Genomic DNA, 57,671 nt, shown 5'->3' on the forward strand with positions numbered 1-57,671 from the left:
AGTTGGCTAGGGCTGCGTATTCTACGCATTTCCCGTTTCGCGTCAAGGAGTATTTTCAACTTCTTGCTGCGATTGAATTAAGTGCCATTCTCAACAGAGAGTAAGCCATTCAATTCAACCTAACTCGCCAGCTTGCTTTCGCTGTCTGCCGTGTCAGTGGATGCGCATTATAGGGAGCAGGAGATTTTGTGCAAGGGCTTTTTTAACAATCTGCGCCAAGCGAATGAATAACCACCAAACTGCAGAAATATACTGCAATCTTGAGCAATATCGCTGTTTGGGTTGATAAGTCTGGCAGAAGAAATCACCTATTGCAGAGGTTTTAATAGATTGAATGGGCATAAACAGAAGTTGATAGCTATTTTTCGCTATATCTATCAGCAAACCTCTAAAAACGTTATGCCTAGTGTGATGCCTTACTCTTGTTTGCACCTAGCTAATGATAAGCAATGATCAAATGCACGAGCCCTAAGGTTTATGCTCTTCTTGTTTCTCTTTCTCGAGATCTGTAACGACTTGAGTTTGTGCAGCGGCTTGGACTGAGGAGTTCGTTTCGACACTCGCCGCGACATCATCTCCTACAACGTGAGCGACTTTGAGCTTTCTCACGGTTCGAATCGTAATGATCGGGCCTGAAATCGCATATAAGTAGAAGCCGACACATAAAATCAATGCAGGTTGCACCGACACCACCACAAAAACACCGACGACCAGTAAGATCACGATAAAGTTAACCTTGCCGCGCCAATCAATTTCTTTGAAGGAGTGATAGCGGAAATTGCTGACCATCAGTAAACCGGTTGCTGCAGTAACAAGGGCCGCAATCCAACTGATGTTTCTTCCATCGAGACTATATTGATTACCAAGCCAAATACTGCCAGCAATAACAGCGGCGGCTGCCGGGCTGGCGAGACCTTGAAAATAACGCTTATCGGCAACGCCAACTTGCGTATTAAATCGAGCAAGCCTGAGTGCTGCACCTGCGCAATAGATAAATGCGGCCAGCCAACCAATTTTACCTAAGTCCGCTAATGCCCAATTGTAGGCGAGTAGTGCTGGCGCCATTCCGAAGGACACCATATCGGCCATACTGTCGTACTCAGCACCAAAATCACTCTGGGTATTAGTCAGTCTTGCCACTCGTCCATCGAGCCCATCACAAATTATGGCAATAAAAATGGCTATCGCTGCGGCTTCAAAGTTAGCATTCATGGAAGCAATTACGGCATAAAAACCAGAAAACAAACCCGCTGTGGTAAAAAGGTTCGGTAATAAATAGATACCTTTATTCTTTACTGTTTGATTTGAAGAATTTTGCATACACTTATTACGCTAGTTCGGTGAAAAGAAGTTAGCTTTCAAGATAACATATTTTATTATCATGTCGATGAGAGACCAGTTAGGGATGATTTCGATGTTAAAAGTGAACACGTTCAGCACTATGCTATGCCGATGGTTTTGGCTCGCCCTTTTCATTGGCCCCGTTTCTGCGGGCGTTATCTATACTTGGGTCGACGAAAATGGGGTGACGCATTACAGCCAACAAGCCCCGCAACAAGAAAACATCAAAGCAGAAAAGCTCTACAGTGAAGATTTAGAGCAGGCGAAAGTGGGTTTTATCGCACCGGTAAAGAAAGCGGAAGCGACTTCTGAAGTCAATGAATTAGAAAAGTCAGCGGCGCTGATCAAAGAGAAAGATGCTAAACAGGCTCAATCCATTTGTAAGAGTGCAAAACACAATTTAGATATTCTCACGACGCACACTAAGCTTATCCGCCAAACTTCCGATTCGGGTGAATCTGTCGCTATGACAGAGGAAGACCGCCAAGCCTCGATTGCTCAGCAACAGGAAAGAATCAAACTCTTCTGTGATAAGAAGTAGCCATTAACGAACAATGATTAACGCTGATGCAATAGAAAAGGAGCCGAGTTAAAAACTCGGCTCCTTTCGTTTTAGTGCTTGAAGCGGGAGCGATACTGACTAAGAAAGCGCTATCTCTTATTGCAAGATAGTTTATTTCAAGCTCGTTCATTCAAGAACACTTATTTCAGTTCGCCTATTTCAACCAATCCAACTTCAAGCTTGCGATTAACGTATAGCATTCAAACAAAAAACTAAGTGACTAGCTACTGGTTATTGCTCGAACACTAACTCGCCACCCGCACAGCTAACTTTGATCGGTTTACCCGGTAACAAGTCGCCACGCAGTAATTTCTGCGCCAGCGGGTTTTCGACTTCTTGCTGCAATGCCCGTTTCAACGGTCTTGCGCCATACACAGGATCGAAACCAATTTCCGCAATCAATGATAATGCGTCGTCGGTGATCTCCAATGTATAGTCCTTTTCCGCCAAACGTTGGCGTAAGGAAGCAATCTGTATCGAAGCAATACGCTTGATATTGGCAGCATCCAATGGATGGAACACCACAGATTCATCGATACGGTTTAAAAACTCGGGTCTGAAACTGTGAGTAACCACATTCATTACCGCCGCTTTCATCTCTGCATAGGTCACTTGACCAAATCCTTCTTGGATAATGTCGGAGCCTAAGTTCGAGGTCATGATGATCACTGTATTTCTAAAATCTACAGTACGACCTTGACCATCGGTTAAGCGTCCATCATCAAGCACTTGCAGTAAGATGTTAAACACATCGGGATGCGCTTTCTCGACTTCGTCGAGCAATATCACTGAATACGGTTTACGACGAACGGCTTCCGTTAAGTAACCGCCCTCTTCATAACCTACGTATCCAGGAGGCGCACCCACTAAACGCGATACTGAGTGTTTCTCCATAAACTCAGACATATCAATGCGCACTAAGGCCGATTCGGTATCGAATAAAAACCTCGCCAGTGATTTACACAGCTCAGTTTTACCCACACCCGTTGGGCCTAAGAACAGGAACGAGCCTATCGGGCGATTTGGATCCGCCAGACCAGCGCGGCTACGACGAATCGCATTCGCGACCGCATCGACGGCTTCGTTTTGGCCAATCACCCGCTCGTGCAGCGCCACTTCCATTTGCAGTAATTTTTCGCGCTCGCCTTCAAGCATTTTCGATACGGGAATTCCCGTCGCTTTCGACAAGACTTCGGCGATTTCGAACTCAGTGACCTTGTTACGCAATAACGTCATGTCCTGCATTTCGGCTTGCGATGCCAAATCGAGCTGTTTTTCAAGCTCAGGAATACGACCGTATTGCAGCTCAGACATCCGAGTTAAATCACCCGCACGACGCGCCACCTCTAAATCCATTCGAGCCTGTTCGAGATCGGCTTTAATGTGCTGAGTTCCCGCTAGTGCGGCTTTTTCAGTACGCCAGATTTCGTTCAACTCTGAAGCTTTAGCTTCAACGTCACGTAATTCCTCTTGCAGATGGTCCAGCCTGCGACGGCTCGCCTCATCATTTTCTTTGGCTAAGGCTTGCTCCTCCAGTTTGAGCTGGATAGCACGACGTTCGAGCCGGTCGAGTGACTCAGGTTTTGAGTCCATCTGCATACGGATGCTAGATGCCGCTTCGTCAATCAAATCGATCGCTTTATCGGGCAACTTACGGTCCGACACATAACGGTGCGACATGGTCGCCGCCGCCACAATCGCCGGATCGGTAATTTCCACATGGTGATGCAGCTCGTAACGTTCTTTCAGGCCACGCAAAATGGCGATGGTGTCTTCAACGCTTGGCTCATCCACCAGCACTTTTTGGAAACGACGTTCAAGCGCCGCATCTTTTTCAATGTACTGACGATACTCATCAAGTGTGGTCGCACCCACGCAGTGTAAGTCACCACGCGCTAACGCAGGTTTGAGCATGTTACCTGCATCCATTGCGCCTTCACCTTTACCGGCGCCGACCATAGTATGCAGCTCGTCGATGAAGAGGATCACTTGACCTTCTTCCTGCGCCAACTCATTCAATACCGCTTTTAAACGTTCTTCGAACTCACCGCGATATTTAGCGCCCGCAATCAATGAGCCCATATCGAGGGATAAGACGCGCTTATTTTTAATGCCCTCGGGGACTTCACCATTAACGATGCGCTGGGCAAGTCCTTCAACAATCGCCGTTTTACCCACACCCGGTTCACCGATAAGGACGGGGTTGTTTTTACTGCGACGTTGTAATACTTGGATCGTGCGGCGAATTTCATCGTCACGGCCGATCACAGGATCTAACTTGCCTTGTTCGGCTCGCTCGGTCAGATCGATAGTAAACTTCTTCAACGCTTGACGTTGATCTTCAGCGTTCGGATCATCCACTTTTTGGCCGCCGCGCATTTGTTCAATGGTTTGCTCCATCAACTCTTTGGTCGCGCCGGCTTTTTTCAACGCTTGCGCGAGGGCATCGCCTCCTTCTAACGCGGCTAATACAAATAACTCGCTAGAGATATATTTGTCTTTACGCTTTTGCGCCAATTTATCGCACAGGTTTAATAAACGTATTAAACCTTGGGATAATTGCACATCGCCGCCCGTACCTTCGACTTGAGGTAAGCGTTCCAGCTCTTGACTCAAAAGCGAGCGCAGCGCACTCACGCGAATGCCAGCTTGGGTCAATAATGGATGGATTGAACCTGAATCTTGGTTCAACAATGCCATCATCAAATGCAGCGGTTCAATAAACTGATGATCACGCCCGAGTGCGAGAGACTGGGCATCTGAGATGGCAAGCTGAAATTTATTGGTCATACGATCGAGTCGCATACAGCCTCCTAAAACTCACAAAGTAGAGATATGCCAATCCACAAGATATCTTGCCAATTTAGTGGCGTTAAATCAGTACCGCTAATGGAGAGATCTAAATAGGATTGGTATTACATTTCGTTAGTTAAAAGATGGGGGCTATTTAGCCAAATTCAAGCGGATAACGCGGAAATAAATATAAATTGTAGGGGAATTTACTTAAGACTTAAGCCAGATCAACGATGCCATGCGCCCCGTCATCTTATCGCGACGATAAGAGAAGTAATCGGTGTCACTGACAGTGCAGATATCGGCGCTATAAATATGCTTGATGCCGAGTAAACTCAAGCGTAATTTAGCCAAGCCAATAATATCGGCCAGATACTTGTCACCACTGGGAATAAAACACGCAGCCGCCTGTGGATGTAACCCACAGAATGCGTGCTTCACTTCGACGCCCACTTCAAATTTTTGCGGACCAATGGCCGGGCCTAGGTAAGCAATCAACTCATCCATAGGAGAACTAAACTGCGCCGCGGTGGCCTCAATCACGCCATCACATAAACCGCGCCAACCGGCATGGGCTGCAGCCACTTCGGTTCCCGCTTGATTACACAGCAATACAGGTAAACAATCGGCGGTCATTACAGCGCAAACTTGGCTCGCAGTTCGGCTATAACTGGCATCGGCAATCGGCGTATCCGCAGCGTGAGCTAAGCTCAGCGTGTCTAAATTAAGCACATGGGTACCATGGATTTGCTCAAGCCAGACAGGAGCGGCAGTTAACGCTAATTGTTTGCAGAGTAATTCACGATTAGCCATCACCTGCTGTTCAGCATCACCGACATGCAGTCCAAGATTCAAACTGTCATAGGGATGCACGCTCACACCGCCATGACGATTTGTCATAGCGATGCCAACATTAGCAGGAACAGGCCAATCGTGATCAAACACTTAGAGATACTCGATCGGATGCTCTACCGTGTCTTGACGCAGTGCTTTAGTCAAAATCACCATGTCTTCAGGAATTGGCGCTTGCCAGCTCATGATTTCACAACTCACTGGGTGAGCTAATTCTAGACGAACTGCGTGCAGCGCTTGGCGCTTGAAGTTTTTCAGGATATCGAAAAACTCTGGGCTCGCGGCTTTAGGCGGTTTTGGACGACCACCATACACAGGATCGCCCACTAACACGTGGCCTATGTATTCCATGTGCACACGGATCTGGTGAGTACGGCCAGATTCTAGACGTAATCTCAAACGTGTGTGGTTACGGAATTTTTCCGCGACACGGTAATGCGTCACCGCAGGTTTACCTGAGTGCAGCACGGCCATGTGAGTACGTTTGGTAAGATGGCGACCAATCGGCTCATCCACTGTACCGCCACCTGTCATAGTCCCCATAACAATCGCTTCGTATTCACGAGTGATTTCACGGGCCTGCAAAGCGGCAACTAAATGCGTTTGCGCTTCAACGGTTTTGGCAACGACCATCAAACCTGTTGTATCTTTGTCCAGACGATGCACAATACCCGCACGTGGCACATGCTCAATATCAGGACAATGGTGCAATAGTGCATTCATCAAAGTGCCATCGGCATTGCCAGCACCTGGGTGAACCACGAGTCCTGCTTGCTTGTTGATCACAATAATGTCGTCATCTTCATAGACGATATCCAGATCAATGGCCTGCGCCGCGGCATGGACTTCTTCTTCTAGAGTGGCGTCTATGAGTATCTGTTGCAGCTCATAAACTTTCTCGCGGGGCTTGTTAACGACAACGCCGTCAACATGAACTGCATCAGATAGGATCCATTCCTTGATGCGCGTGCGCGAGTAATCTGGGAACAACTCTGCTAGGGCCTGATCTAATCTCAGTCCAGTTTGTGTTGCCGAAATCTCGCTTTTTAGATTAATCTCTTGTGTCATAGGAACCGTATCCCCATTTAGGGGTCAAAAAATGTGTGCTATCTGTTACAATCGGATGTTTTCTATTTTATAGTGAAATGGAAAAATTCTTAACTACAACTTAAAAAGAATTGAATTCAAGTATGTATAAATTTTCCAAAGGCGTTACCTTAGTCCTATTTTCACTAGCGTTATCAGCCTGTAGCAGCAGCCCTGATGATAACGATATTGCCGCCAAAACGTCACCTGATGTGCTTTACACTCAGGCAAGAACCTCTATGGAACTTGGCAATTACTCTAAAGCTGTCCGTTCTTTGGAGGCGTTAGACTCACGCTTCCCCTTCGGACCTCACAAAACTCAAGTCCAGTTAGACCTGATTTATGCTTACTACAAAATGGACGATGTCGCTTCGGGGATTGCGAACATAGACAGATTTATCCGTCTTAATCCTACACACCCTGATATTGACTATGTGTTCTATATGCGCGGTTTAGTGAACATGCAAGCCGACAACTACTTGTTCCACGATATGCTTAATATCGACCGAACCGATCGTGACCCTAAAAATGCTCAAGATGCTTTCAAAGATTTTGATCGTCTTATCAAAACTTACCCTAACAGCAAATATGCCGCCGATGCGCAAAAACGCATGTTAGCGTTGAAGAATCGCTTAGCAAGATATTCAATCCAAGTTGCCGAATATTATCTCAAGATGAATGCATGGAGCGCCGCAGCAATCCGAGCACAATCTGTAATGGAAACATATCCTGGCACCCCTTCAAATGAACGGGCATTAGAGATAATGATAGAAGCTTATGGCGAATTAGGTCAGAGCAAGCTGAAGCAAAACGTGCTCATGGTAATGCAAGCTAACTATCCAAACAATGAAATCTTATCAAACTAGCCGAGAATGCCCCTTTAATAGGGGCATTTTTTTGCTTTGTTACCCAAGTTAACCCATCACTGAATATTGCTAAGTCCCCAGCGTGGATAGTGGTTTGACTATTTTTAGCTCGCCACTTGCAGCGTAAATGACACTTTCGTGTAAATCTTATCCAACCGAGTCACTTTTTACGTTATTTAGTAAAAATCTATTGACTCAAAACCCGAAAAGCCTTTAAATTGCGCCCGTCGCCCGAATAGCTCAGTCGGTAGAGCAGAGGATTGAAAATCCTCGTGTCCCTGGTTCGATTCCGGGTTCGGGCACCATCTTTAAATTGGTTGCTTCAGTGACTAATGTTAGAGAACTGCAATAGGTACAGTGCAGGTGTGGTGGAATTGGTAGACACGCCAGCTTCAGGTGCTGGTGCTCGCAAGGGCGTGGAGGTTCAAGTCCTCTCACCTGTACCAAATTGCAGTTCAACGAATGAAACAAAGCATTAAGATTGTTTCTTCGGTTTTAAGATTACTCATTCGATGAAATTTCGGATAGCCATGCAGATGTGGTGGAATTGGTAGACACGCCAGCTTCAGGTGCTGGTGCTCGCAAGGGCGTGGAGGTTCAAGTCCTCTCATCTGTACCAACATTTAAACCTCGCTTAGCGAGGTTTTTTTGTATCTGAAACAAAATAAATCCTCTGTTACTCTCCCTTCTTTCCGCTGATTTGCTATACCTAATGTTACAGACTCATCGTAGGGATAGCTCGAGCTCTGCCTAAAGGACTCTTTAGTTCACTGAGGCTATCCCATATGAACGGTCTACAAATAAAACAAAAAATGTTTATCGGCATTTTGGTCCCCCTTGCAATGTTACTGACGATTGGTTTTCTCGCCATTAATATGATGGGCAATATTGAGTCGGGTGTTGAACGCATCTATAACGACAGAGTGGTGCCGCTGGATGATTTAAAAGTGATTGCCGATAAGTATGCGGTCGATGTTATCGATGCGGTCAATAAGGCGAACGCGGGTGGTTTCACCGCCTCGCAAGCGGCTGAAGCGCTAGACAGTGCCAAATCGACTATTACTCAACATTGGCAAAAATACCTATCTACCGAGCTTACCTCAGAAGAATCCCGACTCGTAAAACAAGCCGAAGTGCTGTTCTCCCCCGCGAATCAACAGATTGATACCCTGATTTCGCGCTTAAGAGGATTAAACGGTGATGTTTCAAGCCAACTCTCAGCCAATATCCTGCCGCTGTACCAAGCAATTGATCCTATCAGTAACCAAATATCTGAACTGATTGCACTGCAAATCCGCGTGGCGGGCGAAGAAAAAGATCGTGTAAATGCCATTTATCAATCTTCAATCACTATTTTTGCGGCATTAGCCTGTGCCGCCATGATCATCAGTATTGTGATTGGACTCTGGGTCAATCAAAGCGTGATGAATCCCATTAATGACATCCTTGGTAAACTGAAAAGGATCCATCAAGACTCTGATCTCACCGTCAGATTCACCACTTTTAATCACGATGAGCTAGGGCAAATATCCACTAGCCTCACCCAAGTGATTGAACACTTACGGGGCATTCTTCATTCCATTGCCGAGGCGGCAACTACGGTCAACAGTTCGGCAAATGAGTTAAGTAGCTTCACCCAAGCCACCAATAAACGAATGCAACAGCAACAAGCCGAAACGGAGCAGACTGCAACGGCCATGAATGAGATGACGGCCACCGTTGCCGAAGTCGCCCAAAGCGCATCTGCCGCAGCGGATTCAGCCAAAGATGCCGATACCTATGCCGCTAACGGCAATAATATTGTGATGCAATCGATTAGCAGTATGTCGCAGCTTTCTGATCAAATTCAAAAAACGGCGCAGGTCATTGGATTTTTATCTAATGAAAGCCAAAATATCGGCCGCGTACTCGATGTGATTAAGAGCATTGCCGAACAAACCAATCTACTGGCACTCAATGCCGCCATTGAAGCCGCACGGGCGGGAGAGCAAGGTCGCGGCTTTGCAGTCGTTGCCGATGAAGTGCGAACCTTAGCGCAACGCACCCAAAAATCGACTCAAGAAATTGAGGCCATGATTGCCACCCTACAACAAGGGGTTAAAGAAGCCGTCAGCGCCATGGAAATAGGTATCAATCAAGTAGATGATGCCAATGATAAAGCCAATCAGGCGGGTCAAGCGCTGAAAGAAATTGTCACCTCAGTAGACAGCATCACCGAGCTAAATACCCACATTGCGACCGCCGCTGAAGAGCAAAGTAGCGTTGCCGAGAGTATTAATCGCAGCATTATTGCCATCAGCGATATCGCCGAGCATTCCACAGCTTCGGCGGCGGAATTAAGTGAATCTGTGATTAATTTGACTAAGCTCGCCAGCAGCATGCGCAATCAAGTGAGCGCATTTAAGCTCTAATTTAACTCAATCAACCACCAAACGACTGCAACCATTTTTGCTGTTGCAGTCAAATTCCCCTCTATTTACATCATCTGTAACCCATTGAAATAGAATATCCGTTTCATCATTTCTCGATTTAATTTCTCCTTCTGTTGAACACTTCAAATGATCTCAGCCTCGTTATCGATAGCACAGATAGCGATAATCTCTATTGATCCAAATCAAATAGATCTTTAAACTTATTAAACATTCACTATATTTACATGTTAAGGATTTTCTATGTTGGACAGCCGTACTATCCAAGTTATCAAGAGCACTATTCCCTTACTCGAATCTGCAGGCCCTGCGCTGACGACCCATTTTTATCAACGCATGTTCAAACATAATCCTGAACTAAAAGATGTGTTCAATTTGGCGCACCAACATTCTGGTGGTCAGCCTGTAGCCCTGTTCAATGCCGTCGCAGCCTATGCAAAAAATATCGAAAACTTAGCGGTACTGAGTTCAACGGTTGAGCGCATTGCCCAAAAACATACGGGATTTCTGATCAAACCTGAGCAGTATGCGATCGTCGGCAGCCATTTATTGGCAACGCTTAAAGAATTAGGGGGCGATGCGGTAACAGAAGAAGTGTTAGAAGCTTGGGCACAGGCTTATGGATTTTTAGCCAACATCTTTATTCAACGAGAAGCAAAGATTTATCAAGCGCATGCAGAGCAAGATGGTGGCTGGTTGGGTGAGCGTCAGTTTGTCATTAGCGCGAAAAATACCGAGTCAGCAGTCATCACCTCCTTCATATTGACGCCTGAAGATGGCAAGCCAGTTAAAGATTTTATCCCCGGTCAGTACTTAAGTTTGAAGCTAACACACCCGAATTTGGCATATGAAGAAATCCGCCAATATTCCTTATCCGATGCACCCAATGGCACCAGCTACCGCATCAGTGTAAAACGCGAACTCGGCGGCCAAGTGTCGAACCTGCTGCATGATGCGATACAAGTCGGCGACAAAATCGCAGTGATGCCACCCGCCGGGGACTTTACCCTAGAAGTCACGGCGGACACCCCCGTAGTGCTAATTTCGGCTGGTGTAGGCCAAACACCGATGAAAAGTATGCTCAATCAATTACTCAAGCTGCAGCATCCCAGCACTATCACTTGGCTGCATGCCTGTGAGCAAGGCGCCGTACACGGTTTCAAACAGGCTATCCACGCCAAGCGGCAGCAACATCATAATCTGATGAGCCATGTTTGGTATCGTGAGCCAGCCCCAACCGATATGTTAGGTGAAGATTATGATTTCGAAGGGCAAATGGAGTTAAGTAAAGTCGCCGAACAGCTGCTTCCCCACGCACGTTATTATTTCTGCGGTCCCATTGGATTCATGTCAGCCATCAAGCAACAACTTCTCGCTCTGGGTGTCGCGGCTGAAAACATGCACTATGAAGTGTTCGGCCCTCACGCAGATCTTTAATGGCATGACACGGGCTTGAGGGAATTCACGCTCAAGTCCGTTTGAATGCTTAGCTTTTGTGTTTAGCTTTTATGCTTAGCTTTCATTGTTAGCATGGCAAACAATAACGACATGAACGATGAATGCTTGATGTACTTTTCTGTTCATCATTTTTAACGGATAGAAGCAACTTCAGCGACAGTGAGCGCGCGACTTTCACCCTGTGCCAGCTTTTCATCGAGCACAATATCGCCTATCGATAATCGATGCAGGCCAACAACCGGATTGCGGAACCGACCAAACATCCGCTTGATTTGATGATACTTACCTTCATGTAAAGTCACTTCAGCCACGTTATCAGCGAGGATAACCAGTTTAGCGGGTTGGGTTGTAATATCTTCAAAGCCAAAATACATCCCTTCGGCAAATGCAGCGATGTATTCTTCGGTTATAGGATTAGCTAAGGTAACCCGATACACTTTGTCGACCTTGTGTGTGGGTGACATCAACGCATCAGACCAGCGGCTGTCATTGGTCAATAACAACAAACCCGAAGAGTTTAAATCTAGTCTGCCGGCGATATGCAACTCATCACGGGCTTCGCAATCAAGCAAATCAATCACTGTTTTATGCTGAGTATCTTTGGTAGCACTCACCACTCCAATCGGTTTGTGAAGCATCACATAGACGGGCGCATTGGCCTGCAGTATTTGCTCATCGAGTTGGATGCGGGAAAACTCATCCACTTGCCTATCCATATCTTTCACTATCAATCCATCGACGCACACACGGCCCGATAATAGCAGTTCACGCACCGCTTTACGGTGAGTGTGTAACTGGGTACAAAGATAACGATCGAGTCGGCCGCGCTTAGATTGCATAACACCACAAATGACGAAATATGAATGAGATAGCCATTCTAGCAGGATGCAAGTTCGGCTCATAGCAAGCCGAACTAGAGGGGCATCACAAAGGCTATTCTGGGCTAAATTGGATCGAACGAGGTAAAATTTGTTAAGCTAGGCGCTCAATTCATCTTACTGTGAGTGGTTACCGCATCAAAAACTTATCCGCAAGTCCCGTTTTAATACGTTCGAACCTGCTATTTTTAGCCTTATTTTTAGTGACGCTTGCGAGCTCTTTTTTCGCCCAAGCGAGCGATGCAGTCAATCCTCCTGAAGCGGCTCGCCCCTCCGCTATCCATGATAAACCGCTGGTCGAGCGTTACGTCCTCGATGAACTTAAATCCCTCAGACACGATCAACAGGATCTCGAGCGTCGTCTCACCATCGACATCACCGACCGCGAACTCGCCGTAGCTGACAAATCGATGAACTACGCCAATGTCACTGTAACTTACTTCTTCTACATCATTGCGGGTGTCGCCTCGTTAGTCGCCTTTATCGGTTGGCAATCCCTGCGAGAAATCAAAACGCATACCGCCAAACTGGCTGCTAACCAGCTGCAAAGTATTGCCGAGCAATACGAAGAAAAGTTCAAAGTGCTTGAGCAAGAACTCAAGCGTAAGAGCCGTACCATCACGGACAATAATCGCGAGATTGAGATTATCAATGAAATACATAACCTCTGGCTACGGGCGCAAAGTGCGCAAACGCCAGAGCAGAAGATTGAAGTCTATGATGAGATTCTCACGATTCGACCTGGGGACTTAGAAGCACTAACCTACAAGGCTGACGCCGCAATGGAGATGCGCGAATTTAACTGGGCACAAAGCCTATGTAATCGCGTTCTGGAAGTTGACCCGACTAACGCCCATGCTTTTTATCAAAGAGCCTGTGCCTTTGCTTGCTTAGGGGTTGAAGATAGAGCGATTTCTGATTTAGAGCGCGCCATTCATAACAGCGCATCCTTCAAGGAACTGGCCTTAGATGAGGCAGATTTCTCACAACTTAAAGGACATGCTCGTTTCGAAACCTTATTGGCCTATCACGAACCAGAAAAGCCCTAAGCGACTAAGCTCTAAGCTCTAAGCTCTAAGCTCCGCACTAACGCTTGATATATGGCGTTGGCGCTCAGTGGCGTTTTATCCTAAAGATAAAGCGCCATAATTGAGCGGTTTAAGTCCCACTAGTGAGGAATAGCCTCAATCTTATATGCACAGCGGCGTGCACCTTCGATGATATGTTCTTCGCGGCTCACCACGGCGATATCAGCGAATAACTGCTGGAAAAGTTGTAACTCTGAGCGGCAAAAGTTTAAACACTTAGTCGCTGCGGCGCAGATAGGACAATGATTTTCGAGTAAAAAATACACGCCATCTACCTGTTCCATCGTCGCCATATAACCTTCGTTCGAGCGTAACTTCGCGAGGATGGCCAAACGTGTCGGAATATCTGTCGCCCCTTCCATAGCGGCACGATATTGGACTAACGCACTTTGCTCCCTGTGGTCGATAAGCTTATCTAAGCCTTGGTCACCAAAGATCATTTTCACCGAATCAATTAGCTGTACCGTCAATTCCTCATGACGATCGGCAAAATGACTGCGGCTTTGTTCTGTTAATCTCCAGTAACGCGTTGGGCGACCACGACCTTCAACTCTATCTTCGATGTCCACATCGCCTGCGTCTTCCAATGCCTGAAGATGTTGACGCACACCCATCGTCGTTAACGCCAATTCCTCCGCTAAGGTTTTAGCGGTAAGTGGGCCATGTAACTTGAGCAATTGAATAATCTTATCAGTGGTTTTCATCTGAACTCTCCGATGGTAGCCAGCGCATTATCTCCGATCCAGTACCGCTTTAATAGATTAAATAAACTTTTTTATTTACTTTATCCTTTACAAGATTAAATAAAGTAATTACCTTATAAATAATTTATAAACAAATAGGTTTACTTAATGAAGTTACTCATCATCAGCACCAGCCAAAGACCCGACTCCCAAAGTGCTAAAGTCGGTCGCTACATTGCCGAAAGCAGTTTCTCATCTCCCCATGCTATGGGTTACGCCAGCATACATCACTTAGAGTTATGCCAATTTAACCTGCCGTTTTGGGATGGAGAGGAAGACAACAAGGGGGAACACTGGCCCGAAATAGAACAAAGCGTCGACGAAGCCGATGCGCTGGTACTTATCACCCCAGAATGGGGTGGCATGGCATCGCCACTACTGAAGAACTTTTTATTGATGTGTACTCGCGAAGAAACAGCCCATAAACCGGCACTATTAATCTCAGTATCGAACGGGATTGGCGGTACCTATCCCATCGTTGAAGTGAAGATGAATGCACTCAAAAACAATAAATTAGTGCCTATTCCCGATCACTTGATCATCCGTAATGTCAGCCATGTACTCAATGCCATTCCCGAGGGTGCCCGGGATATCGCACTCAGGGAAAGAGTGCAGTACAGCTTGTATATGCTGCATCAATACGCCCAAGCATTAGCGCCCATTCGTCAACAACATGCCGGACAAGCGTACCCAAAGCAGCAGGAATACTGTTACGGTATGTAAGCGGCTTGAGATTTTAACCACCAGCAACAGACTAAAATCATTACAAGGAACGCATTATGATTCATTTAGAGCATATCAACTTAGTCGTAGACGACATCCCCGCAGCACTGCGCTTTTATCAGGCGGCTTTTCCCCACTGGCGTGTACGCGGTGGCGATAAGGGCACTTGGTACGGCAAACCTCGTAATTGGATTCATTTTGGCGATGATTATCAATACATTGCTTTTAGTGATAATGGTGAGGGAGAAAACCGAGATTTAACTGGCCATCAAATTGGACTGGCGCATTTTGCCTTTGTCACCGACAACTTAGATGCTGTGATAGCAAGATTGACCCAAGCAGGCTTCCCGATTGCCAAAGATGGCATGGAAGATCCCTATCGACGCAATATTTACTTCTTTGACGCCCATGGTTTTGAAGTGGAATTTGTCGAGTATTTAACTGATATTCCAGCGGAGCGAAATCGCTATTAGCGGTATTAGCGTAAGTCGTTATTAAAAAAGTGGCCAACTGCAGCCGCGAACCGTGCGAATTGGACTGAGTGTTAGTTGCTAGATGTTAGGTGCTAGGAGCTAGAGACTATTCACTTCGCTCGGATTGCTGCTGTGCCACTATGACCGAATCCTTATGGGCATAAAAATGGAGTCTGAACTGGGTATCTTCAGTCAGTAGCTCCACTTTGTGCCAATACTCGGGATGAGAAATGGCCGTTTCACCGGCGCGAATGATGATCTCTTTATCTAACTCACCTCTGCTGCCCGTAAAGCCATAGAACTTTAAGCTACCCGTTAGCACTTGGATCTGCCCATACACGCCAGCCTTAGTATTGTGCATGTGCAGCAACATTTTAGGGACGTTGTCACGACTGAAAACCGGCGTTGATTTGTAATTAACAAAATCTTTAGGGACTAAGGCCATTATGCTTTCGCACTCCTTGAGGGACTAATGGGATCGAATAACGCTGACGACAAGACTAATATAGCCGTTGCAGCATTTCTGTCCAACTCCCAGTGTTAGCTTTATCGAAGAGATCATCCCAGCATTGGCATAGGACGCGACGTCGCACTTACCCATACTCACGCGAGCGACCTTAGCGCTTTATACGTTCGCTACTTTATACGCAGCGACTTAATACGCTAGCAACTTTATGCATTCGTTACTTTAGTTACTTTCATCACTGTAATCGCTACACTAGCCCGCATTAAGTAGCACCTAAAGTAGATGACATTATGCCGACGCCCTATTCTTACTCAACGACCTATATTTTAGATAAAGCGCATTTCGATGAATGCTATACCCAATCTGTCGTACCTGATCCCACGCTCAAACCTTACTACAAAGCCATAGGGTTGACCCTGATAGGTATCGCACTAATTTTTGCTGACATTAGCCTCTATTTAGCTTACTTTTTCGTTGGACTCGGCGTTATCGATGCACTCAATGTGAAGTATCACAAGGCATGGTGGTTAATGCGTCAAATGATGAGTAAAGCGGCCAGCAATGAGGTCACGCTCACCATTGATGAACAAGGGATCCACACTCAATCTATGTCAGTGACCAGCCAAATTTTATGGACCGACATTTACCGAATTAAAGAAACTGAAAAAGGTTTCTTGATCACCCACAAGGCAGGCACGAGTTATGTATCCTTGCGTAGCTTAGATGATGCGGCTGCGGCCTATATTAAAACTAAAATCTAGTCCCGCTAAAAAACACCCATAAAAAAGGCTGATCTGCATCAGCCTTTTCACCAGTCTTCATCACTGCAGCATTACTTTTTCAATTCACCAACCGGTAAAATCGTACGGCCATACTCATTATTGAGCACCTGCGCCATCGCAAAATAAATCGCACTCGCACCACAGATGATCCCTTCAAAGCCAGCAATAGTGCCAATCAAGGCGCTGCCCGTGAAATCACGCGCCGCTAATAGGAAAAATAAGACAGTCAAAGAAGCAAACACAAATTGCTTAGCTCGTGGATAACGCAAAGAACCCACAAACATAAATGCAGTGAATATGCCCCAAAGCGTTAAATACCAGCCCATAAAATACGTTGGACTCGCCGCAATGCCCGCATTAGGCATTAGGATTAATCCCACTAATGTTAACCAAAACAACCCGTAAGAGGTAAATGCCGTCGTACCGAAAGTATCGCCGCGCATAAAACACATAATACCCACAATCACTTGACCAATGCCGCCGTAAAAAATCCCCATGGCTAAGATCATAGAATCAATAGGGAAATATCCCGCGTTATGAATGTTTAACAAAATCGTTGTCATACCAAAGCCCATTAAACCTAATGGTGCTGGATTAGCCAGTTTTGTAGACACAGAGTTCCCCTAGAGAAAAATCAATAATTCAATAAAAATCAACGACATTAACCGTCAACCTTATGTTCGCGCACCTGCGAGAGCCGCGCATTCTAGAGGATAGCCACAACCTTGGCAACGAAATCATTAAAAATGAATAAGCAGCAATAAATACCAAATAAAAACATACGCTTAAAATAAAAAACATTAAAAATAAATAGAGTCGTAAGTTTGATTGGGAATTAATTCTTTTCAATTCAATCTTCTAGAAATAAAATCGGCTACAACCTGCGTCACATCGCATTTTATGTGAATTTTTATAACTTCCGCATAGATTAGTATTAAGCGCCCTTAAAACCTTAATCAAAACGAGGACTAAAACAGCAAGAATACTGCACTTAATCGCAAATCAGTGGTTAAGGTGATGTAAGTGGCACTTTTAAAAAAAACAACTCTGGGATGCCAGATTTAGCCTACGAAGCTAATGCAGGAGTTAAGCACGACTCACTCTGCACATAACCTTTGCACAAAGCCCTTCGCGCTAAAGCCAAACTCAACAGGTTCATCTGTTGGGAGAATGGCTAAATAGAAGTCAATGGCTCTGCACTTAAGCTGGTCATTTACTTGAAGCGAATCAAGGGAAAACAAGCTAAAAAACCTTAACCCCAAAAGGTAAAAATTATTTATATCTAAAACAGAATAGCAGTGATAAATTGCAGATGTTGGCGCAGTGGTATTAAGAGAATGCTTCTTAATCTGTAGTTAACAATACATAACTAAAGGAAATAAAATGAATAAGTTATCAGCTGTTTTCACCCTGTTGGCATTAGTGAGCTTCACGACCCTTGCTGACGACTCATCTTTACCGCCTGCACCAGCAGCCGATATCGCTCAGCTGAAAGAAGTGTGCCAGCAGATGGCCTCTGAAGATCAAGTCGAGAATGCAGAGCTAAAACAATATGTGCTTGATTGTGTAAACGATCAACTGACAGAAATGGGCTACAAGTCGGTTACTGAGGTTAATTAATCTTCATTCTAATCTCTGTGTTATTACAGCAAAGCGCGTTTTTCAGCTTCATTCAATGCCATTCACATCTGCGAATGGCATTATTATTTTCAAGCAACACAGCTATTCAGCTCACAATTAATATCATTTCCGTTACAGACGAAACGTATCGAATACAAAATTTAACATCCACAATTAACCGTATGAAAGCCACCAAAATAGGCTTTTAGCATGACTATCAAGGTATTGTGCGATCTACAAATTTACTATTTAATTGATAGCTGTATCATTTTGCATCCCTGCGAATGAAACCACTGTTGAATTGGGCATAAAATGCTAATCTATTTTCCTGTATTATTAACCTCAGCCCTTAATCGTTAAATCATGTATCGCATCCTTTTTATCCTCATTACAAGTTTAAGTATTTTGCCTTCTGTCGGAATGGCGAAAGAAACCTGCGCATCTGAAAATCAGTGTATTGAGATGAACAACTGGGATCTCGGCGTCGCCATTGGCTGGGGACAAAAAAGCAATCCACTCAAGGATTTTGACGATATTCCACTGTTCTTTATCCCTACAGTGGCCTATTACGGCGAACACTGGTTCTTCGATAATGGTAATTTAGGCTACACCTTAGCCGAGCAAGAAAGCTTCACGTTCAATCTCGTCACCAGTTATAGCTTAGATAGAGCCTATTTCTATCGATGGGACCCATCGAATATCTTTTTGAACCGCGGCACACAAGTCGAAGCCAAAGCCATAAATAACATGTCTTTGTCGACAGAACCCGAACGTGAATTTAATTCTTTAGAGACGCGGAACTTCACCCTACTTGGCGGTGCCGAAGCATTCATCTATACCCGACTCGGCATTATTCGATTGGCGTACACCCATGATATGTTTAATGTTCATCAAGGTTCAGAAGCACAAATAAAATGGACCTATGGCTGGGATTATGATCGTTTCATTTTTGAATTCGCACTGGTGTTTGATTGGAAGAGCCAAGCAGTGGTCGATTATTATTATGGCGTTAGACCGAGTGAAAACGCCTATTGGAGTGAACAATATCAAGCAAAATCAGGTTGGGATAAAGGTGCGGAAATGACGGCTCGTTATATATTAACTGACAATTGGGATCTACTGTTGGCAGTTCGTTACACTCTAATTGCCGATGAGATTGCCGCCAGTCCCTTGTTAGACCAAGACTATAGCAGCACCTACTTTATCGGCGCAGCCTATAGGTTCTAACGTTAGTGACGCTGCCTCAGTTAAGCTTGCTTTGCTTTCTTGGTCTAAGCCTCGGCTTGATGGGCCCAAGTTCTGCTCAAGCTAAAACTCGCGACGCGGCATTAAAACTCACACCTGAAATTTGTATTACCAGTTCAGAAACTCAGGCATGCGACGTCTATATTGAACTGCAGTGGGAACTCGCCAAAGATGAGCTTATCTGTATTTTGTCCGACAATGCCGCCTATCCCAAATGGTGCAGTGATTCAGTTTCAACCCATACGTTAAGCATGAAAATCCACACTATGACGGATATTCAATTTGTCATGGTGAGTAAAGACAGTAACCAAACTTTGGCTGGTGCCAAACTTAAAATCACTTCTGCATCACAACCTCAGGTTCGCAGACGTTACCGCAACCCTTGGAGTTTATTTTAATGACAAGCCCACAATCGAACCACAGAGTATTATTGGTTGAAGACGACGTTCGCCTAGCAAACTTGATTGTAGATTACCTAAAATCCCATGGTATGCATGTTGAAGTTGAACGCCGTGGCGACACAGTATTAACGCGATTAATCAATTACAAGCCAGATATCATACTGTTAGACATTATGCTGCCGGGCATGGATGGCCTCACCCTGTGTGAGAAACTGCCCGACTATTTTGCAGGCCCAATCCTGCTAATGAGCGCACTTGGCTCAAGCGAAGATCAAATCAAAGGCTTAGAACTCGGTGCCGATGACTATGTGGTTAAGCCTGTCGATCCAGCACTGTTAGTCGCGCGGATCAACAACTTACTTCGTCGTCAAAATCAGCCACCTCAGGCAGAATCCCACTGCTTGACCTTTGGTAAACTGAGTATAGACCCGCATACCCACGCGATTCGCCTCAATGAAACTGAAATCGATCTCACCAGCCATGAATTCGAGTTGCTGTGGTTACTGGCCTCACAAGCTGGCCAAGTGCTCAGCCGTCAGTATATTTATCAGCTGTTACTCAATATTGATTTCGATGGTAAAGATCGAAAAATTGATGTGCGTATCTCTAGATTACGTAAAAAACTCAACGATAATATCGAGACACCGTTCAGAATTAAAACCGTTTGGGGACAAGGTTACCTCTTTGCCCCTGAAGCTTGGAATAACTAAGCACACATACAGTGAAACGTCTCTTTATCAGTTTATATCTGCTACTCAGTCTCAGCGTGCTTGGGATTGGCTGGACACTCGACAGCCTGTGGCAGAAAAATGTGGATGACAATAACGCCCTCGATGCGCCATTAGTGGCCTTGGCGCAATTGTTAGCGGAACTGCCTCCCGATACCCGCCAAAGGTATCTGGAGGCGATCCCAGCCAATCCTGTGATGCCGTTGCAATTGCTCAGTGCCGATCAAGTCGCGCTAGCAGACAATCAAGCCCTCAGTACCAGTACTGTGTTCACCACCACGACCAATGACGATAACCTACTGCAATTTATCCGAGTCGGCGATCAAGTCTTAATGGCGGGGCCGCTGGACATCGATCCTAGAGCCAACCTTCGCAGCCTGTTCACCCTGTTCTTCTATTTGTCACTTGCGTTAGTAGCGTTGATTTGGGTAGGCCCGCTTTCTCGGGATTTGAGCATACTGCGTAAGGCCACTAAAGAGTTTGGCGAAGCTAAATGGAACACGCGGATTACCCTGTCAAATCGCTCTCAGGTCAAACCCTTAGCCAATACCTTTAACGAAATGGCGCGACATATCAGCGCCTTGATTGAGAACCAGAAACACCTGTCTAATGCGGTCTCCCATGAGATCCGCACGCCGCTGGCAAGACTCAAATTCGCCCTTGCACTCATGCCCATGTATTGTCAGCCCGATTCGGACGAACAAAAGCGCCAAGACTTTCTCGACGAGATGCAGCTCGATATCAAAGAAATGGAAGACTTACTCCAAGAACTGCTGACCTACGCCAGTTTAGAGTCCCAGCGAGAAGGTATCCAGTTGGATGAATACGATCTAATTAATCTCATCAATCAAAGCATTAAGCGCCTAGAAACCTTAAGTCCAACGCCTATTATCTTAAAGACAGAAGTCGAAAAACTGCCCTTGTTTGGAGAGCCGGCATTGATTGAACGTGCGCTGCAAAATTTACTGACCAACGCCCAACGCTTTGCCCGCACTGAAATCATTATTGAGGTTAAGCAGACGCAGCACAGGGTCAATTTAAGTGTGAGTAACGACGGCGAACCTATCCCCTCGGTGGATTTACCGAAAGTGTTCGAGCCTTTTTATCGCAGCCAATCGGTGCAAAATGGCAATAAGGGACACGGTTTGGGACTGGCGATCATTAAACGGATTATGCAGCGACACCAGGGGAATGTCAGCGTCACCAGCGATGAGCAACATACCCGATTTAATTTAATCTGGCCGAAGAAGCGCAAGCTGTAATAGGGATTGGGATAGGGATTAAACGGCTGCGCATCTGTTATTCATCTAACGCGCTAATTCTACAAGCGAGTAAAACAAGTCAGTTAAACAAGACTATTTAACTGGCCTATTTAACTTGCAATTCAAAATATTAGTCTAGCTCGAAGCCACCAAAATCGAGATCGGCTTCGGGCTCAGGCTCAAAATTCAACTGCGGATTTAACGCCGCCCTTTCTTGCTCAATTTGCGCTTGCCGTGCTTTCATCATCGCCAACTGGCGACGGCGTTTACGTTGAGTGCACAGCCGAATGACATCGTACTTTTGCGCATCTGAAAACGTTAACCAATTGAATCTTTCGTCACGGCTTCGCAGGCAACCATTACAGTAACCGCGCGCATCGGTGGCACACACACCGATACAGGGACTGGGGATATCAAAAAAGGCTAACTGTTCCATAACCCGCCGCTATTCCTCTGTCAAAATGAGCCGTTCTCAAATGAAGCATGCTCAGATGAACCATGGTTAAACGACCCGTGCCCAAAACGAAGCTGCAGAATGGCGTTTAAAGCGATTCAAATACAACACACTTATCTAAAGTACTTGCAGAAACAACCTTAATCAAGGCACATTGAACAGAGTTTGTACAACTTGGAGCACTATCATGGGATACCGTCACTTTGCCAGTCTGCTCGTCGCCGTTGCCTTATTAAGCGCTTGTAGCAGTAAACCGAAAAACGATTACGATCTCAATTACGACTTCAGCACACTGCACAGCTTTACCCAGCTAACACCACAGCCTACGGACGACCCGCTCAGCGCCCAGCGTATTCAAGTAGAAATCAACAACCAGTTGACTCAAAAAGGCTTTGTCGAAAATACCCAAGCCCCCGACTTTAACGTCGCCTACGCCCTACTGACCCAAGATAAACCTAAGGATTCAGGGCTATCGATTGGATTAGGTACAGGCACATTCGGCCGTTCTGGTGGGATAGGAATCGGTACTAGCGTTGGGGTACCACTTGGCAGTGATACCGCTAAAATTCAAACTATTCAGATAGATATTGTCGACCCAAAAACCAAAGCGCTCATTTGGCGTGGTAGCGACAGTTATGATTTCGATGCAGGCGGCAATGAGAAAGCCCAAGATACCGCCAAAGCCGTCAGCCGAATTTTGGCGCAGTTCCCACCGAAAAAATGACCGTGAAGAGTCAATAAAAATGGGCGAATTCCGCCCATTTTTATTAATGAAGAATGCTTGTCGTCAAATAACTTAGGCGAAATATCTAATACTCAGGAGAAAAGCCCTGATGAAAGGTAACGATCGCCCCTATCACAAACAATCGCCACGACCACTGAATCTGGATATTGTCTGGCTATCTCAAGCGCAGCAAACACTGCACCACCAGAGCTGACGCCGGCACAAATCCCTTCTTCGCGCGCTAAGGCTCTTGCCATGGTTTTTGCGTCTTGCTCTTCAACATCCATGACTAAATCTACACGGGATGCATCGAAAATCCCCGGCAAGTAGGCCTGCGGCCAACGGCGGATCCCAGGAATGCTACTGCCATCGGCGGGCTGAAGGCCGACAATCGTGATGTCTGGATTACAGCTTTTAAGGTATTTAGACACCCCCATTATGGTGCCAGTTGTCCCCATGCTAGAGACAAAGTGAGTGATTTTACCTTGACTCTGTTGCCAGATTTCCGGACCTGTGGTGAGGAAATGCGCATTCGCATTATCTTGATTATTAAACTGATCCAGCACCTTACCTTTGCCTTCGGTTTGTAACTGCAGTGCCAAATCCCGCGCCGTTTCCATGTTATCCACAAGCATGAGTTCTGCGCCATAAGCTTGCATCGCATCCTTACGCTCTTGGGTCGAGTTTTCGGGCATAATCAGGATCATCTTGTATCCTTTGATCGCCGCCGCCATCGCTAACGCAATCCCAGTATTGCCACTCGTCGCCTCGATAAGCGTATCACCCGGGCGGATCTCTTGACGCAGTTCGGCCTGAATGATCATATTGAGTGCTGCACGATCCTTCACTGAACCCGCTGGGTTATTCCCTTCCAACTTTAACAGTACAGTTGAGGTGCCACAGTTAAGCCGCTGTAAGCGAACCAGCGGAGTTTGCCCAATACAGGCTTCAATTGTCGGAAAGTCAGACACTATGATTATCCTTTACTTGATAAAAACAACTAAGCGTTAGCCTATTCTAAGTGGGTTAGCATGCACAAACACAGTGAAAATGATCTATGGCATACAATAAATCGCTCATACTTATTCAAAAAAGTTCTATTTAACTGACTTCTTATAAATAATTACTTCCACTACTCTATATGTCATAACGCTGACAAAGTTGCCAGTTCAAGGAGTAGCAAATGCAAATAAAAGTGATAAAGGCCCTACTGGGAACGCTCTTTCTGGGAACGTCACTCAATGTGGCTGCCGCAGATCAAACCCTGCTGAATTCTTCTTACGATATCGCGCGGGAATTATTCAGTGCCTACAACCCCGTTTTCGCCAAACATTGGCAAGAGAAAACAGGTAAAACTGTCGAGATTAAACAATCCCATGCTGGATCATCGGCACAGGCACGCTCAATTCTGCAAGGATTGCCAGCAGATGTGGTGACGTTTAACCAAGTGACAGACGTACAGGTCCTCCATGACCGCGGTAAATTGATCCCAGAAAATTGGCAACAATTACTGCCTAACGCCAGTTCACCTTACTATTCCACCATCGCATTTTTGGTACGCAAAGGTAACCCAAAACAGATCAGCGACTGGGGCGATTTAGCAAGAGATGACGTTAAACTGGTCTTCCCTAACCCTAAAACCTCTGGTAATGCGCGCTACACCTATTTAGCCGCATTAGGTTATGCCCAAAAAAGCTATGGTAAGGATAATCAGGCTTCACAGGATCAATTCCTGAAAAAATTCCTCGCCAACGTAGCCGTATTTGATACTGGCGGTCGTGGTGCAACCACTTCGTTTGTAGAACGTGGTATCGGTGATGTGCTGATTACGTTTGAATCGGAAGTGAACAATATCCGTCAGCAATATGGTGCCGACGATTACCAAGTCATAGTGCCAAAAACATCGATTTTGGCTGAGTTTCCCGTCGCTGTGGTAGAGAAAAATGCTAAGCGCAACGGCACACAGGAGCTGGCGACTGAGTATTTGAATTATCTCTACAGCGAAGAATCACAACGACTATTGGCCGGCTTCAACTATCGTGTACACAACGAAAAGGTTCAGGCAGAGTTCGCTAAGCAGTTTCCAACGGTTGACCTGCTGACTGTTGAGCAAATCATTGGTGGTTGGGACAATGCCATGAAAACGCAGTTTGCTAACGGTGCAAAACTCGATCAGTTACTCAAGCGCTAATTTCAGCTTGATGCTATAAAAGGTTAACATTGCAACCCGGGCTCAGTCCCGGGTTAAGCAATTTTAGCGCATTGACGAGTGATGATTTTCAAGCCGCGAAGACGAATTCAATAGTCTTTAACTCAGACAGCCGATCGCTGACGGCAAATACAGCGTATTGGATTAACTCAATTAACCTGACCGGGTGATTATTCTGTGATTTTTAATAACGGGCGTTTACGCCATAAGCGGGTTCTTCCAGGTTTTACCATCAGCTTAGGTGTGTCCCTACTGTTTGTCAGCCTGATCCTATTATTGCCAACCACAGGGCTGATTATGCAGACCAGTTCAATGAGCTTGTCCGAATACTGGGGCGTCATCACAGATCCTCGGGTACTGGCAAGTTACCGAGTCACCATACTATCGGCACTCGCGGCATCGTTATTTAACTGCCTTTTCGGATTGTTACTCGCATGGGTGCTGGTACGTTATGAATTCCCCGGCAAACGCATCTTAGATGCATTGGTGGATTTACCCTTTGCGTTGCCGACTGCCGTTGCAGGTATCACCTTAGCGACCCTGTATGCGGAAAACGGCCAAATCGGTAGTGTATTGGCAGAACTGGGTATAAAAGTCGCCTACACCCCGCTAGGCATAGTGGTCGCGATGATTTTCACCAGTATTCCCTTTGTGGTGCGTACCGTGCAACCGGTTCTTGAAGAGTTATCCCACGATGAAGAAGAAGCGGGCATGACCCTTGGCGCCTCGGATCGCGCGGTATTCTGGCGGATCATTTTGCCTTCATTGTGGCCAGCCTTGATGGTAGGTACAGCACTGTCTTTTACCCGTAGCCTAGGTGAGTTTGGTGCCGTTATCTTTATCGCAGGCAACATGCCCTATATCAGCGAAATCACATCGTTAATGATCTTTGTCCGCCTGCAGGAGTTTGATTTTGCCGGCGCCAGTGCCATTGCCTCAGTGGTGCTGATGACCTCGCTACTGCTATTACTGCTAATAAACCTGTGGCAGGCGCGTTATCTGCGCCGCATTCATGGACGATAAGGAGCAAACATGAACTCATTTAAGCCCTTAAGAGTCGGTGAAGCCCCTCTTATCAAATGGAGCCTGATTACACTCGCCGTGTTCTTAGGTTTGCTATTGTTGCTATTGCCGCTGGTAAGTATTTTTCAACAAGCGTTTGTTGGTGGTTGGGAGCGTTATATCGCCCACTTAAGTCAGCCAGATTCGCTGCATGCGATTGGTTTGACGCTAATGGTTGCGGCGCTCACTGTCCCTATCAATTTAGTGTTCGGAATTATGCTGGCGTGGAGTGTCACTCGGTTTGAATACCCGGGTCGCAAGTTATTAATCACGCTAATTGATATTCCGTTTGCGGTCTCCCCTGTCGTCGCAGGTTTGCTCTATTTACTGCTTTATGGCAACAGTGGTTGGCTGGGTGAATGGCTATATGAGCACGATCTGCAAATCATGTTTGCTTGGCCGGGAATACTGTTAGTCACCATTTTTGTCACTTGTCCCTTTGTCGCCAGAGAACTGATCCCATTAATGCAACAACAGGGCGCCTCGGAAGAAGAAGCCGCAGTAATCCTTGGCGCCTCATGGTGGCAACTCTTCCGCCGAGTGACGCTCCCTAATATCAAGTGGGCACTGATTTACGGTGTGATCCTCACCAATGCCAGAGCCGTGGGCGAATTTGGTGCCGTTGCTGTCGTGTCTGGCAACATTCGCGGTGAAACCAATACCTTACCCTTACATGTGCAGTTATTGTACGAAGATTATCAGGCCGAAGCCGCCTTCGCGAGCGCGTCATTACTCGCCCTGATTGCGCTAGTGACCCTAATGCTAAAAGCCGTCGTTGAATGGCGACAACAACGCAGTTTATCCGCCAATGACAATAAAGAGCAGAGCCAATTATGAGTATTCGTCTTACTAATATTTCCAAGAAATTTGGCAAGTTTCAGGCGCTTTCCCCGCTGGATCTTGATATTCAAGAAGGGGAAATGATTGGTCTTCTGGGACCTTCAGGTTCGGGTAAAACCACGTTACTGCGGATTATTGCTGGGCTCGAGGGAGCCGATAGCGGCAACATTTATTTTGGTGACCGAGATGTCACCCAAGTGCATGTGCGTGAAAGACGCGTGGGTTTTGTGTTTCAAAACTATGCGCTGTTTCGCCACATGACGGTCGCCGATAACGTCGCCTTTGGACTCGAAGTTATGCCTAAAAAGCAAAAACCTTCAGCGGCAGAAATACGTAAACGTGTGACACAATTGTTGGAAATAGTGCAACTAGGCCATCTCGCGCAGCGCTACCCCGAACAGCTCTCGGGTGGACAAAAACAGCGCATTGCCTTGGCCCGTGCACTCGCAACCCAACCCGAAGTCTTGCTACTCGATGAACCCTTTGGCGCCTTGGATGCCAAAGTGCGTAAAGAACTACGCCGCTGGCTACGCAGCCTGCATGAAGAATTGAAATTCACCAGCGTGTTTGTGACCCATGATCAAGATGAAGCGCTTGAACTCTCTGATAGAGTGGTGGTGATGAGTAATGGTCATATAGAACAAATCAATACGCCGGCTGAGTTATACTCGCATCCCAATAGTCGCTTTGTGTTTGATTTTCTCGGTAACGTCAATGTCTTTGAAGCTAGTTGGCAACATCAACGTTGGGAAAATGGCCAAGCATTTTTAACGCCCCCAGAACAACAAACATTACAGCAAGATGGCGTGCTCTATGTTCGCAGTCACGAATTAGCGCTGTCAAACAAGCCTAATAGTCAGGCAAATTTGCCGTTCGATATTGTCGCCATGACCCCCATTGGCGCCGAAGTCAGAGTGGAATTAGCCCCACACGGCTGGCATAGCGAAGAGCTGTGGGAAGCCAAGTTCACCCACCATAATCTGCATGAACTCGGGTTACAAAAAGGCAGTATGGTTTACGCCACTCCAAGAACCGGTTACTTCTTTGGGGCACAAGGTGAAAGCTCGCCAACGCGTCTAAGCTGGCCATTCCTGACACCGGGCAGTCTCGCCTTTGATATCTAATCATCAAGGTTGAAATCAGCAATATTAGCGGTACCACTGGGCAGTGATACCGCTAAAGCCGTCAGCCGGATCTAGCTAGCACTCATGGCATGAAGCAGAAATCTTACTCATGGGCATTCACGGTTCGGCCTGCGGCCCATTGCCTAAGCGCATTGATTTTATTGCTCATGACCACAGATAAAGGCCGAGTTTTGCTCAGTTCTTCGAGTAGTAACAGCTGATCGACACTGCGCTCGACGCTTCTTGCGGTATACATGGCAGCAATAACCGCTTGTTCGATTTCGGCGCCGGAAAATCCTTGGCTGCGGGCCGATAATTGAGCGAGATCTAAGCTCGCCACATCGATTCCACGGCGCTGACAGTGGATTAAGAAGATGGCTTTACGTATGGCTTCGTCGGGTAAATCGACAAAGAAGATTTCATCCATCCTGCCCTTTCGCATCAATTCTGGCGGCAAGGCTTGAATGTCATTGGCGGTCGCCACCACAAACACTTCAGATTTACGCTCCGCCATCCAAGTAAGTAAGGTGCCGAGGATCCGCGTCGAAGTCCCCTCATCGCTGCTACTGCCGCTTAAGCCTTTTTCAATTTCATCAATCCAAAGCACGCAGGGCGACATCATGTCGGCGAGCTCCAGTGCATTACGCAGGTTCTTCTCGGTTTCACCTATGTATTTGTTATATAAGGCAGCCATATCGAGCCTGAGCAAAGGTCGTTGCCAAACGCCCGCAACGGCCTTAGCCGCGAGGCTCTTACCACTGCCCTGAACACCGAGCAGCAAAATCCCCTTGGGCGCATCGAGCACCTTGGTGTGTTGAACAGAAGTCGGCTTATCGGCTTGGTCAAGGGTGCTGACAGCCGCTATGGGTGCGCGCTGCTTGAGCCATTTTTTAAGATTATGCAGTCCAGCGACCTGCGAGAAATCACTGGTGTCGTATTCAAATTGCAGCACGCCATTTAAGTCGAGTAACTGAAACTTAGCTTTATTGATGGCATCAATATCAGACAAGGTAATAGCACCATCATCGACTATGGCTTTGCGCACCAGACGACGGGCATCGTCTAAGGTCACACCCCGCAGATTCTCTGCCAATTTAACCACAGCGGTATCATCGACCAATAACGGCGTGCCTTGGTGACGAATTTTATCGACCTCAAGGTAAATCAGGTTTTGCAATTGCACTGTGCTTGGCAAGGTTAATTGAAAATAGGCGCAATAACGTTTGATTTCGGGCGGGATATCAAAGGCATGACTCACTAGCACTAATGTGTGTTGCAGTGTCTCGTATTCGAGGGCGATTTCTTTGAGTAAACGGACATTCTTTGGCGCATCAATCACAAAGGGATGAAAGTCGCACAGCACATAAATCCCCTGCTGCGAGGTTGATTTAATTTGTCCAAGCAAATCTGTGGGTTCGCTATTAAACTTTTGCGCCGCCATAGGTTTATCGACCCGTGCTAAACCTTGGGTAATGCTCCAAGTAAACACAGGTTGATAAAGCACACTGGCGACCCGTTTAAGTAACTCGACCACGCGATATTCTTCATAGGTTTCAATCACTACGATCGGCGTATTGGAGCGCAGCACTGAGGTTAAATCGCGAATATCTTGCATGTCTTTCACATCCCTTTTAATTAACCTAAAAATTGCCACAAAAAAGTCCAGCGAACTGGACTTTACACCAACCTTTACACTGAACTGAGCAAAGCACTCAACAAACAAGATTTAACGGTTTAGGTACTAATGTCCATCAAAAAATAAGTAATTCAACCACCCTTGCATCCTGAGTAATACCTTACGCATTACAGCCACATGATGAAAGTGCTCAGTGTAAATAGCAACTTGACCTGACACTCCAGCAGGGAACTCTTTACGAATAGCATCGTCATCTATATCGATAAGAACAACCACTCGACCATTTTGAAACAGGCGACTGGAGGACGCTAATACGCCACCCATTTGGATCTCACCTTCAGCCATTGCGGGTAGCACTTTCGCCACTTTGCCTTTAAACACTTTCCCTGGCGCGGCATCGAGAATAATCTCGGCCTCATCGCCTTCTTTCAGGCGCAGTAGGGAATTCTGCCAAAAGGCTCCGGCAAAATAACGTTGCTCGTCAGGGATAAAGCTCATCACGGGACGTAATGGTAAAGGCACAGCCATAGCCCCCGGACGGAGTGCCATTTGTGTGACGATACCGTCTGCGGGTGCTCGCACGACGGTCTGCTCTAAATCATAGAGTGCGCTCGCTAAATCTCCCTGTAAGCCAGCCACTTTGGTATTAACGCCATCAATATTAGACTCATAGGCGAGCCTCATCCGTAACTCTTCTGATCTAGCGGCAGTTAACTGCGCTTCAGAGGCAAGATACAGTTGGCGTTTATTATCCAATTCTAATGCGGTAAAGGGAGAGTTAGCGCCTCCTTTTCGATGACCGCTTTCATAGCGTTCATAGGCGGATTTATTGCGATCTTTATCAGCATTGACTCGCTCAACATTAGCTTTAGCCGATTCCAATGCGGCGGCGAGCTGTGGCACTTCTAACTCGGCAGCGACTAACGCGGCACGCTTACGCTTTACTACGGCCTCAAAGGGGATAGGATCAATCCGAAAAAGTACATCCCCTTGTTTAACCGGAGTATTTGGCTGCACTTCAACACGACTAACTAACCCTTTTACTGCGGGTGTAATCGGAATGGTGACAAAATATTCCCGAGCAAAACGTGAATAGGGATGGTTATAGTTCATTAGCAGTATCAAGGCACCGATGAGCACCACGCCCCCCAAAACGGCAGTAGGAACCGTCCATTTGGTCAGAGGGATTTTAAAGACTTTAAAAATAACAATACAGATAGCGGCGTAGGTCAATATCAGCAATAGATCCATTTTAGACCTCGACTTTATTGATAATGTTCGGCTCAACAACAGTTGCGCTTGCTTGCTCTAATTGCTCAAGTCTCGCTTGTAACGCTATTACCGTCTGACGCAAAGTGCCCACATCCTCCTCTAACGCCTGCTCTCGTTTCATCACAGTACCAAATCCCCAGCCACGATCTTCTCGATATAAGGTGGCCCAGATCCATAAAAATGGCCAAATAGCATGTAACGTAAATAAACTCACCCACCCAGCAATATGAAGGGCATCTTGTTGTGGGTGATTACGCTTTTTGGCAATTTCGTATGGAATATCATGGATAGCAATCACACCATAAAAAATAACGACAACCACAAAAAATAAAATCCCTAACGCAAAGTAATCTAAAAACATTTGAATCCCCTTAATCAGCATGCTCACTTATCAAACAGACAAAGTTGAATATATCAAGACCAAAATTAACAACCAAACAACATTATGGGACAACAAAAACATTATAGGACAACAAAAAAACAATCACTTCCAACAAGGTCAAATTGAATCGTGTTCACACCAAACCCAGTGATCTAAAGCACACTTGTTTATTTACACCATGCTCTAATGTGCCGTTCGCGTTAAACTCATGGCTAAATTGCGCGCCATGACGCAATCCCTACAACTGCGAATAAAGGAATCACACATGATAGGCACTCCCTACACTGAGGGCGCACGACGCGCCATGTTGCTCGGCTGCGGTGAACTTGGCAAAGAAGTGGCCATTGAACTGCAACGCTTAGGCGTTGAAGTGATTGGCGTTGACCGTTACCCCAACGCCCCCGCCATGCAAGTCGCCCATCGCTCCCATGTGATCAATATGCTCGATGCTAAAGCCCTGCGTGCAGTTATCGAGTTAGAAAAACCGCACTTAGTCATCCCAGAAATTGAAGCCATCGCCACCCAAACCTTAGTGGACATGGAAGCCGAAGGGGTAAATATAATCCCAACAGCTCGGGCAACTAAGCTCACTATGGACAGAGAAGGGATTCGTCGCCTCGCCGCTGAGACCTTAGGTTTACCGACTTCTCCGTATTTTTTCTGTGATACTGAAACCGAATTTAATCAAGCGATTAGTGAAATAGGCGTGCCCTGCGTGGTTAAGCCAGTCATGAGCTCATCAGGCAAAGGTCAGAGCGTTATTCGCGATATCGCCCTCAGCCATAAAGCGTGGCAATACGCCCAAAAAGGCGGACGTGCTGGCGGCGGTCGCGTGATAGTCGAAGGCTTTATTCCCTTCGATTATGAAATCACCCTGTTAACCATCAGCGCAGTCAACGGCATTCATTTTTGTGCGCCCATTGGCCACAGGCAAGAAGATGGCGATTACCGTGAGTCATGGCAGCCACAAGCTATGTCCGATGAAGTGTTAGCAAAATCCCAAGCGATCGCGAGCAAAGTCGTCGAAGCCCTTGGCGGGTATGGATTATTTGGCGTAGAGCTGTTTGTTAAGGGCCATGAAGTGTATTTCTCCGAGGTCTCACCAAGACCACATGACACAGGGCTCGTGACACTTATCAGCCAAGACTTATCTGAATTTGCCCTACATGTTAGAGCGATTCTGGGTCTGCCAATCCCAAATATCCATCAGCATGGGCCAAGCGCCTCGGCGGTAATTTTGGCCGAAGGCACCTCAAGCAATATCCGCTACCAAGGTATTGCCGCTGCATTAGAGGCGGTCAACACTCAGCTTAGATTATTCGCCAAACCCGATATTGATGGCCGCCGCCGCTTAGGTGTCGCGCTTGCCCGTGATATCGATATCGACAGCGCAGTCAGCAAAGCACTCGATAGCGCCAGTAAAGTGAAGGTCATCTTTTAAGCGGGTTTAGCTGCTTAAAATTGGCTTCAAGCACAAGCTACAAATCAAAGGGAAATGCGCTTCAACGCCATTTCCCTTTTTCAATGCACACAGTACAACATCAAGAACCTTTACCAATAAAAAGTGACCCACCCAAACCGACAGAGTAAACTAGCACCCTTGTCTTGTGGCCTTACTTTGCAAGCAAAGCAAAACAAACCCTGTGGTCTGAGCGTAATTTCGGGCAAGTTGTTCAGAGCTTTTTATTGCGAGCGCTTATTAAGACGATTGATTTCGAGCTGTGACTTAATTCAAACGTGAAACAAGTAAAACCCAACAATAACAAATCATTAGTAATAGAAACCAATAGTAGTAGAAATCCATATGCAGCTTCAGCCTTCTTGCTTTATCTCTTTCACACAAGCCATTGATGCCTATGCCCTGCCGCAGCGTTTTACCTTTCCTTTCTATTACGAACCACATCCGCTATGCGTGCTTGCAGCCAACGAATTACAACAACACCTTGAGACTCAAAGTGATTGGCAGCATAACTTTGGCCTAACGGGTGAGTTAACCGGCGCCATTGGCAAGATGTTCGGCGTATTGCTGGTGCAAACCCCACAGGGCGAAGTGGGCTATTTATCGGCATTTTCGGGTAAGTTGGCTGAACAAAACCATTGGCCGCGCTTCGTTCCACCTGTATTTGATATGCTGGCTAAGGACAATTTTTTCCACGCCGAAAACCTGCAAATCAATCAAATTAACGAACAGCTACTTACAGTAGAAAACCATCCCGACATTCCGAGGCTATCAACCGAGCTAGAAACTGAACAAGCTCAAGCGCAAGCCGAACTTGCCGCCCACAGACAAGTGATGATCGATGGCCGCCAATCTCGCAAGGCGCAGCGTAATCAACTCGCAGCCCAATTGGCTGCCAATCCGACTGATGAGACCTTGCGTGAAAACGCAATAACTGAAGCAAAGCTCAGTCAAGAAAGCATCAATGAAAAGAATCAGTTAAGAGATATTAAACGCTATTGGGATGAACGTATCCATACCATCAGCCAAGCGCTAAGCCAACTGACAGATGAGCGCGATGCGTTACGACAACAGCGCAAACGACTCTCGGCGGCGCTGCAGCAAAAGCTGTTTGAGCAGTATCGTTTTTTGAATATTAAAGGCACAGAAAAGAGCCTTAACGGCATTTTTAACGGTACGGTTGAATTAACCCCGCCAGCAGGCTCGGGCGAATGTGCCGCGCCTAAGTTGTTACATTACGCCTTTAAACATGACCTTAAACCATTGGCGATTGCCGAGTTTTGGTGGGGCGCACCGCCAAAATCAGAAATCCGCCAGCATAAGCAGTTTTATCCTGCCTGTCTGCGTAAATGCCAGCCTATTTTGGGGCATATGCTCGAAGGACTCGTGGTCGATGAAAACCCTCTGCTGACCAACCCTGCCGAAGGCAAAACCTTAGCCATCCTCTACCAAGACGATGCGATGGCGATTGTGAATAAACCCGCCGAGTTTTTATCCGTGCCCGGCAAAGAAATTGAAGACTCAGTGTATTCGCGCTTGCGCCAAACCTTTCCCCATGCCACAGGGCCGCTAATCGTCCACAGGCTCGATATGTCGACCTCGGGATTAATGGTGATAGCACTGACAAAAGATGCCCATAAACAGCTGCAAAAACAGTTTATCCAGCGCACTGTGACTAAACGTTATGTGGCACTTTTAGCGGGAATTCCTGCGGTAATGGCGAATGAGCAAGCGACGGGTAACATCTCTTTACCCTTGCGTGGTGATTTAGACGATAGACCGAGACAACTCGTTTGCCATGAGTTTGGTAAAGCAGCCGAAACCCATTGGGAATTGAGCCAACTTGATGAAATGGCACGTACAGCCCGCGTGTATCTGTATCCAAAAACAGGCAGAACCCATCAACTCAGGGTTCACTGCGCCCACTCAGAGGGGCTAAATACACCGATTGTCGGTGACGACCTCTACGGCACTCGCGCCAATCGCCTGCATCTGCATGCGGATTTATTGATGCTTCAGCATCCCGTTACCCGTGAACGGATGCGCTTTCAGGTCGATCCTGATTTTTGAGATCTGAGTTCTAATATTGATTAACAAGGCACCCAAGGAAGAACCAAGCTTAGGGTGATATCTGTGCTTGAAGATTAAGATTTGATGCAGGCTTTTTGACCTCGATGTAAAAGCGGGCTTTTTCGGGCATAGTAATGCCTCACTCAAAAACGGAATCGATAGCAGTAGTATGGGCATAGGCAATCTGGTTAAAAACATTAGCCGAAATCAAGGGTTCTTATGCGCTTTGCTGAGCGCCGCCGTATTCATGAGCGCCTGTCAGCCCGCATCGGAACCGAGTGAACTCATAGCAAACCCAAATGCCAGTCATACAGCAGAAGTCACCTCCGTAACTGCAATGCCTCGCGAACCACTTTCGCAAGAAGTCTATATCTGGCAGCGCCAATGGCGCCGCGCTAATCAAACGGCATTAGTGCAAAGCCAAGGGGTATTCCAAGGATTACGTATTTTAGCGCTGCAAGCGCACCCAAAACCCAATGGTGCAGATATTTGGTTTGAAGTCGCGGTCAATCATGCTTGGCTTCAGGCCGATCCTAGACCTAAAGTCGCCGTGATCCGCTTAGATGGTCAGTTCGAGCATTTAAATGATGAACAAGTGATCCATAAAATCAGCCAAGTACTTAACAGTTGGCAAGCAAAAGGCACACACATCACAGGTGTTGAAATCGACCACGACAGCGCTAGCAGCAAACTGCCCGCCTATCGGGATTTTCTTAAGAAGCTTAAAGCGCAGCTACCCGCAGAGCTCAAACTCAGCATTACCGCCCTGCCCGTTTGGCTCAATAGCACCGATTTCCCCGCATTGCTCACTTATATTGATGAACTCGTGCTGCAAATTCACAGCGTAAGCGACCCACGCCTCGGACTATTCGATGCGACTCAAGGTTGGCAGTGGGTGCAGCAACTCTCAAATATCAGCACTGTGCCTTACCTTATTGCGCTCCCCGCTTACGGCTCGGCGGTCATCAGCACAGCTTCAGGTTATAAAGTGGAGAGTGAAACACCGCTACGGGGTCAACTCAATGACTCCCATGCTGTTGAGGAACTGATGGCAGATCCGCAAGTGTTACAAGCTTTTGTGCACAAACTGCAAAGCCGCACTGATGCCAAGCTTAAAGGCATTATCTGGTTCAGGCTCCCGCTGGAAGGAGATAAAAGGGTTTGGCCACTCGGCACCTTAATCGCTGTGGCGCAGCAAGGTGAGCTTACCGCCAAGATTGAATTAGTGCTCTCAAGCGATAACGATATTCAAACAATATTAGCCACTGAAAATAAGGCTAAAAGCCAACAAATCCTCAAGCCACAGCTCTTCCAATTGAGCTTAATTAATCACGGTAATATTGCTGGCGACATTCCCGCGAGTTTGTCCCTAGCGGGACAAGCTTGCAGCGGGTATGATGCGCAAAATGGCTATCGCGTGATACAAAAAAATGGGCTGTTAATCTGGCAGTGGCGAGCTGAAAATATCGCCGCATTGGCGCCGACTGACACTGCTCCAAGCGCGACGAACATGCCAATGCCGCAAGCACACAAACAAACTCAAAAACACATGCTCAACCCTGGCGGCCAGAAAGTGATAGGCTGGGCACGTTGTGAGTCATTATATTTACAGGGAATTTATGCGCCATAAGCCAACATCATCGTCCACAATGGCAAAATCCAATCGGGCTTTTATGCTTAAAAAGACCACGCTTATCTGTTTAAGCCTATTTTCGCCAATGCTATTGGCCTGCGGCCCCGACTTCCCTTTGCAATTGACTCAAGACAGACAGAGTAATCTCAGTTATTTACCGCAAACCTCTTTCAGCCAGCAGCTTACCGCCCTCGCAAAACCTTTGCCTTGGCAGTATCAAGATGCGCCAGCTGCGCAGGAATATCTGTGGGATGAAGTGCATAGCCGTTATCTGTCACAAACTCGTGCTTTTGAAAACAGCGAATTAAGTGAAGCCCATTTGATCTTAGTGAACACACTAAGGGATGCGACAGGTCCAATCGAGGCCGAACAAATGGCTGCGAAGTTGGATAAGGATTTGCCCCAAGCGCTGACCTGGTACACCTTAGGCGCCGTGGCGTTTGAGGCAAAAGATTATGATAGAGCGAGTAACTATTTCAGTAAAATCATTAAATTACCAGAAAGCGAACGCGCATCTCGCAGCCTGTGGGCACTCTATTCGCTATCGCGTATCGAGCTTATCTTAAGTAAAACCTCAGCGGATCCTGAGCACTTTAATCGTGCCAACGCTTACCTGACTCAATTGCAAACCGAAGTCGCCCAAGGCGCCGCCGATCCCCTGCGCTTGAGCTTAGCAAGCCTAGGTGAGCAGGCTTATATCCTGCTGCACCAAGGCCAGCCGAGCCCACAAGTTGCCAATCAAGGTGCAGATGGTACTGAGCTACAAATGATGCTCAACCCTGATGCACTGAATAAGGCTATTGAGCTCTATGCCACCCAATCAGTACAGGGCGATAGCGGCGGTTATGATTCCTTATTGATGTTAAGCCGTACCTTGATGGGGAAAGACATTGCTGAGCTGAAACCGTTGCTGCAACAGACAAGCGTGCAGCAGTTATTGATTGCCTATTGGCAAAGCAGCACCAATGAATTTGCCTACGATGGCCAGCTTTCGGAAATGGGCTCAAAGGTAGCTGACATCCTCAAAGTGTTTCCAACCGATGGTTTACAGCTCAACCATGGCGATAAATTAGCGGCAATTTATTACCAGCTAGGGGATTACGCTAGTGCTGAGCGCCTATTGACGCTCGCGAAACCCAGCGGCCTCACTTGGTGGCTAACCGCTAAATTAATGCTACAAAAGGGCGATCAAGCAGAGGCGGCCAAGGCCTATGCTCAGGCGGCGCGTCACTTCCCCAAACAATCCAATGAAGCATTGGCTACAGTTGATGCCAAAGAGACTCAGCAGCAAGCCATTAATGCCGATGAAGATACAGCCACTTACTGCCGTATTCGCGCCGAGCAAGGGGTGTTATCCCTAGAGCGCGGCGAATATGTCGATGCGCTCAATCACTTACTCGCCAGCGGTGACGAATACTGGCAAGACATCGCCTATGTGGCGGAGCGCGTGCTCACCACGGCTGAACTTAAGTTATTTGTCGATGAGCATGTGCCGCTTATCGCCTTCGAATATCCTAAAGATAGCGACTGGTACGATAATATAGAGCCGATTAACAATCGCTTACGCTACTTGTTAGGTCGTAGATTATTACGTGAAGGCGCAATTGCCGAAGCGCCTGCATATTTCCCTAATCCGAATCTTAATGCCAGCGCCCTCACCTATGGCACTGAGCTGAACGCGGCGAAAAGTGCAACAGGCATAGATAGCGCTAAGGCCTATTGGGCGGCGGCCGAACTTGCCCGCCATCAAGGTATGGAAATCTTAGGGTTTGAATTAGCTCCAGATTACGCTATCTACCAAGGGGTATTCGATCTAAGCGATTGGAATGAACCGAGCAAGTTAGCAGAAAAAGAACAGTTGCGGTTAAGCGCCAGCCAAGCCGTTCCCGATAAACGCTTTCATTATCGCTACACGGCGGCGGAACTGGCCAACAAGGCATCGGATCATGTGCCCCACAACAGCCAAGCCTATGCCGCGCTACTCTGCCAAGCCACGGGTTGGGTATTGTATCGAGATCAAGAACTTGCCCTACGCTACTACAAAAAATACGTCGCCAACGGCCCCTTTGTGCCTTGGGCCGAAAACTTTGGTATGCAGTGCGAAACGCCCGATTTTGACGGGGCAGAAAAACGAGCACAGGCCAATGAAATTGCAGAATGGAACGCCCTGTACCACAAGCTGAAAAAGCCCGTCGTATTTGGCGTATTAGCCATCACGGGTTTATTGGGTGTGTGGTGGATGCGTAGAAGAAAGACTAAAAATAACTAACCATTCAGGTCTTTCTCTCTTAACGTCGATATGATGAAAAGAGAGAAAGACGCATACCGCTTTACTTGTTCACACAGTTAATCACTTCACCCTGCAAATAACCGTGCACATTCGCCACGGCAATATTGAGTAGACTTTGTCTCGCTTCCTTAGTAGCCCACGCATTGTGGGGACTAATGCTGATATTCGGCGCATGCAACAAGGGATTATCCGCGCTGGGCGGCTCGGTCGATAATACATCGACACCGGCAAATAAGCGATTTTGCAAAAGCGCAGCAGCAAGCGCGGCCTCATCAATTAATCCACCGCGCGCCGTATTAATAAGCAGCGCATTAGGCTTCATCAAAGCAAGAGTTTGCTGATTGATAAACTGCTCAGTTTCAGGGGTAAGTGGGCAATGCAGCGAGATAATATCTGATTCGCTCAGCACAGTATCACGCGGTAACCAAGTGGCACCTTGGGGCAAGTCTTTGATAATAGAGCGGGTATTGACGAGCACTTTCATCCCGAATGCAAGGGCGATCGTCCCAACCTGCTGGCCGATATCACCATAACCTATTAAACCTAAAGTCTTGCCTTTTAAGGATTGCAGCGGCATTAAGGTGAAACAAAAATCTTGGCAGTTCACCCACTGACCATCGACCACGGCTTGATGATGGGCAGCCACAGCTTGGGTGTGATGCAGTATATGGGCAAAAACCATCTGCGCTACGGCATCGGGCGCATAGGCGGGCACATTCGTAACCACTATGCCTTGCGCTTTAGCTGCCGCTATATCAACAACGTTAGTGCCCGTTGCCAATACACCTATATATTTCAGTTCCGGAAGTTGCGCCAGAGTCTTAGCATTAAGCGGCGTTTTATTGGTGAGAATGATCTCTGCACCTTGGGCACGCGCGACAATATCGGCACCAGCGGTGCGGGGGAAACACGCAAACTCGCCTAATTCAGTCAAGGATTGCCAACTGAGATCGCCAGGATTTAAAGTTTCGCCATCGAGTACTACTATCTTCATGTCGCTAAATCTCCTTTTAAAACGATGTGTTAGTGCTAAAAGCTGACTTTGAGCCCAAGGTTAGCCTGCGCCTGCCACATCACATCCGACGTAATGTGCCATAGGCATTCATCTTCATTGCAAAACAACGAACTGTCGCTGTTGATAAACGTCGCGTAACCGCGGATATCTGCAAACAAACCAAAGTGTTGAGTGACTTGATACTCTACCCCACCGCCAATCCCCATAGAGAAACGCGTTTCACTCGACCAAGCGTCAGGCAGCATGCGGGTGATCCCTGCACTTGCGGTGACGTAGGGTCGAATATCGCCACGGGGAAAATATAAAGTGCCGCCTAAGTGGATGTAATCTAAGTCTAATGAGGTAAGGCGATCGGGCGTAAACAAACCACCACTTTTGAGTTCAGAGGCTTGGTGGCTGTATAAAAGATAAATATTACCGGGATCATTCGTGCCAATACCCAGCATCAGGCCGTAATGACTCGACTCCTCGACCTTCACATTTTTCTTGTCGCCCGTTTGATCTGCGTTGACCTCAACTTGATTAACATCAAATTGACCGCCACCCAGACTATAACCGCCAAAAGGTGCGACAAACACCTCAGCCTGCACGGACATAGTCACAGGTAACAAACTCGCCAACAGCAACAGGCTATGCGTGTTTTTCATAATGAATTCCTTATCTTTTATAAAATCCAAAGCAATCAAGACTAACGCATACCACGCTCAGACTTGACTCTGTCATAGGCCGCTTGAATATCCTGTGCCTTACGATTTGCCAGCTCCATCATTTCCGGTGGCAAGCCCTTAGCGACTAACTTATCGGGATGGTGTTCGTTCATCAACTTACGGTAAGCTCGCTTAACCTCTTGGTCGCTGGCCTCGTTAGTAATCCCCAACAAACTGTAGGCATCGGTAATCGATGTTTTGTTACCACTTGAGGTCTGATGAAAGCGAAACTCCGCTTGCCAGCGCTTCAGTAATTCATCTAACTGCGCTCGACCATAACCTAACTCTTGGGCAATCGTCATCAAGATAGCGTGTTCAGCGGGATCCAGTTCACCATCGGACAATGCCGTTTGGATCTGAATTTCGATGAACATCTGCACTAACTCTTTGCGTCCCATGGTAATAACGCGGAAAGCTTGTAGGCTGCTGCGTAGATCAAAATCCGCCGATTTCCCCTCGCGAAACGCCTGCTGTGCTTCTTTACGGGCTTCACCGGTTAAGCGCATTTGATCCATCAACAGGGTCGCGATGCGAATATCGGTTTCAGTCACCTGTCCCGACGCTTTCGCCACATGCCCCATCACCGCAAAGGTGGTATTGAAGAAGATCGCTTGGCGATTCTTAGCCTGCCCTAGAACCTCGCGAAACCCCACGCCAGAAGCCGCGCGCTTATCGTAGAGGTGTCCGAGCCACAAACCTAGCAGTGCACCAAAAATACGGCCGAACATAAAGCCAATGACAAATCCAAAAAACTTACCCCAAAGCCGCATCTTATTTCCTGATTTCTATTATGTATTTGATGTGCCAGCGAAATCCTATGGATAAGCCAACACGGATATTTAGGTATTGCTTTGTAATCTGAGTTCGAGCCCTTGCAAGCGTGCTATCGTGCCAACATCGCACCAAAGTCCCTCAAACAGCCCGCCACTGACTCGGCCTTGAGCCATTTGTGCTCTCAACAACGGACCGAGTGCAAACGCCCCCTGCGGCGTCTGATTAAACAGCGACGGCCGATAAATGCCCATGCCAGAGAAAGTGTATTTAGTCTCACCAAGCTCCTGCACTCGATTGCCATCCAAGGCGAAATCCCCCTGCGGATGCTGCTCAGGATTAGGCACTAGCCACAAATGAGCGAGCGAATCGGCAGCAAGCTGCGTGATTGGCGGTAAGGTATCAATAAACACATCACCATTAATAACCCAAAAGGGCTCATCACTTTCACCCTCTTCACCCTCACACAACAAAGGCAAAGCCCGTTTAATGCCGCCGCCAGTTTCGAGCGCACTCTCTTCGGCGCTATAGCGAATTTGCACCCCAAAAGCACTACCATCGCCCAGCGCCTCGACTAATTTATGCCCTAGCCAAGCATGGTTGATGACGATATCGACTATGCCTAACGCGGCAAGTTTTTCAATATGATAAACAATCAACGGTTTACCTAATACTGGCACCATAGGTTTAGGCATATTATCCGTTAACGGCCGTAACCTCTCACCTCGTCCGGCGGCCAAGATCATGGCTTTCATTGCTTAACCTCAGATAAAGACTGGCTAGCTGTAAACGCAGGCAACACGCGACGAGTCAACCAGTGTGCAAATGGCACGAGTTCGGGATACTGCATGGCAATATCGACAATATACGTTAATGTCAGTGGAATATCCGCCATATACGCAGGTTTACTGTCACGATAATTTAACCGTGCAAAAATCCCCACCGCCTTGATGTGACGCTGCAAGCCCATGAGATCAAACCAAGTTTGGTATTGTTCCAAAGTAGTCAGTGCGGGAATGAAGCCTAGCGCGAGTGCTTGCTGATAATGATATTGCATCAAGTCTGCGACTAACGGCTGCGGCCAGCGAATATAACAATCACGCAATAGCGATACCGCGTCGTAGGTCACAGGGCCGACGACAGCATCCTGAAAATCAATTACGCACAATTTACCTGCTTGCAGCATAAGATTGCGGCTATGGAAATCTCTGTGCATCCCCACGCTAGGTTGCGAAAGGGCATTATCAACGAGCAGATCGAAGCTATCGCTTAGCATTTGCAGCTCTGACTCGTCCAATGACAAATTAAGATGAGTGCCGAGTAGCCACTCAGTAAAGATGTGCAATTCACGGCGAACAAAGGCTTCGTCGTACAGCGGTAAGGGCTCAACTAGGCCACTATCAAAATGCTGACTTGCAACCACAGAGGCCACTTGCGGCAGTAAATCGAGTGCCTGACGATAATAGTCAGCCACATTTTGCACGTTAAGCACAGATAACAGCTGGGTATCGCCTAAGTCGCTCATCAGCATAAAACCTTGAGCAGTGTCGGCATGGATCACTTTTGGAACTGTCAATCCCGCGGCGGCATAGGCATTAGATAAGGCGATAAAGGGCGCGATGGGCACCAGTTGTGGCGGTGAATCGGCGGCGATAAAGGTGGCATCGGGCGTCGTGATCCGAAAGTAACGTCTAAAACTTGCGTCACCGGAAATCAATATCGGTGTCACCTCATCGGAAAAATATGCATTCAGCCACTGATTTAGGGAAAGAAATCTCGGATCGGATAAAGTCATTTCATGGCTCTTAAAGAAAAATTGCTTTATTATAGCTGGCATATAATTTGGAAACAGCTAAGAAATTGAGAGATTTATTAAGCGGCGTTGCGTTTGTAAATTGCAACTTTCCCCATCCATACTTGTCCAGAATAAGAAATCATAATTACTGACCTAAAGATGCAGATCCGATACCTTCTGGCCCTGAGCCTGTTACCGCAATTAGTCCTGGCAGACGACTCTCCAACCGCTTCGGCATCTCAATGCTTAATCGAACCGCCAGTACCCCGTATCGTATCTCAAACCCAAGGGATGAGTGCGGCTGAACTCAACAAAATTCGTATCACGTCTGATAATACCAATGCCGAAATGGGCAAACAGGCGATTTTCCGTGGTGATGTGGTTTTTAGCCAAGGCGATAGACACATAGCGGCCGATGAGGCGATTTTAGATCAAGCGACCGAACAGTTTGATGCCAATGGTAATTTAGTCTTCCAAGACAGTAACTTCACTGTTACCGCCGAGTCATTACAAGCTCAAATGCGCTCCAATCGTGCCACCCTTAAAGGGGCGCAATATTGGCTGCATGGACAACAGGTCCATGGCGATGCAGAAAAGCTGCAAATTACCATCAATAACAATTTAATTTTAACCAATACTAACTTTACCACTTGTCCACCCGACAATGTCTCTTGGCTGCTCGAAGCCGAGAAAATCAAGATTAACAGTGAAGAAGAATGGGGCGAAATTTGGAATGCCAAGTTAAGAGTCGGCGGCGTGCCTGTATTCTACATTCCCTACATGACAGTGCCGGTTTCTGATAAACGTAAGTCGGGTTTCCTCTACCCCAGCTTTAGCACCAGTACCACCAATGGCGTCGAATTTTCTGCGCCCTATTACTGGAACATTGCCCCTGAATATGATTTAACCTTTACACCTAACTATATGTCTAACCGTGGTTTATTCACTAAGACTGAGTTTGGTTATTTAGCAGGCGAGGCTCAAAAAGGTCGAGTCAATTTTGAATATCTAGGCAACGATCAATTGATCAGTGGTAGCCCTAATCGCTACCTGTATAACTGGCAACATCAAGGGTCAATCGACAAGAATTGGCGGGTATTAGCTAATTTTACCGACGTGTCAGACAACAACTATTTCAATGACTTAAAGTCGGATGTTAACCGTGCTACCGACAACCAATTGTCGCGCATAGGTGAAATCAGCTACTTCGAAAGTAACTGGGATATCAGCACCCGAGTCCAAGATATTAAAGTACTCGGTGAAGATGAAAAACCGTATCAGGTGATGCCTCAGGTCAACTTTAACTATCGTGCTGCCGATTTTTGGAATAATTTAGATTTTGGTTTTAATTCGGAGCTGACTAATTTTGCCCATCAAGACAACAATGTAAATACGGCGACGCGTTTACATATGGCACCGAGCGTGACTCTGCCGATTCACGGACCTTCGGGCTCACTCACCAGCCAAGTGAAGTTAATGCAGACCAATTATTGGCAACAGAATAACGATCCTAATGAAGATCTGGACGACATAGTAAGCCGAACCATTCCACAGGTACGGATTAATGGTCAGATTAATTTCGAGCGTTTTACTGAGCTTTTCGATGAAAACTATCGCCAAACACTCGAGCCGCAATTCCAATATCTTTATGTCGGCTACGAAGACCAACGTGGTATAGGTATTTATGATACGGCCCAATTGCAGGATGACTATTTTGGTCTATTCCGTGATCGCCGCTTCTCGGGGCTGGATCGCATTTCCGATGCGAATCAAATTACGCTTGGTTTAACAACTCGCTTGTTCGACGATCACAACCAAGAAGCGACTAAATTTAGCCTAGGGCAAATTTTTTACTTGCAAGACAGTAAAGTCGGTTATGAAGACAATATTTTTGAATCAAATCAATCTACATCAGTACTAGCCGCCGAGTTAGATACACGTTTAACGAATAATTGGTACATGGGTGCGGCAATTCAGTACGACACCAACACCAGCGAAAATAAAAAAACGGAAGTCACTTTAGACTTCAGACCCGAAGCGAACAAATTACTGCAATTTAGTTATCGTTACGTTCCTGATTTATTGAACTCCAATACCAATGATACTGTGAACATCTCCCAAGCGGGCGTTCGTGGTGCTTGGCCTATCAGTGACGATCTCTATTTCGTGGGTAATTGGTATTATGACTTAAACGAAAGCCGCGGCATTGAAACCTACACAGGTATTCAATACGAATCATGCTGTTATGCGGTGCGATTTAGTTATCACTACCGCATTAAAACCAATTATGACGACAACATAGGCTCTGCTGCTATCGACTCCCGTGAGCAATTTGAAAGCGGCTTCTACCTGAACTTAGTCATTAAAGGACTCGGTGGTTCTGGCCCATTAGGCGTATCAGATATGCTCAATGACGGCCTGTTTAACTACAGAAAACCGCTTTATCTGAGGAATTAGCAAAGAATTGTGATAAATTGCTGAACCTCAACAAGGACTGAGAGTCCAAACAGGTTAATGAGTGCCTTACCGTTTGCCTTTTGCTAACGCTAATAAAAGCGGACCTAAAGGGTTAACCATGCACTCAAATGCATCGCCAAAAAATTACATTAGGGCAACTCGCTGTAATTTCGATATAAATGGTAAAGTTATTTCAATTAAGCCGTCGAACCTGACCTTAGAACGTGCCAAGGATTTTGTGGATGAAACCCAGTAAACATCTGATTTTTGCTTTATTTGCACTCGCTATCAGCCAACCTACATTGGCCGCACCTCAGCCACTCGACCGCGTTGCGGTCCAAATTAACGACGGCATAGTGCTCGAAAGTGAAATCGCTAACATGATTGACACTGTTAAAGCCAATGCCAAAACGGCAAACCAATCGTTACCTTCTGACAGTGCCCTGCGTACTCAGGTGATTGAACGTTTGATTTTGACCCGTTTACAACTGCAAATGGCAGATCGTATTGGCCTGCATATTGGTGACTTACAATTAGACCAAGCGATTGAAAACATCGCACGCGAACAAAAAATATCTGTGGCGCAGATGCAACAGAAAATTGAAAGCGAAGGGTTAAGCTTCAGCCAATACCGCGAGCAGTTGCGCGAAGAAATCACCTTAGGTGAAATTCAACGTATTCAAGTACAACGTCGTATCCAAGTGTCACCACAGGAAATTACTAGCCTAGTCAAACTCATCCAAGAACAAGGGATGAAAGATGTGGAATACCAAATTGGCCACATCCTGATTGACGTGCCAAATAATCCTACCAGTGAACAACTGGAATCCTCGAGCAAACGTGCCAATATCGTTTTGGAGCGTTTAAAGAGTGGTGAAGATTTCCGTCGTACTGCTATCGCATCTTCTTCGGGCCCTAAAGCACTCGAAGGCGGTATTTGGGACTACATGAACATCAACGAAATGCCAACCCTGTTCGCCGAAGTGATCAACGGTGCGAAAACGGGTGACATTATCGGCCCGATTAAGAGTGGTGCAGGTTTCCATATCATTAAGATCATGGATGCTCGCGGCCTACAAACCAAAGAAATTGAAGAAGTCAGAGCGCGCCACATTTTGCTCAAACCATCGCCAATTTTGTCGGAAGATCGTGCTAAAGCCATGCTTGAGCAATTCCTGAAGCAAATTCGCTCAGGTGAAGCTAAGTTTGAAGACCTAGCGCGTCAATATTCTGAAGATCCAGGTTCAGCCACTAAAGGCGGCGAATTAGGTTGGGCAGAGCCAAGCATTTACGTGCCAGAGTTCGCTCAAACCCTTAACAGTTTAAAAACCGACCAGATCAGCGAGCCATTCCGTACCACTCACGGTTGGCACATTACCCAGTTAGAAGAACGCAGAAAAACCGATGCCACGGATCAGTTCAACAGTAACCGTGCGCACCAGTTGATCTTCCGTCGCAAATTTAACGAAGAACTGCAAAACTGGCTAGACGAAATGCGTTCAGACGCATACATTGAAATCTTCCAGCCAGAGACCAATCGAGGTTAATGTTAATTGAGCACTAAACGTATTGCCGTTACCCCAGGTGAACCCGCAGGTATTGGCCCCGATTTAGTCGTACAACTCGCTCAGCAGGCTTGGCCTGCTGAGTTAGTCGTTTGTGCGGATCCAGAATTATTAACCAGCCGTGCTAAACGACTCGGTTTGCAAGTGACTTTCCGTCCTTACCAGCCAAATCAAGCGCCTAAACCGCAAGAAGCGGGCACATTAACCATTGCCCCCTTCAAGCTAGTGACCGAATCGATTTGCGGTCAGCTCGATGAGCAAAACAGCACTTATGTAGTTGAAACCTTGCGTTATGCGGGCGAGAAAAACATGAGCGGCGAGTTTGATGCAGTCGTGACAGGTCCGGTACACAAAGGCATTATCAATCAAGCGGGTATTTCCTTTAGTGGCCATACTGAGTTTTTTGCCCATCAAGCAAATTGCCCAGATGTGGTGATGATGCTGGCAACGCCGGGATTACAAGTGGCACTCGTGACCACACATATTCCACTGGCCTATGTTGCAAAAGCGATAACGCGTCAACGCCTACAGCATATTATCAAGATTTTACATGCCGATCTCATCAGCAAATTTGGCATAGTTTCACCGAAGATTTATGTTTGCGGCCTTAATCCACACGCAGGTGAAGACGGCCATTTAGGGCGTGAAGAAATCGACGTGATTATTCCTGCTCTCAACGAGTTGCGAGAAGAGTTCCAGATGAATATTGTCGGCCCATTACCCGCCGATACCCTGTTCCAACCTAAATATTTACAGGACGCCGATGTCGTCTTGGCCATGTACCATGACCAAGGACTTCCCGTTCTCAAGTCACAAGGATTTGGCAAATCGGTAAACATCACCTTAGGTTTACCCTATATTCGTACCTCGGTTGACCATGGTACGGCGCTCGATCTCGCGGGTACAGGCAAAGCCGATATTGGCAGCTTTGTGTGTGCTCTGAATAAAGCCATTGAGTTATCCTCAAAGAACTAAACGATTACATTATTAATGAGCAACAAAGTACATTTAGGCCACACGGCCAGAAAGCGTTTCGGACAAAACTTCCTTACCGACGGCAATGTGATTGACCGCATTGTGGGCGCAATTGCCCCCGATAATCACCATGTGATGGTCGAGATCGGCCCAGGCCTTGGTGCCTTAACCGAACCCGTAGCCGAAGCTGTAGATAACCTGACCGTCGTCGAACTTGACCGCGATCTAGTTGAACGCTTACATCATCACCCAGTCCTTAAAGATAAACTGACCATTCACCAAGGTGATGCACTGCAGTTTGATTTTGGTCAACTGAGTGTGCCTGGCAAAAAGATGAAAGTGTTTGGTAACTTACCTTACAACATTTCAACGCCGCTGATGTTCCACCTGTTCGAATTTGCCGAACAGATTGAAACCATGCACTTTATGCTGCAAAAAGAAGTGGTACTGCGTTTATCGGCAAGCCCAGGCTGTAAAGCCTATGGCCGTTTAACGGTAATGGCGCAATACTTCTGCCAAGTGGTTCCGGTTCTTGAAGTGCCGCCCCACAGCTTTACGCCCGCGCCTAAGGTCGACTCAGCAGTCGTACGCTTATTGCCATACGCTGTAAAACCGTTCCCTTGCAAAGATGTGACCGTACTACGTCACCTTTGTACTACGGCGTTCAACATGCGTCGTAAGACTCTGCGTAATAACTTAAAGCACATGTTATCTGACGATGAGTTCGAGCAATTAGGGATTGACTCAAGTCAACGCCCAGAGCAGATTAGCGTGCAACAGTATGTTGCTATGGCTAACATGGTTTGCGATAAGAAAGCATAAATATGTCTGGGCACTTAGGTGCCCTTTAACCAGAGCCTAGGAACAAGAATGAGCGCATTGGACACCTCCATTCGGGTTGAAGTTAAAACTGAATATATAGAGCAGCAGTCCTCGCCCGAGGATGAAAAATACCTCTTCAGCTATACCATCACTATCATCAATTTAGGTGAGCAGGCAGCTAAACTCGAAACCCGTCACTGGATAATCACAGATGCCAATGGCAATACCAGTGAAGTCCAAGGCGCCGGAGTTGTCGGTGAAACACCAACCATAGCGCCAAATACCGCCTATCAATACACCAGTGGCACAGTGCTCGATACACCCCTTGGCATAATGCATGGCACTTATGGTATGGTCAGCGAATCGGGTGAGCATTTCCAAGCGACGATCCGTCCCTTCCGTTTAGCGACCCCAGGCTTACTACATTAATATCATTAGGAAAGGGGTACTGTGGCGCATTATTTTGTTGGTGATATTCAAGGCTGTTTCGCTGAATTACAAAAATTACTCGCTAAGGTCGATTTTAATCCCTCCCGTGATGAACTCTGGGCTGTAGGTGATCTTGTTGCACGTGGACCAGACTCCTTAGCTACGCTGCGCTTTTTTCGTTCTTTAGGTGATTCCGCTAAAACGGTTTTAGGCAATCACGATCTCCACTTAATGGCGTTACACGGCAAGCTCAAACGCGCTAAGCCCAGCGATAATTTAACTGAAATTCTTGAATCGCCCGATATTTCAGCCTCAATTGACTGGCTGAGACAGCAACCCCTAATGCGTGAATTACCCGAACACCAACTCATCATGAGTCATGCGGGTGTGCCACCGCAGTGGTCGCTTGAAGTATTAAGAGAAGAAGCCGCACTCGTCAGTTGCGCACTCAAACAAGATGATTATCTTGAGGCACTGATAGCCCAAATGTATTCGGATAGCGCCGAACAATGGGACCCAAGTGCAATTGGCATAGAGCGCCTACGTTACTGCATTAACGCATTAACACGCATGCGCTACCTCTATGTCGATGGCAGACTCGATTTTGATTGTAAACAACCTCCTGAAAACTGTACTAATCCACAACTCAAACCTTGGTTTGAGTTTGCTTCGCCCCTGCGCCAAAGCCACACCTTGGTTTTCGGCCATTGGGCAGCACTGATGGGCAATGTCGGCGATAGTAAATTAAAGGCTTTAGATACAGGTTGTTGCTGGGGTGAACACTTAACCCTATGGCATCTTGAAAAAGACCAAAAAATTACCCAAAAAAAGTTAAAAAAGAGTTAAACTAAAACAGCTTAAAGTCGATAACAGACTGAGCCGCCTAACCCTGAAATCGCCCTGTTTTCATTTGGAAAAATATAATAAAAATCGGAGTATCCTATGAAATTTAACGTAGCCACCAGAGTGATTGGCGGATTTGGTATTGTCACGCTTTTGCTCGTGGTGCTAGGATTTACATCCTACCTCACCAACAACAGCCTAAAAGCAAGCTCGGCGATGATGCAAGAATTAAGCTTGCCCGCGCTTAAGTCGACCAATCACCTCAGTGAAACCTTGAGTGAGCAACAAAGACAAATCCTGATTGCCTATCACACGCCTAAATCGGCCAATATTCCCAGTATTCGCAAAGTGTTCGATGATCATGGAACTCAGTTCAAAAACGAAATAGCCAACATCACCCAATTAGTCAAAAGCCAGCCAGAGCTCACCTCATTAATCAGCCAATTAAGCGGTAGTTTCTCAAGCTTTGAACGAGACAGCCTTGCTATGATCGCCGAACGTGAAGCTTCATTAAGCAAGCAAGAACAGTTAGTTAATCTAAAGAAAAAACTCGAAAATGCCGCCGATGATGCCTCATCGGAACTGCTCGATATTGTTGATTTAGAAAGCAGTCAAAATCCCGATGAGCAAAGTCTGGCCGCGTCAGCCAGCGCGATTGATACTAGCCTCGGGAATATCATCACCACTATCGCAGATTTAGTCACCAATGAAGAAGACAGTAAGCATGAACTGATCTCTAAAGAACTTGACTACATTATCAGCGAAACCAAGAACAAACTTGAATATGTGAATCGTCACGGTCAAGGTATCGTCGATGCGGATACCTTAAGTTCAGTCACTAAAGATATTGAAAAAGTTTTAGCGCTCGTTACCGGCCCGCAATCTATGTTGCAGCTGAAATCGAGCCAGCTTTCCCATGCTAAAGAAGCTGTGCTCAAACTCGCTATTATCGAAAAAGACGTGAAAGTTATTAATTCCAACATGGATGATGTGAGTAATAACATCGAACTTGTTGCCGCAAACATGAGCAACGACACCATAGCTAAGATTGACTCTGCTAGCATACAAACAATGATTGTGGTGTTAGTTGCCATTGTTGTCGCTGTCATTGTGAGTTTTGCTGTAGTGAACCCGCTCAAACGCTCACTCAGCCAAGTGAACAATGCCCTTAACGTCTTAGCCTCAGGCAACCTTACCCATAAGCTGGATGACTCTGGACACGATGAATTTGCGGAGCTAGCGAAAAACTGCAACCGTCTCGTCGATAGCTTACGCAGTTTGATTATCGGTATCTTGGATAGGTCGAACCAACTGGCCGCGGCAGCTGAACAAACGTCAGCAATCACAGCGCAAACCACCTCAGGTATTCAAGAACAAAAAAGCCAAGTGGACCAAGTGGCCACTGCAACCACAGAACTGAGCTCTAGCGCGCAGCAGGTGTCGTTAAGTGCCGATCAAGCCCTTGAGCAAATCAAGCAAGCCGACCAAGAAACTCAGCATATGCGCGCCATTGCCGAAGAGAACAAACTGACTATTTTGGCTTTAGCCGATGAAGTGGCAAAGGCAGGCGTTGTGATCAATAAAGTGCAGTCTGATAGCGCCTCAATTGGCTCAATTTTGGATGTGATCCGTGGCATTGCAGAGCAGACTAACCTACTCGCCCTTAACGCCGCCATTGAAGCTGCTAGAGCCGGTGAACAAGGTCGTGGTTTTGCGGTAGTTGCCGATGAAGTCCGTAGCTTAGCCTCACGTACTCAAGTATCGACCCGAGAGATCCAACAGATGATCGAAGTGTTGCAACAAGGTGCAGAGCAAGCCGTTGCCGCCATGGATATGGGACGTGCTCAGGCAAATGCCTGTGTTGAAAAAACTGAGCAAGCCAACATTGCCCTCGAAACCATTAGCCAGTCTGTGCATAAGGCCTATGACTCAGGCACTCATATCGCCCATGCTGCTCAAGAGCAGAATTTAGTGAGTCAGCAAGTGTCTGAGAAACTGGAGCATATTGCTGCCATTTCGGAAGAAACGGCTATCGGCGCAGATCAAACGGCTCAGTCTAGCCATCAAGTCGCCAAACTAGCCGAAGAGCTTCAAGCCTCAGTCGGCGAATTTAGAGTCTAAATGTTAATTGTTAAAATCCACTAAACCAAGGGTCGCATAGCGGCCCTTTCTTTTGGGCCAAATTTACTTTCCCTATCATACCAATCACTCGCTCTGACCGACTTAGTGCAAATTAAGGCCATAAAAAATGCCGAACTTAAGTTCGGCATTTGTTCTGATTCAAGGCCTGACGTTTAATGCAAAGCGCTTAATACTAGGCTCTTAACGCTAATGGCTTAAAGCCGTTGCTTAATACTCGTCACTTAATATCACTAAGCTGCAAATAGAGCTAAAGTGCAGCTAGTTCGGTGCAACGAGTTCAGCTCAGCGATTACTCTTCTTCGCCGCCCGCAGCAGCGCCAAGACGCTCTTTCACTGCAGCAGTGATAGGGCTATCACCATGACCGTTTGCTTCAGCCCAAGCTTGGATAGTCATACCATCGGCTTCAGCGACACTCAGTTCCGTCACTGACAAACGTTTAGCTACAAACTCACCGGCATCGTTAGCACTCGCGCCGTAAGCGGTACGCAATAGACTTGCGCCATCGCAACTGATGCCACTGTAAATCTGACGTAGCTTAACGCGGCTTTCTTTTAATTTTTTACGTAGGCGGTTTTTATCGTTAGCTTTTACGTAATCGCAAATACTCGCTACGAGTGGATCAACGCCCGCAACAGCAGGGGTTGGTACAGTGATATAGCTCAATCCAATTAACGCAGCCAAGGCTACAGGCATAAGACGCATCCGATACTCCTTAATACTTTCTTATAGTTTTATTATCAATTTGTATGGGCTGCATCTCGTCTCTCAAGGGTATTGACCTCTTGGCTTTAGCTCTCGTTCGAAATCTAGGATAACGAAATCGGCTATCTCTTCTTTCCGTGAAAACTAAATGTCCGATATGATGCAATACGTTAGATAAACTGACGCCCCATACACACAGGGTACACAACAGAGGCTGCAATTTAACATTTTTTCACCAAATTGATAAAGCGATATTCCAAACCATCCGCATTTATACTAGACAAAGATTCCGTTTCTTTCCAAGTTCCGTCATCCCAATGGGGGAAAAATGTATCGCCCTCAACCTCTAGCTTGATTTGCGTCAAATATAAGGTATCTGCGTAAGGTAATAACTCGGCATAAAGCTGTCCGCCACCAATCACCACTAACTCTTCACACTCGCCGGCGGCTTGTTTGGCTGCATCAAAAGAGGTCACACAGGTCACGCCTTGAATGACGAGATCCGTTTGACGTGAAATCACTATGTTATGTCGACCAGGAAGGGGTCTACCAATGGACTCAAAGGTCTTACGCCCCATCACCACAGGCTTACCTAGGGTCATGGCTTTAAAGTGACGTAGATCTTCTGGAAGATGCCATGGCATTTTATTCTCTTTTCCGATGACTCGATTGTTTGCCATCGCGGCTATCATAGCAATGCGCATGCTCACTCCTGTTTTATTGAAATAGAATTATTGAATGACGGGGCGGGTTCTGAAATACAACAAGCTCGGCATGGCCAACCCCACAGCTAACGCCCCGAGAATAAAGACGGTTTTGAGGCCATTACTAATCACTTGTGCCGTCAGTTCAGGGCTCACCTGAGACTGGGCAGTCAGTTGCACTAAGGCAATGACAGTATTAAAGGCATAAGTGCCAGGGATCATAGGAATAATAGCGGCGACAGCATACATTAAAGGTGGCGCTAAGTGGCGCTTTCCAAACCCTATCGTAATAATCCCGACGATTGCAGCTGCGGCAAATGTGGCCCACTCAATCGGTAAACCAAACTGTAGCATTAAGGTACGCGAGCTATGACCAATGGCTCCGGCTAAGGCGCAATAGGGAAGAAATCGTTTAGGAACATTAAACACCATAGCAAATCCCACGGCGGGAATTGCTGAGAAAAAAGCATCGTGCAGCAGCGTTATCAGTAATTCCATCATAGGAAAATCCCGCCGATCTGCATCGCAATCGTAATGCCTATCACAGAAGAAACGGTCAGCAAAGTCGCATGGCCCCAACGGGAGATGCCAACATTCATATGCCCTTTCACCATGTCGGAAATCGCATTGATCATCGGAAAACCCGGCACCAGCATTAGCACACTCGCGGCCATAGCAGCCTTAGGCGTTTCACTCAATGCAAACACATAGCCAGTTTGAGCCAACATACTGGTGACAAAAGCCGTGACGGCAAAGTTAACCAATAAATTAAAATGCCGCTTAGCAATCGCTAAACGTACCGACATGCCCACAGCTGCGGCAAAAAAGGTAATCACACACGAGATAAGATCACCCTTAAACAGGTGACAAAAACTGGCACAAGACAGGCCAATCATGAAGACAACTAAACTCGGTGGATAGGTTTTAGGCTCAATCCGCGCCAAACGTTTACGGACTTCGTTGGGGCCATACAGACCTTTTTCAGCTAATAAACAGATGCGTTGTAATTCACAAACTATGGTCATATTAATGCCATGCTCACGAATACGACGAGTCGTAGTGATACAGCGACCATGAACTAAACTGGTTAACACGAGGGAATTGGAGGAAATAGAGAGCTCTACGCTGGCAAGGCCTAAAGCCTGACCTAGACGCTGGCTGATTTCTTCAACTAAATCAGATTCTGCGCCGTAGGCCAGTAGCAGTTGTGCAGCACGCACAACTTGCCGAGTAATATCATTTTGAGTATCTGCGTACACGGAACTCTCAAAATTAAGACGGTAAGATTATCTCTGGTAAATAACTTCTACGTCGTAGTCGTCATCATCAAAGTCGTCGTCATCATCTTCATCAACATAGTCTTCATTCACTGAATCTAAGTTAGCTTGATGATAATTATCCCACTTGAACTCGACTTCACTGTCAGGGTCGATTTCATTGTCTTCTGGTGGCAGGCTCGCAATATAATCGAGGAGCTTTAATGCCAACTCATTAGTGCCGTCGCGGTTGTAGGCAGAAATAGTGTAAACGTCGCCTTCCCAACCCATTTCTTTAACGATGCGATCAACCTTTTGTTGCAGCTCTTCTTCAAGCAGCAAATCGGTTTTGTTAAAGACTAACCAACGTGGCTTGCTTGCCAGTTTTGGAGAGTATTTCTCAAGCTCACCAACGATAGCGCGCGCAGACTCAACCGGATCGGTTCCGTCAATCGGCTCAATGTCGATGATGTGCAGTAGAATACGACAACGCTCAAGATGCTTTAAGAAGCGAATACCTAAACCCGCACCATCGGCTGCGCCTTCGATAAGACCTGGAATATCCGCGATCACAAAGCTTTGACCAGGACGTGGATTAACCACACCTAAGTTCGGCACTAGTGTTGTAAACGGATAATCAGCCACTTTCGGCGTTGCACGGGAAACAGCACGAATGAATGTCGACTTACCCGCGTTAGGCATGCCAAGCAAACCAACGTCAGCCAACAGTAACAACTCTAATTTAAGGCTACGAACTTCACCAGGTGTTCCTAACGTCTTTTGACGTGGGGCACGGTTAGTACTGCTCTTAAAACGGGTGTTACCTAAACCATGGAAACCACCTTTGGCAACCAATAGCTTTTGACCGTGGGTCGTTAAATCCCCAAGGACTTCTTCAGTATCATGATCGACCGCGCGAGTACCAACAGGAACTTTTAAGATCAGATCTTTACCGCTGTGACCGGTACAATCACGGCCACGACCATTTTCGCCACGTTCAGCCATGTGAAAACGTTCAAAACGGAACTCGATCAAGGTGTTGAAGTTTTCGTCAGCTTGCAGGAAAACACTGCCGCCGTCGCCACCATCACCACCATCAGGACCACCATCTGGTACATACTTTTCGCGCCTAAAGCTAACACAACCGCTACCGCCGTCGCCTGCTTCGACCCTAATTACTGCCTCATCGACAAACTTCATACTTACTCCTGGCACCACTGAATGAAGCAATTATACCGTCTAACTTCATTGGTCGCCAAAAAACTCGAGATACTTTGCTCCCAATCTTACCTGTCAATGCTCATTCTTGGTAATCATTTACCAACTCAAGCATCTACACGGCGTAAATAGAAGCACAAAAAACAGAAAGCCCCACCAATGGCGGGGCTTTAACAGTATAAGCTAGGTTCGAAAATTAAGCTTCGATGCTAATAAACTTACGGTTATTAGCGCCTTTAACTTCGAATTTCACTTTACCGTCAGTCAGAGCAAACAGAGTATGGTCACGACCAATACCTACGTTTACACCAGCGTGGAATTTAGTACCACGTTGACGAACGATAATGTTACCAGCTAGAACTGATTCACCGCCAAAGCGCTTAACACCTAGACGTTTACTTTCTGAATCGCGGCCGTTACGAGTAGAACCGCCAGCTTTTTTATGTGCCATGAGTTAGACTCCTATTATGCGTTGATAGCAGTAATTTTAACTTCAGTGAACCACTGACGGTGGCCCATTTTCTTGTCGTGATGCTTACGACGACGGAACTTAACGATAGTTACTTTATCGCCACGACCGTGACTTACAACTTCAGCAACGACTTTACCGCCAGCTACTAAAGGAGCACCAACATGCACTGTTTCGCCATCAGCGATCAAAAGAACTTGATCGAATTCGATAGTTTCGCCAGTTGCAACTTCTAACTTTTCTAAACGAACAGTGTGGCCTTCGGCTACACGGTGTTGTTTACCACCACTTTGAAAAACAGCGTACATAGCTATTTTACTCCAATTCCTAACACGCGGGCTCATTCTTGGATGAGGCAGGGTGCTATAAAAACTTTATTGACAATGGGCGCGGAGTTTACGCGAAGAATCTAACTCTGGCAAGCCCTAATTAGGAAAGAATAAAAAAAGACCGGATTAACTCTCACATTAGTTGAGCTAGTGCTGTCATATGTCAGAATTTTAGGTAAAATTCATTTCATTATAACACGTGAGCCTAAACAGGGGCCGGTACGTAATGACCCCACAACCAGAGTCTACTATGGATTTAAACGCTATTCGTCAACTGGCTGACACTGATATGCAAGCAGTCAATCAGCTGATATATAAACAGCTTGAATCAGATGTCGCCCTAATTAACCAATTAGGTTTTTACATTATTAATGGTGGTGGTAAACGTCTTCGTCCTCTGCTGTCGGTATTAGCCGCACGTGCGGTGAGCTACGAAGGCGAAGCGCATCTTAAGCTAGCGGCGATTATTGAGTTTATCCATACGGCCTCATTGCTCCACGATGATGTAGTTGATGAATCG

General features: G+C 46.6%; 55 protein-coding genes and 3 tRNA genes (1 of these 58 running past the window's edge). 33 read left to right on the forward strand and 25 right to left on the reverse strand.

Going from position 1 to position 57,671, the window contains the following annotated elements:
• Nucleotides 1-468: 468 nt before the first annotated feature.
• Nucleotides 469-1,320 carry a CDP-diacylglycerol--serine O-phosphatidyltransferase gene (gene pssA / locus MO387_RS13155; RefSeq protein ID WP_107946732.1) on the reverse strand — a complete coding sequence of 284 codons (852 nt, stop codon included), beginning with the start codon at nucleotides 1,318-1,320 and terminating at the stop codon, nucleotides 469-471.
• A gap of 94 nt (nucleotides 1,321-1,414) precedes the next feature.
• Here pssA and MO387_RS13160 point away from each other — a divergent pair, with 94 nt between their 5' ends.
• Nucleotides 1,415-1,882, forward strand: a complete 468-nt coding sequence (locus MO387_RS13160) for a DUF4124 domain-containing protein (protein WP_107946731.1) — start codon at nucleotides 1,415-1,417, stop codon at nucleotides 1,880-1,882.
• A gap of 252 nt (nucleotides 1,883-2,134) precedes the next feature.
• Here MO387_RS13160 and clpB read toward each other — a convergent pair whose 3' ends face one another.
• The 3 genes from clpB to rluD form a co-directional block, all read right to left on the reverse strand.
• Entirely contained in the window at nucleotides 2,135-4,708 is a 2,574-nt protein-coding gene (gene clpB, locus MO387_RS13165) for an ATP-dependent chaperone ClpB (RefSeq protein WP_006080593.1), read from the reverse strand.
• 198 nt (nucleotides 4,709-4,906) lie between these two features.
• Complete coding sequence (pgeF, locus tag MO387_RS13170) at nucleotides 4,907-5,641, reverse strand: peptidoglycan editing factor PgeF (RefSeq protein ID WP_107402441.1); 735 nt, start codon at nucleotides 5,639-5,641, stop codon at nucleotides 4,907-4,909.
• On the reverse strand, nucleotides 5,642-6,616 hold the full coding sequence (gene rluD, locus MO387_RS13175; protein ID WP_006080591.1) for a 23S rRNA pseudouridine(1911/1915/1917) synthase RluD: 975 nt from the start codon (nucleotides 6,614-6,616) through the stop codon (nucleotides 5,642-5,644).
• Nucleotides 6,617-6,738: 122 nt separating this feature from the next.
• Here rluD and MO387_RS13180 point away from each other — a divergent pair, with 122 nt between their 5' ends.
• The 6 genes from MO387_RS13180 (at nucleotide 6,739) to hmpA (ending at nucleotide 11,366) form a co-directional block, all read left to right on the forward strand.
• Nucleotides 6,739-7,500, forward strand: coding sequence for an outer membrane protein assembly factor BamD (locus MO387_RS13180; protein WP_006085778.1), 762 nt, complete (start codon nucleotides 6,739-6,741; stop codon nucleotides 7,498-7,500).
• A gap of 229 nt (nucleotides 7,501-7,729) precedes the next feature.
• Nucleotides 7,730-7,805 (forward strand) — tRNA-Phe (locus tag MO387_RS13185).
• Nucleotides 7,806-7,859: 54 nt separating this feature from the next.
• Nucleotides 7,860-7,946: transfer RNA gene (locus tag MO387_RS13190), tRNA-Leu, on the forward strand.
• Between the two features lie 86 nt (nucleotides 7,947-8,032).
• Nucleotides 8,033-8,119, forward strand: a tRNA-Leu gene (locus MO387_RS13195).
• 166 nt (nucleotides 8,120-8,285) lie between these two features.
• Nucleotides 8,286-9,911, forward strand: coding sequence for a methyl-accepting chemotaxis protein (locus MO387_RS13200; RefSeq protein WP_107946730.1), 1,626 nt, complete (start codon nucleotides 8,286-8,288; stop codon nucleotides 9,909-9,911).
• Nucleotides 9,912-10,172: 261 nt separating this feature from the next.
• Nucleotides 10,173-11,366: an NO-inducible flavohemoprotein gene (hmpA, locus tag MO387_RS13205; RefSeq protein ID WP_107946729.1), complete on the forward strand. Its 1,194-nt coding sequence runs from the start codon at nucleotides 10,173-10,175 to the stop codon at nucleotides 11,364-11,366.
• A gap of 152 nt (nucleotides 11,367-11,518) precedes the next feature.
• Here the strand turns inward: hmpA and MO387_RS13210 are convergent, their stop codons facing one another.
• Nucleotides 11,519-12,226 (reverse strand): 16S rRNA pseudouridine(516) synthase, encoded by a 708-nt coding sequence (locus MO387_RS13210; RefSeq protein ID WP_107946728.1) that lies wholly within the window; start codon nucleotides 12,224-12,226, stop codon nucleotides 11,519-11,521.
• 161 nt (nucleotides 12,227-12,387) lie between these two features.
• Here MO387_RS13210 and MO387_RS13215 point away from each other — a divergent pair, with 161 nt between their 5' ends.
• A complete protein-coding gene (locus MO387_RS13215; protein WP_107946727.1) occupies nucleotides 12,388-13,314 on the forward strand; it encodes a hypothetical protein in 927 nt (308 codons plus the stop codon).
• A 119-nt stretch (nucleotides 13,315-13,433) separates the two neighbouring features.
• Here the strand turns inward: MO387_RS13215 and MO387_RS13220 are convergent, their stop codons facing one another.
• Nucleotides 13,434-14,057: a metalloregulator ArsR/SmtB family transcription factor gene (locus MO387_RS13220; protein WP_006080584.1), complete on the reverse strand. Its 624-nt coding sequence runs from the start codon at nucleotides 14,055-14,057 to the stop codon at nucleotides 13,434-13,436.
• A gap of 147 nt (nucleotides 14,058-14,204) precedes the next feature.
• Between MO387_RS13220 and MO387_RS13225 the strand changes: the two genes are divergently transcribed.
• Nucleotides 14,205-14,819, forward strand: coding sequence for an NAD(P)H-dependent oxidoreductase (locus MO387_RS13225; protein ID WP_011846050.1), 615 nt, complete (start codon nucleotides 14,205-14,207; stop codon nucleotides 14,817-14,819).
• Between the two features lie 56 nt (nucleotides 14,820-14,875).
• A complete protein-coding gene (locus tag MO387_RS13230; protein ID WP_006080581.1) occupies nucleotides 14,876-15,292 on the forward strand; it encodes a VOC family protein in 417 nt (138 codons plus the stop codon).
• Nucleotides 15,293-15,398: 106 nt separating this feature from the next.
• Here the strand turns inward: MO387_RS13230 and MO387_RS13235 are convergent, their stop codons facing one another.
• Nucleotides 15,399-15,737, reverse strand: coding sequence for a DUF1971 domain-containing protein (locus MO387_RS13235; RefSeq protein WP_006085785.1), 339 nt, complete (start codon nucleotides 15,735-15,737; stop codon nucleotides 15,399-15,401).
• Nucleotides 15,738-16,048: 311 nt separating this feature from the next.
• Here MO387_RS13235 and MO387_RS13240 point away from each other — a divergent pair, with 311 nt between their 5' ends.
• Nucleotides 16,049-16,519 (forward strand): YcxB family protein, encoded by a 471-nt coding sequence (locus MO387_RS13240; protein ID WP_107946726.1) that lies wholly within the window; start codon nucleotides 16,049-16,051, stop codon nucleotides 16,517-16,519.
• 71 nt (nucleotides 16,520-16,590) lie between these two features.
• On the opposite strand, the gene MO387_RS13245 is transcribed toward MO387_RS13240, so the two are convergent.
• Nucleotides 16,591-17,154: a GPR1/FUN34/YaaH family transporter gene (locus MO387_RS13245; RefSeq protein ID WP_006085788.1), complete on the reverse strand. Its 564-nt coding sequence runs from the start codon at nucleotides 17,152-17,154 to the stop codon at nucleotides 16,591-16,593.
• 769 nt (nucleotides 17,155-17,923) lie between these two features.
• On the opposite strand from MO387_RS13245, the gene MO387_RS13250 reads away from it, so the two are divergent.
• The 5 genes from MO387_RS13250 to MO387_RS13270 all read left to right on the forward strand — a co-directional run bounded on the left by MO387_RS13250 (nucleotide 17,924) and on the right by MO387_RS13270 (nucleotide 21,796).
• Nucleotides 17,924-18,160, forward strand: coding sequence for a hypothetical protein (locus MO387_RS13250; RefSeq protein WP_006080575.1), 237 nt, complete (start codon nucleotides 17,924-17,926; stop codon nucleotides 18,158-18,160).
• Between the two features lie 363 nt (nucleotides 18,161-18,523).
• Nucleotides 18,524-19,387 (forward strand): MipA/OmpV family protein, encoded by an 864-nt coding sequence (locus MO387_RS13255; protein ID WP_107946725.1) that lies wholly within the window; start codon nucleotides 18,524-18,526, stop codon nucleotides 19,385-19,387.
• Between the two features lie 5 nt (nucleotides 19,388-19,392).
• A complete protein-coding gene (locus MO387_RS13260; protein ID WP_006085791.1) occupies nucleotides 19,393-19,803 on the forward strand; it encodes a DUF3019 domain-containing protein in 411 nt (136 codons plus the stop codon).
• Nucleotides 19,803-20,516, forward strand: a complete 714-nt coding sequence (locus tag MO387_RS13265) for a response regulator (protein ID WP_006080570.1) — start codon at nucleotides 19,803-19,805, stop codon at nucleotides 20,514-20,516. Before MO387_RS13260 ends, MO387_RS13265 begins: the two co-directional genes overlap by 1 nt.
• 11 nt (nucleotides 20,517-20,527) lie before the next feature.
• Nucleotides 20,528-21,796 (forward strand): ATP-binding protein, encoded by a 1,269-nt coding sequence (locus MO387_RS13270; RefSeq protein ID WP_107946724.1) that lies wholly within the window; start codon nucleotides 20,528-20,530, stop codon nucleotides 21,794-21,796.
• A 130-nt stretch (nucleotides 21,797-21,926) separates the two neighbouring features.
• Here MO387_RS13270 and MO387_RS13275 read toward each other — a convergent pair whose 3' ends face one another.
• Nucleotides 21,927-22,232 (reverse strand): DUF1289 domain-containing protein, encoded by a 306-nt coding sequence (locus MO387_RS13275; RefSeq protein WP_011846045.1) that lies wholly within the window; start codon nucleotides 22,230-22,232, stop codon nucleotides 21,927-21,929.
• Nucleotides 22,233-22,437: 205 nt separating this feature from the next.
• Here MO387_RS13275 and MO387_RS13280 point away from each other — a divergent pair, with 205 nt between their 5' ends.
• Complete coding sequence (locus tag MO387_RS13280; RefSeq protein WP_107946723.1) at nucleotides 22,438-22,974, forward strand: DUF4136 domain-containing protein; 537 nt, start codon at nucleotides 22,438-22,440, stop codon at nucleotides 22,972-22,974.
• Between the two features lie 92 nt (nucleotides 22,975-23,066).
• Here the strand turns inward: MO387_RS13280 and cysM are convergent, their stop codons facing one another.
• A complete protein-coding gene (gene cysM, locus MO387_RS13285) occupies nucleotides 23,067-23,948 on the reverse strand; it encodes a cysteine synthase CysM (RefSeq protein ID WP_301336292.1) in 882 nt (293 codons plus the stop codon).
• Nucleotides 23,949-24,157: 209 nt separating this feature from the next.
• Between cysM and cysP the strand changes: the two genes are divergently transcribed.
• The 4 genes from cysP (at nucleotide 24,158) to MO387_RS13305 (ending at nucleotide 28,209) form a co-directional block, all read left to right on the forward strand.
• On the forward strand, nucleotides 24,158-25,165 hold the full coding sequence (gene cysP / locus MO387_RS13290; RefSeq protein WP_107946722.1) for a thiosulfate ABC transporter substrate-binding protein CysP: 1,008 nt from the start codon (nucleotides 24,158-24,160) through the stop codon (nucleotides 25,163-25,165).
• A 195-nt stretch (nucleotides 25,166-25,360) separates the two neighbouring features.
• Entirely contained in the window at nucleotides 25,361-26,206 is an 846-nt protein-coding gene (gene cysT / locus MO387_RS13295) for a sulfate/thiosulfate ABC transporter permease CysT (protein WP_012088487.1), read from the forward strand.
• A 9-nt stretch (nucleotides 26,207-26,215) separates the two neighbouring features.
• Nucleotides 26,216-27,082, forward strand: a complete 867-nt coding sequence (gene cysW / locus MO387_RS13300) for a sulfate ABC transporter permease subunit CysW (protein WP_107946721.1) — start codon at nucleotides 26,216-26,218, stop codon at nucleotides 27,080-27,082.
• Nucleotides 27,079-28,209, forward strand: a complete 1,131-nt coding sequence (locus tag MO387_RS13305) for a sulfate/molybdate ABC transporter ATP-binding protein (RefSeq protein WP_107946720.1) — start codon at nucleotides 27,079-27,081, stop codon at nucleotides 28,207-28,209. The genes cysW and MO387_RS13305 overlap by 4 nt, the downstream gene beginning before the upstream one ends.
• 103 nt (nucleotides 28,210-28,312) lie before the next feature.
• Here MO387_RS13305 and MO387_RS13310 read toward each other — a convergent pair whose 3' ends face one another.
• The 3 genes from MO387_RS13310 to MO387_RS13320 form a co-directional block, all read right to left on the reverse strand.
• Nucleotides 28,313-29,824, reverse strand: a complete 1,512-nt coding sequence (locus tag MO387_RS13310; RefSeq protein ID WP_107946719.1) for an AAA family ATPase — start codon at nucleotides 29,822-29,824, stop codon at nucleotides 28,313-28,315.
• Between the two features lie 126 nt (nucleotides 29,825-29,950).
• Entirely contained in the window at nucleotides 29,951-31,096 is a 1,146-nt protein-coding gene (locus MO387_RS13315) for an HlyD family secretion protein (protein WP_006085803.1), read from the reverse strand.
• Between the two features lies 1 nt (nucleotide 31,097).
• Nucleotides 31,098-31,478 (reverse strand): DUF3302 domain-containing protein, encoded by a 381-nt coding sequence (locus tag MO387_RS13320; RefSeq protein ID WP_011846037.1) that lies wholly within the window; start codon nucleotides 31,476-31,478, stop codon nucleotides 31,098-31,100.
• Nucleotides 31,479-31,764: 286 nt separating this feature from the next.
• Between MO387_RS13320 and purT the strand changes: the two genes are divergently transcribed.
• The 4 genes from purT to MO387_RS13340 all read left to right on the forward strand — a co-directional run bounded on the left by purT (nucleotide 31,765) and on the right by MO387_RS13340 (nucleotide 38,930).
• A complete protein-coding gene (gene purT / locus MO387_RS13325; protein ID WP_107946718.1) occupies nucleotides 31,765-32,940 on the forward strand; it encodes a formate-dependent phosphoribosylglycinamide formyltransferase in 1,176 nt (391 codons plus the stop codon).
• Between the two features lie 363 nt (nucleotides 32,941-33,303).
• The gene (locus MO387_RS13330) at nucleotides 33,304-35,028 is read left to right on the forward strand and encodes an RluA family pseudouridine synthase (protein ID WP_107946717.1); all 1,725 of its coding nucleotides are present in this window, start codon (nucleotides 33,304-33,306) and stop codon (nucleotides 35,026-35,028) included.
• Between the two features lie 169 nt (nucleotides 35,029-35,197).
• Nucleotides 35,198-36,658: a DUF3142 domain-containing protein gene (locus MO387_RS13335; protein ID WP_107946716.1), complete on the forward strand. Its 1,461-nt coding sequence runs from the start codon at nucleotides 35,198-35,200 to the stop codon at nucleotides 36,656-36,658.
• Nucleotides 36,648-38,930 (forward strand): hypothetical protein, encoded by a 2,283-nt coding sequence (locus tag MO387_RS13340; protein WP_107946715.1) that lies wholly within the window; start codon nucleotides 36,648-36,650, stop codon nucleotides 38,928-38,930. The genes MO387_RS13335 and MO387_RS13340 overlap by 11 nt, the downstream gene beginning before the upstream one ends.
• 61 nt (nucleotides 38,931-38,991) lie before the next feature.
• Here MO387_RS13340 and MO387_RS13345 read toward each other — a convergent pair whose 3' ends face one another.
• The 5 genes from MO387_RS13345 to MO387_RS13365 form a co-directional block, all read right to left on the reverse strand.
• Nucleotides 38,992-39,945: a D-2-hydroxyacid dehydrogenase gene (locus MO387_RS13345; RefSeq protein ID WP_107946714.1), complete on the reverse strand. Its 954-nt coding sequence runs from the start codon at nucleotides 39,943-39,945 to the stop codon at nucleotides 38,992-38,994.
• Nucleotides 39,946-39,980: 35 nt separating this feature from the next.
• Complete coding sequence (locus tag MO387_RS13350) at nucleotides 39,981-40,613, reverse strand: outer membrane beta-barrel protein (RefSeq protein WP_107946713.1); 633 nt, start codon at nucleotides 40,611-40,613, stop codon at nucleotides 39,981-39,983.
• A 41-nt stretch (nucleotides 40,614-40,654) separates the two neighbouring features.
• Entirely contained in the window at nucleotides 40,655-41,443 is a 789-nt protein-coding gene (djlA, locus tag MO387_RS13355; protein WP_107946712.1) for a co-chaperone DjlA, read from the reverse strand.
• A gap of 69 nt (nucleotides 41,444-41,512) precedes the next feature.
• Nucleotides 41,513-42,199 carry an N-acetylmuramate alpha-1-phosphate uridylyltransferase MurU gene (gene murU, locus MO387_RS13360; RefSeq protein WP_107402466.1) on the reverse strand — a complete coding sequence of 229 codons (687 nt, stop codon included), beginning with the start codon at nucleotides 42,197-42,199 and terminating at the stop codon, nucleotides 41,513-41,515.
• A complete protein-coding gene (locus tag MO387_RS13365) occupies nucleotides 42,196-43,239 on the reverse strand; it encodes a phosphotransferase (RefSeq protein ID WP_234420999.1) in 1,044 nt (347 codons plus the stop codon). The genes murU and MO387_RS13365 overlap by 4 nt, the downstream gene beginning before the upstream one ends.
• 159 nt (nucleotides 43,240-43,398) lie before the next feature.
• Between MO387_RS13365 and lptD the strand changes: the two genes are divergently transcribed.
• The 7 genes from lptD to MO387_RS13400 all read left to right on the forward strand — a co-directional run bounded on the left by lptD (nucleotide 43,399) and on the right by MO387_RS13400 (nucleotide 52,451).
• Nucleotides 43,399-45,696, forward strand: a complete 2,298-nt coding sequence (gene lptD / locus MO387_RS13370; protein WP_107946710.1) for an LPS assembly protein LptD — start codon at nucleotides 43,399-43,401, stop codon at nucleotides 45,694-45,696.
• 242 nt (nucleotides 45,697-45,938) lie between these two features.
• On the forward strand, nucleotides 45,939-47,243 hold the full coding sequence (surA, locus tag MO387_RS13375) for a peptidylprolyl isomerase SurA (RefSeq protein WP_107946709.1): 1,305 nt from the start codon (nucleotides 45,939-45,941) through the stop codon (nucleotides 47,241-47,243).
• Between the two features lie 6 nt (nucleotides 47,244-47,249).
• A complete protein-coding gene (pdxA, locus tag MO387_RS13380) occupies nucleotides 47,250-48,236 on the forward strand; it encodes a 4-hydroxythreonine-4-phosphate dehydrogenase PdxA (RefSeq protein WP_006085824.1) in 987 nt (328 codons plus the stop codon).
• 15 nt (nucleotides 48,237-48,251) lie between these two features.
• The gene (gene rsmA / locus MO387_RS13385; protein ID WP_006085825.1) at nucleotides 48,252-49,058 is read left to right on the forward strand and encodes a 16S rRNA (adenine(1518)-N(6)/adenine(1519)-N(6))-dimethyltransferase RsmA; all 807 of its coding nucleotides are present in this window, start codon (nucleotides 48,252-48,254) and stop codon (nucleotides 49,056-49,058) included.
• Nucleotides 49,059-49,106: 48 nt separating this feature from the next.
• Complete coding sequence (gene apaG, locus MO387_RS13390; protein WP_006080538.1) at nucleotides 49,107-49,487, forward strand: Co2+/Mg2+ efflux protein ApaG; 381 nt, start codon at nucleotides 49,107-49,109, stop codon at nucleotides 49,485-49,487.
• Between the two features lie 21 nt (nucleotides 49,488-49,508).
• On the forward strand, nucleotides 49,509-50,333 hold the full coding sequence (locus MO387_RS13395; RefSeq protein WP_107946708.1) for a symmetrical bis(5'-nucleosyl)-tetraphosphatase: 825 nt from the start codon (nucleotides 49,509-49,511) through the stop codon (nucleotides 50,331-50,333).
• 96 nt (nucleotides 50,334-50,429) lie between these two features.
• The gene (locus MO387_RS13400) at nucleotides 50,430-52,451 is read left to right on the forward strand and encodes a methyl-accepting chemotaxis protein (protein WP_107946707.1); all 2,022 of its coding nucleotides are present in this window, start codon (nucleotides 50,430-50,432) and stop codon (nucleotides 52,449-52,451) included.
• A gap of 310 nt (nucleotides 52,452-52,761) precedes the next feature.
• Here MO387_RS13400 and MO387_RS13405 read toward each other — a convergent pair whose 3' ends face one another.
• The 7 genes from MO387_RS13405 to rplU form a co-directional block, all read right to left on the reverse strand.
• Nucleotides 52,762-53,175 (reverse strand): DUF3718 domain-containing protein, encoded by a 414-nt coding sequence (locus tag MO387_RS13405; protein ID WP_063883724.1) that lies wholly within the window; start codon nucleotides 53,173-53,175, stop codon nucleotides 52,762-52,764.
• Nucleotides 53,176-53,396: 221 nt separating this feature from the next.
• Entirely contained in the window at nucleotides 53,397-53,879 is a 483-nt protein-coding gene (gene folA / locus MO387_RS13410) for a type 3 dihydrofolate reductase (protein WP_107946706.1), read from the reverse strand.
• 27 nt (nucleotides 53,880-53,906) lie between these two features.
• Nucleotides 53,907-54,380, reverse strand: coding sequence for a threonine/serine exporter family protein (locus MO387_RS13415; RefSeq protein ID WP_006080531.1), 474 nt, complete (start codon nucleotides 54,378-54,380; stop codon nucleotides 53,907-53,909).
• Nucleotides 54,377-55,138, reverse strand: a complete 762-nt coding sequence (locus MO387_RS13420) for a threonine/serine exporter family protein (RefSeq protein ID WP_107946705.1) — start codon at nucleotides 55,136-55,138, stop codon at nucleotides 54,377-54,379. The genes MO387_RS13415 and MO387_RS13420 overlap by 4 nt, the downstream gene beginning before the upstream one ends.
• Before the next feature lie 27 nt (nucleotides 55,139-55,165).
• Nucleotides 55,166-56,335, reverse strand: a complete 1,170-nt coding sequence (gene cgtA / locus MO387_RS13425; RefSeq protein WP_006080528.1) for an Obg family GTPase CgtA — start codon at nucleotides 56,333-56,335, stop codon at nucleotides 55,166-55,168.
• A 214-nt stretch (nucleotides 56,336-56,549) separates the two neighbouring features.
• Nucleotides 56,550-56,804 (reverse strand): 50S ribosomal protein L27, encoded by a 255-nt coding sequence (gene rpmA / locus MO387_RS13430; RefSeq protein ID WP_006080527.1) that lies wholly within the window; start codon nucleotides 56,802-56,804, stop codon nucleotides 56,550-56,552.
• A 14-nt stretch (nucleotides 56,805-56,818) separates the two neighbouring features.
• Nucleotides 56,819-57,130: a 50S ribosomal protein L21 gene (rplU, locus tag MO387_RS13435; RefSeq protein ID WP_006080526.1), complete on the reverse strand. Its 312-nt coding sequence runs from the start codon at nucleotides 57,128-57,130 to the stop codon at nucleotides 56,819-56,821.
• 271 nt (nucleotides 57,131-57,401) lie between these two features.
• Between rplU and ispB the strand changes: the two genes are divergently transcribed.
• Nucleotides 57,402-57,671: the start of an octaprenyl diphosphate synthase gene (ispB, locus tag MO387_RS13440; RefSeq protein ID WP_159075010.1), read on the forward strand. The gene runs 702 nt beyond the window's last position; the window shows 270 of its 972 coding nt (coding positions 1-270); it begins with the start codon at nucleotides 57,402-57,404; its stop codon lies beyond the right edge, outside the window.

It is taken from the genome of Shewanella sp. N2AIL, from assembly GCF_022690845.1.
GTDB classification, from domain to species: domain Bacteria; phylum Pseudomonadota; class Gammaproteobacteria; order Enterobacterales; family Shewanellaceae; genus Shewanella; species Shewanella baltica.

What these genes read in the sequence shown, in the direction of transcription:
- rplU (WP_006080526.1), bottom strand. Translation starts at nt 57,130, where the DNA reads ATGTACGCTGTTTTTCAAAGTGGTGGTAAACAACACCGTGTAGCCGAA.
- MO387_RS13305 (WP_107946720.1), top strand. Translation starts at nt 27,079, where the DNA reads ATGAGTATTCGTCTTACTAATATTTCCAAGAAATTTGGCAAGTTTCAG.
- MO387_RS13240 (WP_107946726.1), top strand. Translation starts at nt 16,049, where the DNA reads ATGCCGACGCCCTATTCTTACTCAACGACCTATATTTTAGATAAAGCG.
- cgtA (WP_006080528.1), bottom strand. Translation starts at nt 56,335, where the DNA reads ATGAAGTTTGTCGATGAGGCAGTAATTAGGGTCGAAGCAGGCGACGGC.
- MO387_RS13265 (WP_006080570.1), top strand. Translation starts at nt 19,803, where the DNA reads ATGACAAGCCCACAATCGAACCACAGAGTATTATTGGTTGAAGACGAC.
- cysP (WP_107946722.1), top strand. Translation starts at nt 24,158, where the DNA reads ATGCAAATAAAAGTGATAAAGGCCCTACTGGGAACGCTCTTTCTGGGA.
- MO387_RS13275 (WP_011846045.1), bottom strand. Translation starts at nt 22,232, where the DNA reads ATGGAACAGTTAGCCTTTTTTGATATCCCCAGTCCCTGTATCGGTGTG.
- MO387_RS13365 (WP_234420999.1), bottom strand. Translation starts at nt 43,239, where the DNA reads ATGACTTTATCCGATCCGAGATTTCTTTCCCTAAATCAGTGGCTGAAT.
- MO387_RS13310 (WP_107946719.1), bottom strand. Translation starts at nt 29,824, where the DNA reads ATGCAAGATATTCGCGATTTAACCTCAGTGCTGCGCTCCAATACGCCG.
- purT (WP_107946718.1), top strand. Translation starts at nt 31,765, where the DNA reads ATGATAGGCACTCCCTACACTGAGGGCGCACGACGCGCCATGTTGCTC.
- clpB (WP_006080593.1), bottom strand. Translation starts at nt 4,708, where the DNA reads ATGCGACTCGATCGTATGACCAATAAATTTCAGCTTGCCATCTCAGAT.
- MO387_RS13340 (WP_107946715.1), top strand. Translation starts at nt 36,648, where the DNA reads ATGCGCCATAAGCCAACATCATCGTCCACAATGGCAAAATCCAATCGG.
- MO387_RS13200 (WP_107946730.1), top strand. Translation starts at nt 8,286, where the DNA reads ATGAACGGTCTACAAATAAAACAAAAAATGTTTATCGGCATTTTGGTC.
- rsmA (WP_006085825.1), top strand. Translation starts at nt 48,252, where the DNA reads ATGAGCAACAAAGTACATTTAGGCCACACGGCCAGAAAGCGTTTCGGA.
- MO387_RS13235 (WP_006085785.1), bottom strand. Translation starts at nt 15,737, where the DNA reads ATGGCCTTAGTCCCTAAAGATTTTGTTAATTACAAATCAACGCCGGTT.
- rluD (WP_006080591.1), bottom strand. Translation starts at nt 6,616, where the DNA reads ATGACACAAGAGATTAATCTAAAAAGCGAGATTTCGGCAACACAAACT.
- MO387_RS13255 (WP_107946725.1), top strand. Translation starts at nt 18,524, where the DNA reads ATGTATCGCATCCTTTTTATCCTCATTACAAGTTTAAGTATTTTGCCT.
- pssA (WP_107946732.1), bottom strand. Translation starts at nt 1,320, where the DNA reads ATGCAAAATTCTTCAAATCAAACAGTAAAGAATAAAGGTATCTATTTA.
- MO387_RS13160 (WP_107946731.1), top strand. Translation starts at nt 1,415, where the DNA reads ATGTTAAAAGTGAACACGTTCAGCACTATGCTATGCCGATGGTTTTGG.
- MO387_RS13225 (WP_011846050.1), top strand. Translation starts at nt 14,205, where the DNA reads ATGAAGTTACTCATCATCAGCACCAGCCAAAGACCCGACTCCCAAAGT.
- MO387_RS13320 (WP_011846037.1), bottom strand. Translation starts at nt 31,478, where the DNA reads ATGTTTTTAGATTACTTTGCGTTAGGGATTTTATTTTTTGTGGTTGTC.
- MO387_RS13280 (WP_107946723.1), top strand. Translation starts at nt 22,438, where the DNA reads ATGGGATACCGTCACTTTGCCAGTCTGCTCGTCGCCGTTGCCTTATTA.
- MO387_RS13335 (WP_107946716.1), top strand. Translation starts at nt 35,198, where the DNA reads ATGGGCATAGGCAATCTGGTTAAAAACATTAGCCGAAATCAAGGGTTC.
- surA (WP_107946709.1), top strand. Translation starts at nt 45,939, where the DNA reads ATGAAACCCAGTAAACATCTGATTTTTGCTTTATTTGCACTCGCTATC.
- murU (WP_107402466.1), bottom strand. Translation starts at nt 42,199, where the DNA reads ATGAAAGCCATGATCTTGGCCGCCGGACGAGGTGAGAGGTTACGGCCG.
- djlA (WP_107946712.1), bottom strand. Translation starts at nt 41,443, where the DNA reads ATGCGGCTTTGGGGTAAGTTTTTTGGATTTGTCATTGGCTTTATGTTC.
- apaG (WP_006080538.1), top strand. Translation starts at nt 49,107, where the DNA reads ATGAGCGCATTGGACACCTCCATTCGGGTTGAAGTTAAAACTGAATAT.
- hmpA (WP_107946729.1), top strand. Translation starts at nt 10,173, where the DNA reads ATGTTGGACAGCCGTACTATCCAAGTTATCAAGAGCACTATTCCCTTA.
- MO387_RS13330 (WP_107946717.1), top strand. Translation starts at nt 33,304, where the DNA reads ATGCAGCTTCAGCCTTCTTGCTTTATCTCTTTCACACAAGCCATTGAT.
- MO387_RS13250 (WP_006080575.1), top strand. Translation starts at nt 17,924, where the DNA reads ATGAATAAGTTATCAGCTGTTTTCACCCTGTTGGCATTAGTGAGCTTC.
- MO387_RS13405 (WP_063883724.1), bottom strand. Translation starts at nt 53,175, where the DNA reads ATGCGTCTTATGCCTGTAGCCTTGGCTGCGTTAATTGGATTGAGCTAT.
- MO387_RS13400 (WP_107946707.1), top strand. Translation starts at nt 50,430, where the DNA reads ATGAAATTTAACGTAGCCACCAGAGTGATTGGCGGATTTGGTATTGTC.
- MO387_RS13350 (WP_107946713.1), bottom strand. Translation starts at nt 40,613, where the DNA reads ATGAAAAACACGCATAGCCTGTTGCTGTTGGCGAGTTTGTTACCTGTG.
- cysW (WP_107946721.1), top strand. Translation starts at nt 26,216, where the DNA reads ATGAACTCATTTAAGCCCTTAAGAGTCGGTGAAGCCCCTCTTATCAAA.
- MO387_RS13230 (WP_006080581.1), top strand. Translation starts at nt 14,876, where the DNA reads ATGATTCATTTAGAGCATATCAACTTAGTCGTAGACGACATCCCCGCA.
- MO387_RS13345 (WP_107946714.1), bottom strand. Translation starts at nt 39,945, where the DNA reads ATGAAGATAGTAGTACTCGATGGCGAAACTTTAAATCCTGGCGATCTC.
- lptD (WP_107946710.1), top strand. Translation starts at nt 43,399, where the DNA reads ATGCAGATCCGATACCTTCTGGCCCTGAGCCTGTTACCGCAATTAGTC.
- MO387_RS13415 (WP_006080531.1), bottom strand. Translation starts at nt 54,380, where the DNA reads ATGATGGAATTACTGATAACGCTGCTGCACGATGCTTTTTTCTCAGCA.
- MO387_RS13220 (WP_006080584.1), bottom strand. Translation starts at nt 14,057, where the DNA reads ATGAAAACCACTGATAAGATTATTCAATTGCTCAAGTTACATGGCCCA.
- MO387_RS13315 (WP_006085803.1), bottom strand. Translation starts at nt 31,096, where the DNA reads ATGGATCTATTGCTGATATTGACCTACGCCGCTATCTGTATTGTTATT.
- folA (WP_107946706.1), bottom strand. Translation starts at nt 53,879, where the DNA reads ATGCGCATTGCTATGATAGCCGCGATGGCAAACAATCGAGTCATCGGA.
- MO387_RS13180 (WP_006085778.1), top strand. Translation starts at nt 6,739, where the DNA reads ATGTATAAATTTTCCAAAGGCGTTACCTTAGTCCTATTTTCACTAGCG.
- MO387_RS13210 (WP_107946728.1), bottom strand. Translation starts at nt 12,226, where the DNA reads ATGCAATCTAAGCGCGGCCGACTCGATCGTTATCTTTGTACCCAGTTA.
- rpmA (WP_006080527.1), bottom strand. Translation starts at nt 56,804, where the DNA reads ATGGCACATAAAAAAGCTGGCGGTTCTACTCGTAACGGCCGCGATTCA.